The 57,671-nt window shown below is 38.2% G+C and carries 53 protein-coding genes and 4 tRNA genes (2 of these 57 cut by a window edge); 27 read left to right on the plus strand and 30 right to left on the minus strand.

Annotated elements, in window-relative coordinates; genetic code table 11:
* A protein-coding gene (locus tag AC1M9M_RS03440; protein ID WP_481595615.1) for an FAD-dependent oxidoreductase crosses the window boundary here: on the minus strand, positions 1-342 show its 5' end (the start). 1,692 nt of this gene lie to the left of the window's left edge; the window shows 342 of its 2,034 coding nt (coding positions 1-342); the start codon lies at positions 340-342; its stop codon lies beyond the left edge, outside the window.
* A 429-nt stretch (positions 343-771) separates the two neighbouring features.
* On the opposite strand from AC1M9M_RS03440, the gene argG reads away from it, so the two are divergent.
* The 6 genes from argG (at position 772) to AC1M9M_RS03470 (ending at position 8,015) form a co-directional block, all read left to right on the plus strand.
* Positions 772-2,112, plus strand: coding sequence for an argininosuccinate synthase (gene argG / locus AC1M9M_RS03445; protein ID WP_092765981.1), 1,341 nt, complete (start codon positions 772-774; stop codon positions 2,110-2,112).
* Between the two features lie 227 nt (positions 2,113-2,339).
* Positions 2,340-3,374, plus strand: a complete 1,035-nt coding sequence (pyrC, locus tag AC1M9M_RS03450; protein WP_481595616.1) for a dihydroorotase — start codon at positions 2,340-2,342, stop codon at positions 3,372-3,374.
* Complete coding sequence (rnt, locus tag AC1M9M_RS03455) at positions 3,359-4,015, plus strand: ribonuclease T (protein ID WP_035266446.1); 657 nt, start codon at positions 3,359-3,361, stop codon at positions 4,013-4,015. The genes pyrC and rnt overlap by 16 nt, the downstream gene beginning before the upstream one ends.
* 215 nt (positions 4,016-4,230) lie before the next feature.
* Entirely contained in the window at positions 4,231-6,738 is a 2,508-nt protein-coding gene (locus AC1M9M_RS03460; RefSeq protein WP_481595617.1) for a TonB-dependent receptor plug domain-containing protein, read from the plus strand.
* A 152-nt stretch (positions 6,739-6,890) separates the two neighbouring features.
* A complete protein-coding gene (locus tag AC1M9M_RS03465) occupies positions 6,891-7,832 on the plus strand; it encodes a hypothetical protein (RefSeq protein WP_035266435.1) in 942 nt (313 codons plus the stop codon).
* Between the two features lie 33 nt (positions 7,833-7,865).
* Positions 7,866-8,015 carry a hypothetical protein gene (locus AC1M9M_RS03470; protein WP_171076764.1) on the plus strand — a complete coding sequence of 50 codons (150 nt, stop codon included), beginning with the start codon at positions 7,866-7,868 and terminating at the stop codon, positions 8,013-8,015.
* A gap of 84 nt (positions 8,016-8,099) precedes the next feature.
* On the opposite strand, the gene serC is transcribed toward AC1M9M_RS03470, so the two are convergent.
* From serC to AC1M9M_RS03505, 7 genes are all read right to left on the minus strand, one after another.
* On the minus strand, positions 8,100-9,182 hold the full coding sequence (gene serC, locus AC1M9M_RS03475; protein WP_035266433.1) for a 3-phosphoserine/phosphohydroxythreonine transaminase: 1,083 nt from the start codon (positions 9,180-9,182) through the stop codon (positions 8,100-8,102).
* 189 nt (positions 9,183-9,371) lie between these two features.
* Complete coding sequence (locus AC1M9M_RS03480) at positions 9,372-10,217, minus strand: hypothetical protein (RefSeq protein ID WP_481595618.1); 846 nt, start codon at positions 10,215-10,217, stop codon at positions 9,372-9,374.
* 77 nt (positions 10,218-10,294) lie between these two features.
* On the minus strand, positions 10,295-13,243 hold the full coding sequence (gene gyrA / locus AC1M9M_RS03485) for a DNA gyrase subunit A (protein WP_481595619.1): 2,949 nt from the start codon (positions 13,241-13,243) through the stop codon (positions 10,295-10,297).
* Positions 13,244-13,547: 304 nt separating this feature from the next.
* Entirely contained in the window at positions 13,548-14,057 is a 510-nt protein-coding gene (locus AC1M9M_RS03490) for a hypothetical protein (RefSeq protein WP_481595620.1), read from the minus strand.
* 331 nt (positions 14,058-14,388) lie between these two features.
* Positions 14,389-15,321, minus strand: a complete 933-nt coding sequence (locus AC1M9M_RS03495; RefSeq protein ID WP_481588522.1) for an FAD-binding protein — start codon at positions 15,319-15,321, stop codon at positions 14,389-14,391.
* An 18-nt stretch (positions 15,322-15,339) separates the two neighbouring features.
* Positions 15,340-16,092, minus strand: a complete 753-nt coding sequence (locus AC1M9M_RS03500) for an electron transfer flavoprotein subunit beta/FixA family protein (protein ID WP_035266425.1) — start codon at positions 16,090-16,092, stop codon at positions 15,340-15,342.
* Between the two features lie 452 nt (positions 16,093-16,544).
* Positions 16,545-17,153 carry a LysE family translocator gene (locus AC1M9M_RS03505; protein WP_035266421.1) on the minus strand — a complete coding sequence of 203 codons (609 nt, stop codon included), beginning with the start codon at positions 17,151-17,153 and terminating at the stop codon, positions 16,545-16,547.
* Between the two features lie 112 nt (positions 17,154-17,265).
* On the opposite strand from AC1M9M_RS03505, the gene AC1M9M_RS03510 reads away from it, so the two are divergent.
* Positions 17,266-17,760, plus strand: coding sequence for an Lrp/AsnC family transcriptional regulator (locus AC1M9M_RS03510; protein WP_092765973.1), 495 nt, complete (start codon positions 17,266-17,268; stop codon positions 17,758-17,760).
* 86 nt (positions 17,761-17,846) lie between these two features.
* Here the strand turns inward: AC1M9M_RS03510 and mtlD are convergent, their stop codons facing one another.
* Entirely contained in the window at positions 17,847-19,994 is a 2,148-nt protein-coding gene (gene mtlD / locus AC1M9M_RS03515) for a bifunctional mannitol-1-phosphate dehydrogenase/phosphatase (RefSeq protein WP_481595621.1), read from the minus strand.
* A 210-nt stretch (positions 19,995-20,204) separates the two neighbouring features.
* Positions 20,205-20,579, minus strand: coding sequence for a hypothetical protein (locus AC1M9M_RS03520; RefSeq protein ID WP_481595622.1), 375 nt, complete (start codon positions 20,577-20,579; stop codon positions 20,205-20,207).
* A 336-nt stretch (positions 20,580-20,915) separates the two neighbouring features.
* On the opposite strand from AC1M9M_RS03520, the gene AC1M9M_RS03525 reads away from it, so the two are divergent.
* Positions 20,916-22,586: an amidase gene (locus AC1M9M_RS03525; protein ID WP_481595623.1), complete on the plus strand. Its 1,671-nt coding sequence runs from the start codon at positions 20,916-20,918 to the stop codon at positions 22,584-22,586.
* Positions 22,587-22,646: 60 nt separating this feature from the next.
* Here the strand turns inward: AC1M9M_RS03525 and AC1M9M_RS03530 are convergent, their stop codons facing one another.
* The 5 genes from AC1M9M_RS03530 to AC1M9M_RS03550 form a co-directional block, all read right to left on the minus strand.
* A complete protein-coding gene (locus AC1M9M_RS03530; protein ID WP_481595624.1) occupies positions 22,647-23,564 on the minus strand; it encodes a tyrosine recombinase XerC in 918 nt (305 codons plus the stop codon).
* A gap of 112 nt (positions 23,565-23,676) precedes the next feature.
* Positions 23,677-24,519 (minus strand): diaminopimelate epimerase, encoded by an 843-nt coding sequence (dapF, locus tag AC1M9M_RS03535; protein ID WP_092765969.1) that lies wholly within the window; start codon positions 24,517-24,519, stop codon positions 23,677-23,679.
* A gap of 11 nt (positions 24,520-24,530) precedes the next feature.
* Positions 24,531-25,775: a diaminopimelate decarboxylase gene (gene lysA / locus AC1M9M_RS03540; RefSeq protein WP_481595625.1), complete on the minus strand. Its 1,245-nt coding sequence runs from the start codon at positions 25,773-25,775 to the stop codon at positions 24,531-24,533.
* Positions 25,776-25,822: 47 nt separating this feature from the next.
* A complete protein-coding gene (gene lptM / locus AC1M9M_RS03545; RefSeq protein WP_035267033.1) occupies positions 25,823-26,017 on the minus strand; it encodes an LPS translocon maturation chaperone LptM in 195 nt (64 codons plus the stop codon).
* A gap of 139 nt (positions 26,018-26,156) precedes the next feature.
* Positions 26,157-27,554 (minus strand): amino acid permease, encoded by a 1,398-nt coding sequence (locus AC1M9M_RS03550; RefSeq protein ID WP_481595626.1) that lies wholly within the window; start codon positions 27,552-27,554, stop codon positions 26,157-26,159.
* A 322-nt stretch (positions 27,555-27,876) separates the two neighbouring features.
* On the opposite strand from AC1M9M_RS03550, the gene AC1M9M_RS03555 reads away from it, so the two are divergent.
* A complete protein-coding gene (locus AC1M9M_RS03555) occupies positions 27,877-29,235 on the plus strand; it encodes an alanine/glycine:cation symporter family protein (RefSeq protein ID WP_481595627.1) in 1,359 nt (452 codons plus the stop codon).
* Between the two features lie 193 nt (positions 29,236-29,428).
* Here AC1M9M_RS03555 and AC1M9M_RS03560 read toward each other — a convergent pair whose 3' ends face one another.
* A complete protein-coding gene (locus AC1M9M_RS03560; RefSeq protein ID WP_481595628.1) occupies positions 29,429-29,599 on the minus strand; it encodes a hypothetical protein in 171 nt (56 codons plus the stop codon).
* Between the two features lie 281 nt (positions 29,600-29,880).
* Here AC1M9M_RS03560 and radA point away from each other — a divergent pair, with 281 nt between their 5' ends.
* Both radA and AC1M9M_RS03570 read left to right on the plus strand, forming a co-directional pair.
* Complete coding sequence (gene radA, locus AC1M9M_RS03565; protein ID WP_035267023.1) at positions 29,881-31,269, plus strand: DNA repair protein RadA; 1,389 nt, start codon at positions 29,881-29,883, stop codon at positions 31,267-31,269.
* A 131-nt stretch (positions 31,270-31,400) separates the two neighbouring features.
* Positions 31,401-32,405, plus strand: coding sequence for a Tim44 domain-containing protein (locus AC1M9M_RS03570; protein ID WP_481595629.1), 1,005 nt, complete (start codon positions 31,401-31,403; stop codon positions 32,403-32,405).
* 236 nt (positions 32,406-32,641) lie between these two features.
* Here AC1M9M_RS03570 and AC1M9M_RS03575 read toward each other — a convergent pair whose 3' ends face one another.
* On the minus strand, positions 32,642-33,829 hold the full coding sequence (locus tag AC1M9M_RS03575; protein WP_180028696.1) for a trypsin-like peptidase domain-containing protein: 1,188 nt from the start codon (positions 33,827-33,829) through the stop codon (positions 32,642-32,644).
* 170 nt (positions 33,830-33,999) lie between these two features.
* Here AC1M9M_RS03575 and AC1M9M_RS03580 point away from each other — a divergent pair, with 170 nt between their 5' ends.
* From AC1M9M_RS03580 to AC1M9M_RS03605, 6 genes are all read left to right on the plus strand, one after another.
* Positions 34,000-34,758, plus strand: coding sequence for a Nif3-like dinuclear metal center hexameric protein (locus AC1M9M_RS03580; RefSeq protein WP_481595630.1), 759 nt, complete (start codon positions 34,000-34,002; stop codon positions 34,756-34,758).
* Between the two features lie 161 nt (positions 34,759-34,919).
* Positions 34,920-35,546 carry a superoxide dismutase gene (locus AC1M9M_RS03585; protein WP_092765960.1) on the plus strand — a complete coding sequence of 209 codons (627 nt, stop codon included), beginning with the start codon at positions 34,920-34,922 and terminating at the stop codon, positions 35,544-35,546.
* A 153-nt stretch (positions 35,547-35,699) separates the two neighbouring features.
* Positions 35,700-35,775 (plus strand) — tRNA-Asn (locus AC1M9M_RS03590).
* Between the two features lie 6 nt (positions 35,776-35,781).
* Positions 35,782-35,857 (plus strand) — tRNA-Asn (locus tag AC1M9M_RS03595).
* A gap of 505 nt (positions 35,858-36,362) precedes the next feature.
* Positions 36,363-36,438, plus strand: a tRNA-Asn gene (locus AC1M9M_RS03600).
* 65 nt (positions 36,439-36,503) lie between these two features.
* Positions 36,504-36,956, plus strand: a complete 453-nt coding sequence (locus AC1M9M_RS03605) for a DUF2726 domain-containing protein (protein WP_481595631.1) — start codon at positions 36,504-36,506, stop codon at positions 36,954-36,956.
* Here the strand turns inward: AC1M9M_RS03605 and AC1M9M_RS03610 are convergent, their stop codons facing one another.
* The 4 genes from AC1M9M_RS03610 to AC1M9M_RS03625 all read right to left on the minus strand — a co-directional run bounded on the left by AC1M9M_RS03610 (position 36,957) and on the right by AC1M9M_RS03625 (position 40,012).
* Positions 36,957-37,187, minus strand: coding sequence for a hypothetical protein (locus tag AC1M9M_RS03610; protein WP_051586562.1), 231 nt, complete (start codon positions 37,185-37,187; stop codon positions 36,957-36,959).
* 112 nt (positions 37,188-37,299) lie between these two features.
* Positions 37,300-38,523 carry an alpha/beta hydrolase family protein gene (locus AC1M9M_RS03615; protein WP_481595632.1) on the minus strand — a complete coding sequence of 408 codons (1,224 nt, stop codon included), beginning with the start codon at positions 38,521-38,523 and terminating at the stop codon, positions 37,300-37,302.
* A 108-nt stretch (positions 38,524-38,631) separates the two neighbouring features.
* A complete protein-coding gene (gene ubiA, locus AC1M9M_RS03620; protein ID WP_481595633.1) occupies positions 38,632-39,510 on the minus strand; it encodes a 4-hydroxybenzoate octaprenyltransferase in 879 nt (292 codons plus the stop codon).
* A 10-nt stretch (positions 39,511-39,520) separates the two neighbouring features.
* A complete protein-coding gene (locus AC1M9M_RS03625; RefSeq protein ID WP_180028690.1) occupies positions 39,521-40,012 on the minus strand; it encodes a chorismate--pyruvate lyase family protein in 492 nt (163 codons plus the stop codon).
* Positions 40,013-40,170: 158 nt separating this feature from the next.
* Here AC1M9M_RS03625 and AC1M9M_RS03630 point away from each other — a divergent pair, with 158 nt between their 5' ends.
* On the plus strand, positions 40,171-41,085 hold the full coding sequence (locus AC1M9M_RS03630) for a polysaccharide deacetylase family protein (protein WP_481595634.1): 915 nt from the start codon (positions 40,171-40,173) through the stop codon (positions 41,083-41,085).
* 30 nt (positions 41,086-41,115) lie between these two features.
* Here the strand turns inward: AC1M9M_RS03630 and AC1M9M_RS03635 are convergent, their stop codons facing one another.
* Together AC1M9M_RS03635 and glnA are read right to left on the minus strand one after the other, a co-directional pair.
* Complete coding sequence (locus AC1M9M_RS03635) at positions 41,116-41,394, minus strand: hypothetical protein (RefSeq protein ID WP_481595635.1); 279 nt, start codon at positions 41,392-41,394, stop codon at positions 41,116-41,118.
* 96 nt (positions 41,395-41,490) lie between these two features.
* Positions 41,491-42,906, minus strand: coding sequence for a type I glutamate--ammonia ligase (gene glnA, locus AC1M9M_RS03640; protein WP_171076768.1), 1,416 nt, complete (start codon positions 42,904-42,906; stop codon positions 41,491-41,493).
* 952 nt (positions 42,907-43,858) lie between these two features.
* Between glnA and AC1M9M_RS03645 the strand changes: the two genes are divergently transcribed.
* From AC1M9M_RS03645 to AC1M9M_RS03670, 6 genes are all read left to right on the plus strand, one after another.
* A complete protein-coding gene (locus AC1M9M_RS03645; RefSeq protein ID WP_092765952.1) occupies positions 43,859-44,443 on the plus strand; it encodes an anthranilate synthase component II in 585 nt (194 codons plus the stop codon).
* Between the two features lie 9 nt (positions 44,444-44,452).
* Positions 44,453-45,499 (plus strand): anthranilate phosphoribosyltransferase, encoded by a 1,047-nt coding sequence (gene trpD, locus AC1M9M_RS03650; RefSeq protein WP_035266991.1) that lies wholly within the window; start codon positions 44,453-44,455, stop codon positions 45,497-45,499.
* 18 nt (positions 45,500-45,517) lie between these two features.
* Positions 45,518-46,324 carry an indole-3-glycerol phosphate synthase TrpC gene (trpC, locus tag AC1M9M_RS03655; RefSeq protein ID WP_481586573.1) on the plus strand — a complete coding sequence of 269 codons (807 nt, stop codon included), beginning with the start codon at positions 45,518-45,520 and terminating at the stop codon, positions 46,322-46,324.
* Positions 46,325-46,608: 284 nt separating this feature from the next.
* The gene (locus tag AC1M9M_RS03660; protein ID WP_481595636.1) at positions 46,609-47,292 is read left to right on the plus strand and encodes a Smr/MutS family protein; all 684 of its coding nucleotides are present in this window, start codon (positions 46,609-46,611) and stop codon (positions 47,290-47,292) included.
* Between the two features lie 94 nt (positions 47,293-47,386).
* On the plus strand, positions 47,387-47,935 hold the full coding sequence (folE, locus tag AC1M9M_RS03665; protein ID WP_171076769.1) for a GTP cyclohydrolase I FolE: 549 nt from the start codon (positions 47,387-47,389) through the stop codon (positions 47,933-47,935).
* 71 nt (positions 47,936-48,006) lie between these two features.
* Entirely contained in the window at positions 48,007-48,366 is a 360-nt protein-coding gene (locus tag AC1M9M_RS03670) for a cupin domain-containing protein (RefSeq protein ID WP_481595637.1), read from the plus strand.
* A 45-nt stretch (positions 48,367-48,411) separates the two neighbouring features.
* On the opposite strand, the gene AC1M9M_RS03675 is transcribed toward AC1M9M_RS03670, so the two are convergent.
* The 4 genes from AC1M9M_RS03675 to hemE form a co-directional block, all read right to left on the minus strand.
* Positions 48,412-50,289 (minus strand): Lnb N-terminal periplasmic domain-containing protein, encoded by a 1,878-nt coding sequence (locus AC1M9M_RS03675; protein ID WP_481595638.1) that lies wholly within the window; start codon positions 50,287-50,289, stop codon positions 48,412-48,414.
* A gap of 59 nt (positions 50,290-50,348) precedes the next feature.
* Positions 50,349-50,819, minus strand: a complete 471-nt coding sequence (locus tag AC1M9M_RS03680) for a DUF3015 family protein (RefSeq protein WP_035266978.1) — start codon at positions 50,817-50,819, stop codon at positions 50,349-50,351.
* 150 nt (positions 50,820-50,969) lie between these two features.
* Complete coding sequence (locus tag AC1M9M_RS03685; RefSeq protein WP_481595639.1) at positions 50,970-51,770, minus strand: DUF817 family protein; 801 nt, start codon at positions 51,768-51,770, stop codon at positions 50,970-50,972.
* 17 nt (positions 51,771-51,787) lie between these two features.
* Positions 51,788-52,861, minus strand: a complete 1,074-nt coding sequence (gene hemE / locus AC1M9M_RS03690) for a uroporphyrinogen decarboxylase (protein WP_481593182.1) — start codon at positions 52,859-52,861, stop codon at positions 51,788-51,790.
* 205 nt (positions 52,862-53,066) lie between these two features.
* Between hemE and AC1M9M_RS03695 the strand changes: the two genes are divergently transcribed.
* Positions 53,067-54,296 carry a L,D-transpeptidase family protein gene (locus tag AC1M9M_RS03695; protein ID WP_180028682.1) on the plus strand — a complete coding sequence of 410 codons (1,230 nt, stop codon included), beginning with the start codon at positions 53,067-53,069 and terminating at the stop codon, positions 54,294-54,296.
* Positions 54,297-54,444: 148 nt separating this feature from the next.
* The gene (locus AC1M9M_RS03700; RefSeq protein ID WP_481595640.1) at positions 54,445-55,143 is read left to right on the plus strand and encodes a pirin family protein; all 699 of its coding nucleotides are present in this window, start codon (positions 54,445-54,447) and stop codon (positions 55,141-55,143) included.
* Between the two features lie 142 nt (positions 55,144-55,285).
* Here AC1M9M_RS03700 and AC1M9M_RS03705 read toward each other — a convergent pair.
* A tRNA-Ser gene (locus tag AC1M9M_RS03705) sits at positions 55,286-55,375 on the minus strand.
* Between the two features lie 90 nt (positions 55,376-55,465).
* Positions 55,466-55,960 carry a transcription elongation factor GreB gene (gene greB / locus AC1M9M_RS03710; protein ID WP_481595641.1) on the minus strand — a complete coding sequence of 165 codons (495 nt, stop codon included), beginning with the start codon at positions 55,958-55,960 and terminating at the stop codon, positions 55,466-55,468.
* Between the two features lie 366 nt (positions 55,961-56,326).
* On the opposite strand from greB, the gene AC1M9M_RS03715 reads away from it, so the two are divergent.
* Positions 56,327-57,442, plus strand: a complete 1,116-nt coding sequence (locus AC1M9M_RS03715; protein ID WP_035266964.1) for a transglycosylase SLT domain-containing protein — start codon at positions 56,327-56,329, stop codon at positions 57,440-57,442.
* Positions 57,443-57,489: 47 nt separating this feature from the next.
* On the opposite strand, the gene AC1M9M_RS03720 is transcribed toward AC1M9M_RS03715, so the two are convergent.
* Positions 57,490-57,671: the final stretch of an SCP2 sterol-binding domain-containing protein gene (locus AC1M9M_RS03720; RefSeq protein WP_092765941.1), read on the minus strand. Its footprint extends 202 nt past the window's final position; the window shows 182 of its 384 coding nt (coding positions 203-384); its start codon lies off the right edge, out of view; the stop codon is at positions 57,490-57,492.

Consider the following 57,671-nt stretch of genomic DNA (forward strand, 5'->3'; position numbering starts at 1 on the left):
TGGTTGATAACCATAACGCCCTGAATGCAAAATTTGCATTAAAATTTTTGCACCATGTTTATGAACTGCATGTGTCACTAATCGGTGTGGGGCAACATCACCTAAGGTATTCATTGTGCCACCAGCTGGAAGGAGCCAGCCTTGACGATTAGGCGAAATACCACCTGTAATGATGAGACCTACGCCCCCTTTAGCACGTTCACCAAAATATGCTGCTAATTTAGGATAGTTATAAAAACGATCTTCTAGACCGGTATGCATCGATCCCATCACGACACGATTTTTTAGGGTAGTGAAACCAAGATCAAGAGGTTTTAATATATTTGCATAGCGAGTTGTCATGGCAATTCCTTATTTTATGGGCTTTGCAACTTGTTGCATAAAACTATACTTCTTTTTTCATAACTGTTTATGGCAATTTTTTGTCTTTTTCTATAATAAATTACCAACTATGAAATTAGATATTAATATTCAATCACTTACAAAAAAATATTTTTCACTAAGTTCTCTTTGAAAAATTGCAATAAAGTAAATTGATGCATAAAAATCTTCATAAATGCGCTGTATTCTTTTCAAGAAGAAATCATGAATTAGATTAAGCACTACCTATTACTTCTGAGTTTCGACGAAATATTGCTACTTATTCTAATATTTTTGCACCACGTATCTTTTTTTAAAAAAAATTACCAATGAAAAGTGCTACAATTGAAGAAATATATTTTTCAGGTTACCAATTTTCTAGGTGCCTATATTCTATCGTTAGGATGAACAATGTCTGATAATGCAACTATCTTACAGAATGTACCTGTAGGCAAAAAAGTTGGTATTGCCTTCTCTGGTGGTCTTGATACTTCTGCAGCTCTATTGTGGATGAAACAAAAAGGTGCTGAACCTTATGCGTATACAGCAAACTTAGGTCAGCCAGATGAAGATGATTACGATGCTATTCCAAAGAAAGCTGAAGCTTATGGCGCTGTTAAAGCACGCTTAGTGGATTGCCGTTTACAACTTGCATTAGAAGGTATTGCAGCAATTCAATGTGGCGCATTCCATATCTCTACAGGTGGTGTACCTTACTTCAATACAACGCCACTTGGTCGTGCAGTCACAGGTACAATGCTTGTTACTGCGATGAAAGAAGATGACGTCAACATTTGGGGTGACGGATCTACTTATAAAGGTAACGACATTGAGCGTTTCTACCGTTATGGTCTATTAACGAACCCAGCACTTAAAATTTACAAACCTTGGTTAGACCAAACATTTATCGATGAACTTGGTGGCCGTGCAGAAATGTCACAGTTCCTCATCGACAACGGTTTTGACTATAAAATGTCAAAAGAAAAAGCATACTCAACAGACTCAAACATGCTTGGTGCAACTCACGAAGCGAAAGATCTTGAGTATCTTGATGCTGGTATCAAAATCGTTGAACCGATTATGGGTGTTGCATTCTGGAAAGAAGATGTTGAAATCGCACCTGAAGAAGTTTCAATCACATTTGAAGAAGGCTTCCCTGTTGCTCTTAACGGTCAACGTATCGAAGATCCAGTTGAGTTAATTCTTGAAGCAAACCGTATCGGTGGTCGTCATGGTCTAGGTATGTCTGACCAAATCGAAAACCGTATCATTGAAGCGAAATCTCGCGGTATTTATGAAGCTCCAGGTATGGCACTTCTACACATTGCTTACGAACGTCTTGTGACTGGTATTCATAACGAAGATACCATTGAACAGTACCGCATCAACGGTTTACGTTTAGGTCGTTTACTTTACCAAGGTCGTTGGTTCGACTCACAAGCGCTTATGCTTCGTGAAACTGCTCAACGTTGGGTTGCTAAAGCAATCACAGGTACTGTGACTTTAGAACTTCGTCGTGGTAACGATTACACTATTATGAACACTGAATCTGAGAACCTTACCTATGAAGCTGAACGCTTAACTATGGAAAAAGGTGATTCTGTATTCACGCCAATGGATCGTATTGGTCAATTAACCATGCGTAACTTAGACATTACAGATACACGCGCTAAGTTAGGAATCTATACTGGTGCAGGTTTACTTGCTGTAGGTACAGGTTCTGCTGTTCCACAACTTAAAGACAAAAACTAAGATTTAGTTTAGTCCTAAAAAAACCGCGCTTTGAGCGCGGTTTTTTATTTGGACATGAAAATCTATCATTGTTCCCTAGATGAATAATGACTCATTCATCCAACGTATGCTTCATTTTTATATTAATCAGCACAAATAGATGTAAAACCCCTTTTATCGGCTTTTGTCGTTATCAATTTCAAGCAATATCGATTATCATCTATGTTATTTTTTCAGTAAGACTTGCCTTGAATACGATCACTTTAATCCAGCCAGATGATTGGCACGCTCATTTAAGAGATGGTTTAGCACTTCAACGTACTGTTCCTGATTTGGCGAAGCAATTTCATCGCGCAATCTGTATGCCAAATACAGTTCCACCTGTAAAAACTGTGGAAGAGGCACATGCCTATCGTGAAAGAATCATGGCGCATGTTCCTGAAAATGTAAAATTCGATCCTCGTATGGTGCTTTACTTTACGGATCATACTTCTCCTGAAGAAGTACAAAAAATTAAAAAATCTCCATATGTAAATGCAATTAAGCTTTACCCTGCTGGAGCAACCACGAATTCTGATAATGGCGTTAGTGATATACGTAAAGTGTATAGCGTCATTGAGCAACTTGAAGAACATCAAGTTCCTCTCTTACTCCACGGCGAAGTAACACATCATCATGTTGATATTTTCGATCGTGAAAAACGTTTCTTAGATGAAGTTTTAGCACCGCTGCTTAAACAATTTCCAAAATTGAAATTAGTTTTAGAACATATCACCACAAGCGAAGCTGCACATTTTGTACTTGAGCAAGATCGCAACGTGGCAGCAACGATTACACCACAACATTTGTTATTCAATCGCAATGACATGTTGGTTGGTGGTGTTAAACCGCATTTCTATTGTTTGCCAATTTTAAAACGCCAGACACATCAGCAAACTTTGTTAGAAGTCGCAACAAGTGGCAACCCTAAATTTTTCTTAGGTACTGACAGCGCTCCGCACTCTAAAAATGCGAAAGAAAATGCATGTGGCTGCGCTGGGTGTTATAGCGCTCCAACTGCAATTGAATTGTATGCTCAAGCATTCGATCAGGCCGGTAAAATTGAACGTCTTGAAGGTTTCGCTTCATTCTTTGGTGCAGACTTCTATGGTTTACCTCGTAATACTGAAACCATTACATTGATCAAAGAAGATCAAGTGATTCCTGAAAGCCTTGAATATTTAGATGGCGAACAGATCATTCCTCTTTATGCAGGTAAAACAATTCAATGGAGAAAAGTGTGACCACTGAAACATTACCTGTCATCGGTCAACGCTTCCGCGGGTTCCTACCCGTGGTTGTTGACGTGGAAACAGCTGGTTTTAATGCGGATACCGATGCATTGCTTGAAATAGCATGTATTCCAATCATTTACGACGAATCTGGAAAGTTTGTACCTGGTCAAGCGCATCATGCACACATCAATCCATTTGAAGGTGCAAATTTAGATCGTCGCTCACTCGACTTCATTGGCATTGATCCTTTTAATCCAATGCGTGTAGCGATGGCAGAAGATGAAAAGTCTGCACTTAAACGTATGTTCAAAGCAATTAATGAGGTACGCAAACAACAACAATGCACACATGCTGTGCTAGTTGGACACAATGCTCATTTTGATCTTGGTTTTTTAAAAGCGGCAATTGCACGTACTGGAACTAAGAATCAAAATCCATTTCATAGTTTCTCGGTTTTTGATACGGTGACTTTGAGTGCTGTGATGTTCGGACAAACTGTTTTGGCTAAATCATGTATTCAAGCTGGCATCGAGTTTGATGGTAAAGAAGCCCACTCTGCTTTGTATGACACACAGAAAACAGCTGAATTATTCTGCTATATTTTAAATAAATTAGCGCCCCATTTACTTGAAACACTCGTTTCAGAGTAAAAATCTTTAAATACCCCAATATTTTAGAAATCTTGATCATCCTGTGGATTGATCTTAATTGAAAAGTATTGGGGCTTTTTGTTCCAATTTTTAACTATCGCTTTTTTATATTATGTTAATCGGAATATAGTATTGATAATTATTCTCATTAATATTGTGAAATAAGTATTGTTAAATGATAATCGCTATCGTTTTTATTCTCTCAATGTTAAATCATGTCATTTGTACGCTCAAAATTAAATTTAGCCATTCTTACGATTCTCTCAACTACAGTTTGTGCAAATGAAACAGAAATAAATTCAACAGCTAATGATGATTCAATCAAACTCAATACAATTGTAACGAATGCAACTGAGCAACAAGAAGTTGGAAAAACCCTTTATACGAAGGATGACTTAGACAAGACACCCAATAGTTCTAAGAACATTACTGATTTTTTAAAAGTAAATCCTAATGTGCAATTTGGTAATAATTTTAAAAGTGGCTTACAACAAGGTGAACTTAGCCCAGCCGAAATTAGCATCAATGGCGGTTTACCCTATGAAAATAAATTTCTAATCAATGGGATGAGCATTAACAATAATATTAACCCTGTGGGTGCAACAACATCGAACTCAAATAATGAACTACTCGGCTCTAGTCAAGCTGTTGCAGTCAATGCAGACCTGATTTGTAATATTAAACTCCTTGATAGCAATGTGAGCGCTGAATATGGTGAATTTACTGGCGGTGTAGTGAGCGCAGAAACCTGCGCACCAAAAACTGAGGTAGGCAAAATTCACGGTAATATTACCTATGATTATACATCTGATTCTTGGTCTAAAATCAACTTTCCTGATCCAGAAAGCCAACAGGAATTTGAAACCTCCAACAGTGAAAAAAATCAACCTTTCTTTACTAAACAAGGAGTCAGTGCAACACTGTATGGTAATCTCACAGACCAATTAGGCTTCAATGCTTTTGGCTCTTTTCGACATTCCTTAATTACATTAAAAACGAATTTTATTGAGCCAGCAGAATTAGACCAAACACGTGCTGCGAGCAATTATGGTGTTGAACTCTTCTACACACCTTCAGATAAAACCTCATTAAAAATAGGAACTCAGCTATTTGAAAATAAAGGTGAATACTTCAATGCTACATTTTTAAACTCAGAAAACACGCAAATATCTGATAGCCAAAGTATTTATATCAATTTACAAAATAAATTAAATGCTGTTCGGTTAGAACAACAACTTAATTATCAAACACAAAATAGCTCGCGAGAGGCAGAACAGGATGCATACGTGTGGGCTCGATCATCAACAAAAAATTGGAATCCGAATTTAAGTACGCAATCTTATGGAAACTATGGTTCATTATCACAAGAAGAAAAAAAACTGGAATACTCAATCAAAGCCTTATTTGAACCAATAAAGTTTGCGAACTCATCACACCAACTCAAAGTGGGTGCAGGTTATGGTCATTATGAAGCGTATTGGGAAAGACCTGAAGTTTCTAATAACTATTACACAACTACTATCGCTTCAAAAAATATTGAAAACTTAAACTGTTACGCTTCTGATGGTCGTCGTTATGATGCTTGTGACGAAGGCAATTCAATTGACGGGCAATATTTAACGCAACGATTTAAATATGATGCAGGACAAATCAATGTACGCCAAGATCGTTGGCATGCATATCTCGAAGATTCAATTTATGTTAATCCATTTATTCAATCTAGTTTAGGCTTAAGAGCTGATTATGATTCACTGACTCAAAATACAAATATTGCACCTCGTAGTTCATTTGTTGTGAAGCCATTTGGCAATGATCAATTATTTATCACGGCTGGTTGGAATCGCTATTATGGTTTAAACGCATTCGCCAACGAATTACAAGATCAACGAGGTCGATTACAGACAAAATTTAAGAGAAATAGTCTTTCTGAAGGTTGGGAACTCGATCCGACGTATATGCCATCCTTCAAATCAAGGTCAGAGCTGGATACGCCGTTTTCAGATGAATCTGTATTTGCTTTTAACACCAATATTTGGAACATCAATACTGGTTTAAAATATGTTCAGCGAGAGAACAAAGACCAATTACGCCAGCAGCAAGGTAATAAGTCTTATAACAACTCAGGAAAATCTGAAGCTGAAATATTAACGTTCTCTTTAAAAAATATTAAACCACTTGTATTTAAAAATTCTGTGCATTATTTAAGCCTAAATGCCGATATGACAGATACAAATCGTAATTTTGATAGCTATGAAAGCAACTACTACACAGGTACATCACAAATTTATTATGATGGCAAACTGATTAATGCTGAAGATAAACCCACTGATAATTTCAATACACCATGGACAGTTAGACTAGATTGGAATATTGGTTTTAATAATATTCCTTTAAATATTAATCATTATCTTAGCTATCGTGCAGGGACACCAGGTATGAAAAAAACCCTGAGTACCAGTAAAACTGAATTTGTCTATGAACTCGATGGTATGAAATATGACACTTACACTGCATATAAAACGAAAAATGCTTTGCATTGGGATATGCGTACTACCTATACAATACCGAGTTCAAAAAATACGCAAACTATTTTTGGTTTAACCATTAATAATGTACTTAACCGTAAAAATGAGTATTTTTCTTCCAATACATCCTCAGTGACACCAACACCAAGTCCTGAAATCGGTCGTCAATTCATTGCAGATGTTACATTTAAGTTCTAACTCATGATTCCCATAGAGCACTTAGGTGCTCTTTTTCATTTATGCCACGTTAAACTTTTGGATTGCATAAAGAAAAAACAATTCAAGACTTGAAAAATATCAATTATCCTCGATATTACATAAAGTAATTCACTCAATCTTAGAATGAGCATATGAACAATCAAAACAAACCTGAAATTATTACGATAGAAGATCAAAGCTTTGGTAGCCATGTAGAACATTGGGCGCTGTTAACTGATGATCCGACTGTTCAGGTTCCAAAATGGTTGAGTGAAGCACTAAATGCACCTGTCATGCCGATGGGGATTTGTGCTGAAGAACAAGATATGGATCCGAATGTTTGGCTAATTCAAGGACCTAAACAACAACCTATCCAATTGGTTCAAGTCATTGCTGTAGAAGACAATAAACCTAAAGCAGTCAAAACAGCCTTCCCTACTTTTGATAGTCCTTATACGTTGAACGCGACGATTGAACGCATCATTACATGTAAGTCCAACACGCAAGCAGTGTTACAATTAAAAGTTAGTGATAATAGTGTGGTTTATGCTTTTGATAGCTTATACAGTGTTAACCAAATTCAATACCAAAAAAATCAATCTTATAAAGTCCAATTAAATGCGTGGGCTTATGAGCTAGAAAAAGTTGCTGATCAAGAACAAATTGTTGTGGATGATCCAGCTTCAATTAAACACCATCGTGCTTTAAATGAAATTTTGAGTGAACACAATGGTGTAGCGCCAGATAATTTACAGCAGCTGATTGATGCTTGGGAACCTAAATCAGATGCCGATAAAGAACCTGTAACGGTCGATTTTTCGAAAATGGTGGCTTACTTGTACGGTGAAACCATGGGTCAGGAAGATGAGGCCTGGTTCCAAGGAAAAGTGGTTGGCAAGACCCAAATGCAGTTCAACGATCAATTTTATCAACTTTATGATGTAACACTTATTTTAGAAGAAAACCAACCTGCTACACTTATTCGTATCGCGACTAAGGATGAGAATTATAAAAATTTCGAAATTGGTCAATATATTCGTGGAAATATATGGATTCAGGCGAATATTTATGCTAAAAATACATCAAATAAATAGGATTTAACTATAAAGTAATATTTAGGCTCCTAGATGAAAATTATACCGGAACAATCAACAGGCTTAATGGAACAAGCACGCCCTCGTATTCGAGTAGACAAGGGTGCTTACTGTTTCTTTTTCTTAGGTGTTTTCCTCGCTGCTTTTATTTTCCACTTTACCAATCTTATTCCAGCATTTTAATAAATTAGTGTTGATTACTTTCATCTGCGTTTTAGTGCATAAAAAAAAGCCTGTCATATGACAGGCTTTTTTACAAACTGATTTTTAAGCATTACGCTTCGCAAAATCATCCATAAATTTCACAAGAGCTTGTACACCCTCAAGTGGCACTGCATTGTAAATACTCGCACGCATACCACCTACTGAACGATGTCCTGCAAGATTTAATAAATTATTTTCCTCTGCTTCTTTCAGGAATTGCTTTTCAAGTTCAGGCTTCGCCAATGTAAATGGTACATTCATAATTGAACGATATTCTTTCGCAATTGGATTTGCATAGAAGTCACTTGAATCAATATAACCATACAACAATTCAGCTTTTTGCTGGTTCACTTGATGAATTGCCTCTACACCACCCTGTTCAAGCAACCATTCAAATACTAAGCCTGATAAATACCAAGCATAAGTAGACGGTGTATTCACCATAGAATCATTCTTCGCTTGCGCTGAATACTTCAAAATGCTCGGAATTTCTTCTTTTGCTTGGTCTAATAAATCATCACGAATGATTACCAAAGTTAAACCAGCAGGACCGATATTTTTTTGCGCACCCGCGTAAATAAGACCGAACTTTGAAACATCAATTGGTGCCGACAAAATACTAGAAGATAAATCTGCAACCAGTGGTTTATCCGTAGTTGGGATATTTTTAAATTGAATACCACCAATCGTTTCGTTATCGGCATAATGAACATAGGCAGCATCAGCAGATAAATTCCATGTACTTTCATCAGAAATTGCAAGATTACCATCTGCATCTTTAATACCAGCTTCGATCACGTTAATTTCGCCATAACGTTTTGCTTCTTTTAAAGCTTTTTCAGACCAAATGCCAGTATGGATATAATCTGCTTTGTTATTTTTCCCTAATAGATTCAATGGAATCGCAGAGAATTGTAGAGAAGCACCACCCTGTAAGAAAAGCACTTTGTAGTTCTCAGGAATATTCATCAACTTGCGTAAGTCTGCTTCTGCTTTTTCAGCAACAGCGACGTAGTCTGCACTACGATGACTCATTTCCATGATTGATAGGCCCTTACCCTGCCAATCAAGCATCTCAGCTTGAGCTTTTTCTAATACAGCAGTAGGTAATGCAGCAGGACCAGCACAGAAGTTGTACGCGCGCATGATTTTTCCTTTCAGAGTGAAACACAATAAAATGATGGCATTTAACCACAGATGGCATTATGTTGCAGTAGTTTAAGTTGAAATTATTTCAATCTATTATCCTTAGCAGAATAAAAAAAACGATGTATATTTATAGGATAGTTTTAATAAAACGAGAAACACTCCATATTTAAAGATATAAGAATCTTTCTAATTGGTTAATTTTTTTGTTAAATCATTGATAACAGCTTGTACCACTAACCAAGAAATATTTGTAGAGTCTTCATCAGGATCAAATCCCTGAATCATATGCTCATAAGGATGAATTAAGTTTCTAAATTCTCTTAAAGAGTGTGAATACTTTTTCACATCTACACCAATCCAACCTAACTGATGAGCTACATCAATCATTTCACCTAATTTCCAATCAGCAAAATTCTTTGTTTTTTGATTTTTATCCCTAGGTGCACTTGGAGCCTGATTCGCCTCTCTCATATTTTGTTGAAAAACACCCAATAACAACCCCTCTAATACACTACCCATTAATATCATTGAAGCTAAATATGCTTTCGAATCTAGACACTTTTGTATTTCCACCCACCTATTCTGTAAAATTTCACCCACCCTCATCTCTAGACCTAGAATTAAGAAATTAGGTGGTGGATAAGACTTAAGTTCTGATTCTAATTCGCAAATATTTGAATAATCTATTTCAATTTTTCTAAATTTTGGATCTATACGATCCAAGTACATTTCAAAACCCTCTATGTAGAGAATCTTATTCAAAATTTTTAAAGCTTTATTTATTTTCTCTTTATCACCTGCATATTCTTTCGGTGACACTAGTCTTTTAAGAATATTCGCTAATTGCTCTTTATTAGCTTCATTTAATTTTTCTAAAACCCACTTTGATCTTGTTGAACCATCATGAGTAAACGGTAGTCCTGCATTCCTAAAAAATTGTGTTAATTGTGAACCGCTTCTATACTCAGGATGATTTTCAGGATCATTCCCACAAATAAATTCTGCTATTTGTTCTAAAGTTTTTTGATCCATGTTCGATACTTTCCTTTATTTATAATTCTTACTTTTATAAAAAAGGACGCCTCAGCGTCCTTTTTTTGAATGTATTATTATTCTTCTGATGGTTGATCAGGCTCAGAAGTTTCAGCTGGTTCAGTATTCAAAATTTCTGAATCATCTAAAATTTCTAATTCTTCATCTTCAACAGCTTCAATCGCTTCAACACCAACCAATGTCTCGTTTTCACCTAAGCGGATTAAACGTACACCTTGTGCATTACGACCCGTCTGAGCAATTTCAGATGCACGAGTACGTACTAGCGTACCACCATCAGAAATCAGCATGACTTCTTTGCTGACATCGATCGCTACCGCACCAACTAGCTCACCATTACGATCAGATGTCTTGATCGCAATGACGCCTTTACCACCACGTTTCTTGGTCGGGAAGTCATCCACTGGCGTACGCTTACCGTAACCATTTGCTGAAGCACAAAGCACTTCACCTGTTTCCGGAACAACGACTAATGAAACAATACGGCTTAGGAAATTAGAATCCGTATCTTCATCTTCTGAATCTACATCATTATCTTCAATTTCTTCCGCTTGAGCCAATCCAATGGTGACACGCATACCACGTACACCTTTCGCAGATCGACCCATTGCACGTACATCAGTTTCTGCAAATCGAATCGCTTTACCTTCATTCGAGAACAACATAATTTGTTGTTCACCGTCAGTAATCGCAACACCAATTAAACGGTCGTCTCCAGCTAACTCGATTGCACGTAAACCATTTGAACGTACATTAGAGAACTGCTCAAGTTCAACTCGCTTGATCGTACCGTATTCAGTTGCCATAAAGACATAGAAGTTTTTACGTAAGTTTTCTGCAAGCTCAGCAAATTCAACTACTACTTCATCATCAAGATCTGTAGTTGATAATTCAACTCCTAACTCTTTCAGATGTGTACGCAATTCGTCCGATAGATCGTCACCATCTGCTAGATCAGCAAATGATTTTTCTAATGCATCATAGTGTGCAGCAATGATTTCGTTTTGCTGTAATTGAGCTTGATGAGATTTAACAAACTGACGGAAATCGGCTAGACGTTCTTTAAATTTCTTCGGTGCATCAATCACTGGCAGAATAGCAGTAATTGTCTCATTTTCATCTAATGGCAATAAGTTCACCATAGGACGACCTTTTGCACCACGAGAAGCTTGAGGCACTTCAAAAACTTTTAAGCGATAGACTTTACCGACATTGGTAAAGCATAAAACTGTTGCATGGTTAGATGTCACAATCAAATGTTGAATGTAATCATCTTCTTTCATAGACGTTGCTGATTTACCACGCCCACCACGACGTTGCGCAGCATAATCAGAAAGTGGCTGTGTTTTCGCATAGCCTGATTGAGAAACGGTTAAAACAACTTGTTCTTCTGGAATTAAATCCTCACGAGAGAAATCTACACGAGATTCTACAATCGCAGTACGACGCTCATCACCATATTGCTGAAGAATAAGTGCAAGTTCTTCACGAATCACATTCATCAACAATTCAAAATCATTAAGAATTGCTGTCAACTCTGCAATTTGTGCCAAAATTTCAGAATATTCTGCATGCAGCTTATCTTGTTCTAAACCAGTTAAACGATGCAAACGTAATTCTAAAATTGCACCCACTTGAGTTGGTGAGAGACGATAAATATTGCCAGATAATCCAAACGGTTTATTAGGATCTTCGCCTTCAATTTCATCTGGGCGAACAGAAACTGAACCTGCTTTTTCTAATAAAGCAACTACGCCACCTGCAGACCATTCTCCTGCTTGCAAACGTTCACGTGCTTCTTGCGGATTCGCAGAGGTTTTAATGGTTTCAATGATGGCATCAATATTTGCTAAAGCAACCGTTAAACCTTCCAAGATATGACCACGTTCACGTGCCTTACGTAATTCGAACATCGTACGACGTGTTACAACTTCTTGACGATGGCGAATGAAAGCAGCAATGATGTCCTTTAAATTCATCAGCTTTGGCTGGCCATTATCCAAGCAAACCATATTAATACTGAATGAATTTTGAAGCTGAGTATTTTGGAATAAATTATTAACAATTACTTCAGCGTTTTCGCCACGCTTTAAGTCAATTGCAATACGCATCCCTTCTTTATCAGATTCGTCGCGTAACTCTGAAATACCTTCGAGCTTCTTCTCTTTCACAAGTTCAGCAATACGTTCAATCGTTTTTGCTTTGTTCACTTGATATGGAATTTCAGTGAATACAATCGTCGTACGACCTGTTTTTTGGTCTTCTTCTAAATGGTACTTACCACGAATAAATAAACGACCTTTACCAGTACGGTAAGCATCAACAATACCCGATTTACCGTAAATGATACCGCCTGTAGGAAAGTCTGGACCCGAAATATGTTCCATCAATCCTTCAATACTGATATTCGGATTATTGGCATAGGCTAAGCACGCATTGACCACTTCAGTCATATTATGCGGCGCCATATTGGTTGCCATACCTACAGCAATACCCGTGACACCATTAATGAGTAAATTTGGCACACGAGTTGGCATAACTTGTGGGATACGCTCTGAACCGTCGTAGTTATCTTCCCACTCTACTGTATCTTTTTCTAAATCAGCTAACAGTTCATGCGTTAATTTACGCATACGCACTTCGGTATAACGCATCGCTGCTGCACTGTCACCATCAACAGAGCCGAAGTTACCCTGACCATCAACCAACTGATAACGTAAACTGAAATCTTGTGCCATACGAACGATTGTTTCGTATACAGCAGAGTCACCATGAGGGTGGTATTTACCGATTACATCACCAACGACACGCGCTGATTTTTTGTAAGCTTTGTTATAATCATTTCCAAGCTCATGCATCGCATAAAGAACACGGCGATGAACTGGCTTTAAACCATCTCTAACGTCTGGTAGTGCACGAGAGACAATGACACTCATAGCATAGTCGAGATATGAGCTCTTCAGTTCATCCTCAATGGCAATCGGTCGAATTTCCGATACGCTCATGCATACTCCTTATTACAAACAGCTTGAAGAAACTGCTCGATTTATATAATCAATCTTGCAAAAAATTAGCCCAAAATCTATGGAGCTAAATTCTAAAACTCAGCCGAAAATTATAGCACAAATCCGTATTTTTGTCCCTAAATTTTATGGATGATCTGTTTAATTTTATTCATAAAAATGACTAAATTTTCAACACAAAATTCTTAAACAGTATTGCCCTAAAATGAATGATAAAAATCACTTTTTTGCTACTTATACATAAAAAAGATCCTCGTAAGGATCTTTATAAATACATGAATATTCTTCAATGATGAAGTTCGCGCTTGTCCGCTTTCATTAAACTAAAAGAAATTGCAAATAAGCTTAAAATCAACGGAAACTCATACAGCTCTTCGAGTAAGCTTTCATTACTATTTTCTGTGAGCAGGAGCATCCCTATAAAGCGATGATGCTCTATCGCATCAGAAACAACGAGCCCAATCACAGCCAAAACAAAGGCCCAAACTGGGATAATAGCTGTCTTAAACTTGTTCACAATCTCTGTGCGTAATTTTTGGTTCAATAGTGGAAAAACCACAGACCCAATCAATACAATTGAGATACCTCGAAAATAGATTTTTGGGACATCAGGGAAATAATCTCGCCCCCAACTGGTACTACGACCAAACAATAAAACCCACCAGCAAACAGCCCAAAGCCAAAACTCTTTCTTACCTTCTCTAAGCTGTAAAGGCTTTATGTAAAAATAGCTAATAACTGCAAAGGACAACAATAAAAGAGCCTGTAAATTTTCAATCAGACGCACGTCTTCCATACCAAACACATTGAAATGGACTTGATTAAATAATGGAAAAATTAAACATGAGACCGCGATTAGAACAAGCGGTAATGTTATTCGGGTGTCGACCAGCAAAACACAAACTCCCTCATTAATACATTGAAAGTATGAATGAGCTTAAAAAATGATGGCGAATCATATCACAATTACAAAAAACATATAAAACGGTAAATTCTGATCCCTTGATGAGAATAATCTATAATTTTGTTTTATGAGATTTTTTTGATGATTAAATATAAAAATGCCCTGACCAAGTAAAATGAAATGAATCATTACTCGATCAGAGCATTAGTACAGCAATGCTGAATTAGATTTTAGAAACTAATTCTGGAACCACTGTATTTAAGTCACCTACTAACCAGTAGTCAGCTACTGCATTAATTGGAGCTTCTTCATCTTTGTTGATCGCAACGATCACCTTAGAATCTTTCATACCTGCCAAGTGCTGAATCGCACCAGAGATACCTACAGCAATATAAAGGTCTGGCGCAACGATTTTACCCGTTTGACCAACTTGCATATCGTTTGGAACGAAACCAGCATCTACTGCTGCACGAGATGCACCTTGAGCTGCACCAAGCTTATCAGCTAATGGATCAAGTACTTTATGGTAGTTCTCACCAGAACCTACACCACGTCCACCAGATACAACAATGCGAGCTGCTGTTAATTCTGGACGTTCTGATTTTACGATTTCTTCAGATACGAACTTAGAAATACCCGCATCACCAGTAGAAGTTGCAGCTTCAACCGCAGCAGATCCACCTTCAGCAGCAACTGCATCAAACGCTGTACCACGAACTGTACCAACAACAACTGATTCACCAGACTCTACAGTTGCAATCGCGTTACCAGCATAAATTGGACGCTTGAAAGTTTTAGGACTATCAACTGCAATAATGTCAGTAATCATACTTACATCAAGAAGTGCTGCAGCACGTGGAAGTACGTTTTTGCCCGTCGTTGTAGACGCCGCAAGAATGTGTGAATAACCTGTACCAATTGAAGCAACAAGCTTCGCTACATTTTCAGCCAATTGGTTTGCATATGCAGCATCGTCAGCTAAAAGAACTTTGCTTACACCAGCAACTTTAGCGGCTTCATCAGCAACTGCTTGAGCGCCTGAACCAGCAACTAATACAGTGATATCACCACCGATTTTTTGAGCCGCAGCTACAACGTTTAAAGTTGCACCGTTAAGTGCTTTGTTGTCGTGCTCAGCGATTACTAAAATACTCATGATTTTTATCCTTCTGTATTAGATCACTTTCGCTTCATTTTTTAGTTTTTCAACAAGCTCATCAACAGACTTCACTTGAACACCAGCTTTACGTTCAGCAGGCGCTTCAACTTTAACAGTCTTAAGCTTAGTTGCAGGATTAACACCAAAATCTGCAGGAGATTTAGTATCAAGCGGTTTCTTACGTGCTTTCATGATGTTTGGTAGAGCAGCATAACGTGGCTCATTCAAACGTAAATCAGTCGTAATGATCGCTGGAAGTGCTAGTTCAACAGTTTGTAAACCACCGTCGATTTCACGAGTCACTTGTACTTTATCGCCTTCAACTTTAACTTCTGAAGCAAATGTACCTTGACCAGCACCAAGTAATGCACCAAGCATCTGACCAACTTGGTTAGAGTCGTCATCAATTGCTTGTTTACCAAGAAGGATAAGTTGTGGCTGTTCAGCGTCTACAACGCCTTTAAGAATCTTCGCAACTTCTAAAGCACCAAGTTGGCTGTCATCAGCTTCAACTAGGATACCGCGGTCTGCACCAAGCGCCATTGCAGAACGGATTTGTTCTTGCGCTTCTTTAGGACCAATAGAAACAACAACGATTTCTGAAACAGTTCCTTTTTCTTTTAAGCGAACCGCTTCTTCCACTGCGATTTCACAGAATGGGTTAATTGACATTTTAACGTTAGTAAGGTCAACCCCACTATTGTCCGGCTTTACGCGAACTTTAACGTTGGCATCAACCACACGTTTTACAGCAACAAGAGCCTTCATGTAATCCTCGGCTGTTTTAACAGAAGTAAATATTCAGAAAAGTTATAATAACTCTTCATTTAAAATTTTTAGGTGTCCTATCTTGCAATGTGTTTGGCATTTCGGTCAAGTCACAATTCACAAAACTGCTGTAAAAAAGCGTAATTTTCGTTGAACGGAGCGTTCACAAAATTATTTTGTTAATAAATTTGTCAGCTTTTCAATATTTTTTGTAAAAAATTAAACTTTGATTTTTAATATTTTTTTAATTTATTAACTACATCAGTTGAATTGATGCTGTAGACTCTTATTTTACGTTGAAAAGCGTTGGCGTGAGTCACCAAATTTGAGGTAAAAAATGTCATAACAGACAGCAAAAATTACAATAACAGCTATTCTTTTTGAGTATAATTTAACCAAAGTTAAATCTATTTGAATAGAAAGCGCAAACATTAGTTTGCGCTTTTTTAATGTTAATTCACAATGAGCCATGTTGCTGCCAATGAAAGCATCACTCCCGAACCACCATCAATCCATTTTTGACGTTTTTCATTTATCCCTGTTTTCTGTGTCAAAAATGCAAATACAAAACTCAATGATGAATAAATAATTAAGCATAATCCAATGAAGATTAGGGATAAGACAATCCCCTGTCCCATAATCGAAGAGGTATGCTGGTTAATAAATTGAGGCAAAATCGCAAAATAAATAAGCATACCTTTAGGATTAAGTAAGGATGTTATAAAACCGCGTCGAATCGGACTAATGACCTGACTTTGTTTAATTTCAATATTTTTGTGATTAAGCGCAGATCGAATCAAATTAAATGCCAAATAAAGCAAATAACAGATTCCTAACCATTTGATCGTTTCAAAAATAATAGGGAAAGAAATAATGATAGCCGCAATACCCACAACGACTAAAAAAGAATGGACGAAATAACCCAAACACACCCCTAAAGTCGCCATAACGCCTGCTTTCGCATTTTTACCCATTACCTGTGACAGAATAAATAACATATCCGGACCAGGCGTAAAAATAAGAGGGATAACTGTCAAAGCAAATAACCAATAGGTAGACATTTTCTTTCTTCCATCATTAATGAAAATGAAAAAAAAGTATCTTCGAATTTACATAAAATAGGATTTCAAATATTCTATTTATTCTTTAATTTTTAGAATTTAATTCTAATATATGAAAATAATATCTAAATCAATTTCAGTTAAATTAGATCGTATCGATAAAAGTATCATTCATGAACTTCAAACCAACGGTCGAATTCAAAATAATGATTTAGCCAAAGAGATTGGCTTATCACCATCCTCTTGTTTAAGACGCGTAAAAATTCTCGAAGATGCTGGAGTCATCCAGCAATACACAACCATTGTTGATCCTCAAAAAATCGGATTACAACTTATTCTATTTTCGCGTATTTGGTTGGTGGGACAAGACGCTGAAACCATCGATACTTTTATTGAAGCGATGAAAGAACTCCCTCAAGTCATGGAGTGCTATATTATTTTGGGCGAATGTGATGCGATGTTAAAAGTTGTCGTACCTGATTTGGAGAACTATCGTAAATTTCAGTCAGAACACTTAACCAAAAAAAATGGGATTACCAGTGTGAAAACGGATTTACCCAGTCAAATCATTAAACAAAGCTATCAACTGCCCCTGCAATCAATTTAATACCATTAAGCAATCGATCCGACTGACTTTTTAGATCGGACCGATTATCCATTTTGATCAAGTTAAAAAGTTAAATCTTCAATGCTTTAAGTTTTTTCAACCTCGATTTTTTCATTCAAAATTTTTTCTAAAAGTACATGCTGATCCACTGATTCACTCAATTTAGGATCACAAATTTTGAGTCTTCGTTTCAGCTCTTCCTGTAAATACAATTGATCCTCAAGCTCCAATTCAGTTTGACTAAGTTGCTGCGCAAAATATCGAATCACACCTTCAAGTCGTTGATTTTGCTTCAATATAACGTATGCATAACCCAATACAAGCCCTTTGAAAATTTCCTGATAAGGCTTACCACGTTGAAAATTGTATGCCAATGAAGATAGTACCCGCTCACCAAAACCTAACTTACGATATGGGTCTCGCGCCACTCGATCACATGGGTCTTTATAAGCCGTCTCACAAGAGTCGATAAAACTCTTTGCCAATAGTTCTAAATTTTCTTTTCGATGTGGTAGTAGATCCTTTAATCCAACTTTAACCTCATGGAGTACTGCCAACATAAATTTAGAAATTTGCTCATCAGACAGTGCAATCCCGATCGTTTCATATTGTCGAAAACTTGCAGCCCATGCTGTCATTGCATGCACACCATTCCACATGCGATTTTTGATTAACTGTATCTCTTCAATCTCTTCAACCAGAATCATTTGGCGCATTTTTGCCAATAAAGGACTGTTATTTTCCACATAAAGTGGCATATCTGTTTCGGCATGAAATAAGATCAATTCTAGATTTTGTAGAATATGCGCCGATTTGAATTTTTCGTATAGATCGTCAATATACTGAGTAGCCAATTGTTCTTGTTCAGCATTTAAACGCGTCCCTTCATCCACATCCGTCACGTCTAAATCATGCTCATGCTGCACATGTCTAAAAATATTGTATTTGATTTTTAACTGTCTAAATAGTTTTTGATCTGTAATTTTAGCTACCATTCGATTGACTACTGTATCGCAAAAATAGTGCTGCGACATGATGATATTGACTGTCTTCGCATCCGTAATTTCATGCAAAGCACTACAAATCTGTTGTTCAATTAATGATTTTGCGCCTACTTTGTTTAAAACAATTAAAACTGTTAGAGGATTCAACTGTTCTTCAAAATGGATATAACGCGCATACAACCCTTGAGCAATGGTTTTAGCCTCTTGCTCGATTGCCTTTTCAGGTAAACACAGTGCAATTAAACTTGATTCAATATACATGTGCTGCATCATTTCAATATTTGATGCATCTATGACGGTTATATTGTCTATTCGCTCGTCATGAGAGTGTTGCCCATAACGAATACTGTAACCACCAAAAGTATTCACACTATTTCTATAGAGTGAATTCCGCGTTGAAGCATAGATTTGTTTTGGTCGAGTATATCCATCCCAATGAGACAATACTTGGGCAATATAGCCACCACCTATTGCCCCAAAACCATGTATCCCCACGACATGCTGATTTAAAGTCTGAGGAAAAGAGTCAAATAGAGCAGGCATTTTTAATTTTGGTGTAAATTGATTCAAATCTTCCAGAAAATCATGCATGCTTTCGTAAAAGAAATTCGCTTTTTCGAGCATGGTTGAATTAGGTTCTTTGATATCTTGAAGTAATACCGATAATCCACCCGCTTCAAACGCCGACATCACTCCATTTTCTGAGTCTTCAAACATTAAACATAAAGTTGGATCAATGTTCAGTTGCTCAGCAGCTTTTAAGAAAATTTCTGGGTGTGGTTTTCCATTATCAACCTCATCGCCGCATACGATAATGTCGAAAAACTTATATACATTGGCATTGATTAAATACTCTTCAGCTATTTCACGTCGACTCGAAGTTGCTACTGCCATTTTCAGATTGGACTTTCTTAAACGTTCAAGAACTTGCATGAGTCCAAATTTAATCGGCACTCCGTATTTTCTTACATGCTCAAGTTCTAGCTGATCTGCTCGCTTTCTGATTTCCGCATACGGTACTTCTTGACCATATTGCTGATTTGCCAGTTTTTCGGCACTACGAGCACTTAAACCCAAACAAGATAATAAATAGGCGTCTGTAAATTCGACACCAATGAGTTCTAATGATGCTTGCTTCAACGTTTGAAAACGAAGTCGCTCCGTATCAAACATTGTGCCATCCATATCAAAAATGGCGGCATGGATATTATTTTCATGAAATTTAATCATTTACCCCTCTCCAAAAAAATTCAAAATTACTAGACAAGTGTAAAGAATTTGACTGAATCGAATGAGCAGAATAAATATATGAAACAAAATTGAACGTTATTTAATCAATAATTTTATCTTTATGTATTGAGTTGTTGGAAACAGGTAAATTTAATTTTCTATAAAGTAACAGAGCTAAAATTATTAGCTCTGTTTTTTAAATGATTTTTTTCAAACTTGATTGAGCGCCGCCAAGTAATCACGATGGACGTGACTCAATTCAATAATAGGATATTGTTCTAGTTCAAAAATTTTCCAAACTTCAATAAAGTCTTCTTTCAAATCAACTCCTTGATCTGCAATAGGTCTTTCTTGCCATTGCTGATCAGAAATCCACAAATAAGTCTTAGATGTTATTGGATCAATCGCTTGGATTTTTCCTTCAGTATTAATACCCTGCACATAGGCATTGTTAGGTAGAGCGGCCTCAATCATCGGTAAATTGATTTCCACAAAATGTTTCACCTGACGTAAACCATAACCTGCAAAAATGTCTTTTTGTGCTGAAGAGAGTTGCTGATACTTTTGATCAATATTGTCAATCATGGCTTGACCTAATCATTCCTGCAAAATATTTTTTAATTTGTATACAACTTAAATCCATCTATTAAAGTTATACCTTAAAAATCGTATTAAAAAAAATCAATTCGAAAAATATAAGCTAAAGTTTAAGGGAAAATTATTTTTAAAAGCGCAGCTTTCAAAAGCTCAATCCCAACAATACATTATTTTTCAAATAATTTTATTCGCATTAAATTAACGCATTTTATTTATATCAATGGTTATTAGCTATTTTCTGGAGCATAAAACTGTAAATTTCATTTATTTTTAGAGTGGCACATTCATTGCTTAACCAGTTTGAACTTAATCTGGGGAATGCACATGATCACATTTAAAAAAACTCTGCTTGTTGTCACGATAGCAACTTTCTTAACAGCCTGTGGTGACAATGAAAGTAGCACAAATAATTCTAACACGCCGCCTCCTGTCCCGTTTAATCCTGTAGAAGCAACCATTAGTGATTTGCATAACTCGATTTTAAGCAAAGGTTCATCTTGTGTTGATGTTGTGCAAGGATATTTAAATCGTATATCAGCTTACGATCGACAAGGTCCAGAGCTCAATAGCATTATTTCTTTAAACCCAAATGCACTTAAAGAAGCAGAAGTGCTCGACCAACAATTTGCAAAAAATTCGAAACTTTCAGGACCTCTTCACTGTGTCACTGTACTCGCTAAAGACAATATTGATGCTGTAGATATGGCGAACACAGCAGGTTCTGTAGCATTAAAAGATAATTTTCCACATGATGATGCCTATATCATAAAAAATATCAAAGAAAATGGCGGAATCATTTTAGGAAAAGCCAATCTTGATGAGTTCGCTTTCGGCTTTGGTGGAAAATCAACTCTAGGTGATCAAACTAAAAATGTGTATGACTTAAGTAAAGGCCCAGGTGGTTCATCATCAGGAACTGGCGCTGCCATATCTGCAAGTTTTGCAATGGTGGGAATAGGAACTGATACGGGAGGGTCAATTCGTGTGCCTTCATCAGTACAGGGTCTTGTCGGTTTACGACCATCTTTACGTCTTTTGAGCCAAGATGGAATTATTCCACTGGCACCAACTCAAGATACTGCTGGACCAATGTGTAGACAAGCTATTGACTGTGCAAAATTAATGGATGCAATGATCGGATTCGATAGCTCATTAAGTTCAAATCAACGTAGTGAATTTGCACGTACTTCTCCTCTTCTAAAATCAGAGTCTGCTTACCGCGAATTGATTAATCAACCGAATAGCTACGTTCCTCATGACACTGTAAGTCTTGAAGGAAAGCGTATTGGTATAGTACAAGCCCTTTACCCTTCCGAAGGTTCAACCACTCAACAGAAAGAAGACTACAATCTCGTTAAAGAAGCAATGGATAACGCAATTACTAAACTTGAAGAGGCTGGAGCAACTGTAGAAATAGTTACAATAAGTGATCTAAATACAATTTTGACACGTTATTCGAGTCTTTCAAGTGCTGAATTTAAAATATCACTTACAGAGTATTTAAAGACCACAAGAAGTATTTACCAATCGTATGAAGATTTACTCGCTAGTGGACTAATGATCCGTAACTTCAGCGGCTATAATTCTGATCCAACAAGTGCTTCATATATTGAGAATTATGAGCGCAACACCACTGAAAGAAGTCCATTCGTGCGCTTACGCATGAACAGCGCTTTAAATAATGTTGAACTAGATGGTACTCGTAAAGGCGTACAATACGACGCTTTAGCCTACCCTTCTATTACTGGGTTTGCTGGCAATTTAGGAAGTAGCCCGACCACAGGCACCAATAATCGCCTAAGTCCTTTTAGTGGTTTTCCTGCATTATCTATGCCTGCTAAATCAGTGAACTCAAGTCGCAGTAGTTATCCTATGAATGTTAACATCGAGTTTATTGCTCGTGAATTTGATGAGCCGACTTTATTTGAAATCGCAGTCGCATTCCAAAAAGTGAATCCCGCACGTATGATACCTATACACACACCAGCACTTTAAACAGATAACTTTATCATTCAGTACAGTATTAAGTATATTCAATATACTTAATACTGAGGATTAAGATTTTTGGGCTCTAGGGTGAGCTTTATCGTAGACTTGAGCCAAACGATCAAAGTCTAACTGAGTATAAATTTGTGTCGTAGATAGATTACTATGACCTAGCATTTCTTGAACTGCTCGTAAATCACCACTGTTTGAAAGCAGATGACTAGCAAAACAGTGTCGCAATAAGTGAGGATGTAAATCCACATTTACGCCCGCTCTCTGTGCTTGCAATTTGACTCGATTTTCAATCTGTCGATTGGTCAATCGATTCCCTTTTTTAGTAATAAAAACTGGGGAATCCAATTCAATGTCTCCACACCAGATACGATGGACTTTGAGCCATTCAATTAAACCTGTTTTCGCTTTCAAACCAAAAGGAACAACCCGAGTTTTATTTCCCTTACCCGTAATTCGAAGTAATTGTCGTGTAAAATCGATATCTCGAATATTCAATCCTTGTACTTCGGCTAATCGTAAACCACTTGAATAAAGCAGCTCCAAAATAGCTTTATCTCTTAACCACAAGAGATGATCTTGAGAGGATTCAGGTGCCCGTTGATCCAAGATTTGCTGAATCGTTTCGACATCAACCATACCCGGCAAAGGCCTTGGCTGTCTTTTTAACTTAAAATCATGAATGGGATTATTCGATACATATTTCCCTTCCACAGCCCATTTCATGAATTGACGAATGGCTGTTAAATGACGTTGTAAGCTTGCACTGTTGAGTTGATGTTGTTCAACCTTATAAGCCATATATTCTCGTAAATCAGATGCTTCAACTTGATTTAATTCAATTTTCTTTTCATAACAAAAGTCAATAAAACCAGACACATCACGGAAATACGCCTCAAGCGTATGCTCAGATTGATTTTGAATCTTTCTCTCTTTCAACCACATTGACAGCAATTGCATTGCGCCATATTGCATTTGGCTTTCTCTCTATTGAATCGATGTCTAATCATCAATACTCGTGGGCATTCCAACAAATCATAAAGTAAAAAGCCCTGAATTTCAGGGCTTTTTACTCAGGAAATAAGTTTTATTGAAAATAACGTAGATCCAAACGACCTTCATAAACCGTTGCAGTTGGACCAGTCATCCAAACTACATCTCCCTCTTTCCATTCAATCAGCAATTTACCGCCGGCAAGTTCGATTTCCACATTGCTAGACAATAAACCACGGCGCATACCTGAGACAGCAGCAGCACATGCACCTGTACCACAAGCCAATGTTTCTCCCACACCACGTTCAAAAACTCGTAATCGAGCATGTTTTTCATCAACGATCTGCATAAATCCAGCATTTACACGCTCAGGAAAACGTTCGTGAGATTCCACTTGAGGGCCTATTTTAGCAACATCAGCAGTTAACACGTCTGGCACAATGGTCACTGCATGCGGATTTCCCATATTGACCACATCGATGCTGATCGTCTCATTATCCGCTAAAGCTAAATCATATAAAGCAGCAGGCGCTTCTGCTAAAAATGGGATTTGGTTCGGTAAGAACTTCGGATACCCCATATTCACACGAACCCATCCATTCGCACCCAACTCAGGCTCGACAATCCCCGCCTTTGTTTGCACTTTGAATTTAGTTTTATTGGTTAAATGACGATCATGAACAAATTTGGCAAAACAACGAACGCCATTGCCGCATTGCTCAACTTCAGAACCATCCGCATTAAAAATGCGATATTTGAAATCAACGTTTGGATGATCTGGTGTTTCAACAACTAATAACTGATCAAAACCGATGCCAAAATTACGGTCAGCCAACCGGCGAATCATGACAGGATCTAGATAAGCACGTTGGCTGATTAAATCAACCACCATGAAGTCATTACCTAGACCATGCATTTTAGTAAATTCTAGCAACATCTATTGTCTCCTTAAGGCAATAAGGACTCACGTTCCCACAGAGACTCAATCGTTTCACGTTGACGAATTAAGTGTGCTTGATCACCGTCAACCATCACCTCTGCTGCACGACCTCGGCTGTTGTAATTTGAACTCATCACAAAACCATAAGCACCTGCACCCAAAACAGCTAAATGATCGTTCGCTTGAATCGCAAGTTCACGCTCTTTACCGATGAAGTCACCTGTTTCACAGATCGCACCAACCACATCCCAAACTTTTTTCTCAGTTTTCGAATTTTGATTAACCTCTTGGATATCCATCCAAGCTTCGTACAAAGAAGGACGAATCAAGTCATTCATTGCTGCATCAACAATTGCAAAATTGCGATGATTGGTTGGTTTTAAAAGATCAACTTTCGTCACCAATACGCCAGCATTCGCCGAAATACTACGCCCTGGCTCCATATACACTTTAAGTCCAAGTTTTTCTAATGCAGGACGTAAAGCATTTGCATATTCTTCAACTGTCGGTGGAACTTCATCTTTATAAGTCACACCAAGACCACCACCAATATCAATATGTTTGAGGTTGATCCCTAATTTTTTCAATGCTTCAATCATGTTCATGACACGATCAAGTGCATCAACAAAAGGTTGAGTTTCAGTCAATTGTGAACCAATATGACAATCAATTCCTACGATATCTAAGTGACTTAAACTTGCTGCATACTGATAAGTTTCATATACCGAATCAGAAGGAATACCAAATTTATTTTCTTTAAGACCAGTCGAGATATATGGATGTGTTTTGGCATCAACATCTGGATTTACCCGAAGTGAAATTGGAGCTTTTACATTAAGTTCTGCTGCAACTTTTTGAATACGGTCAAGCTCTGCATATGATTCCACATTAAAACAAGCAATACCCACTTCTAATGCTTGACGAATGTCAGCTTCAGACTTGCCCAAACCAGAGAAGACTATTTTAGAAGCGTCACCACCTGCGCGTAAAACACGTGCTAATTCACCACCAGTCACGATATCAAACCCGCAACCAAGTTTCGCCAACACATTTAGAACAGCGATATTTGAGTTTGACTTCACTGCAAAACAAATTTGGTGATCGATAAAATTAAAAGCACGATCCATATCCAAATAATGTTTTTCAAAAGTTGCTTTTGAATAAACATAAAGTGGTGTACCAAATTGCTGAGCAAGTTGATCCAATGAACATTGTTCTGCGTGCAAAACCCCTTGAATGCGAGGGAAACTCATGGATGTATCCTTTCTAAATTGCGCTGGAGAAAAAAAATAAATGAATATTAATCTTGAGTAGGTACAGCATCTGCTTTAGGTTCAGCTTGATCCTGACTTGGGCGATCACTGTTTTTATAAATTAAATATTGTGCTCGCTTGTCATAGTTTGGATCACTGGGTAGTTGTAATGCACCAGTCTGACCACATCCAGCCAAAATTGAAACAACGGCTGCACTGATAACTCCGATCAAAATACGCATACCTACACCTATCAGTAAAATTTATAGAAGTATACCTTGATCATCTAATTCACCAAAGTATTTAACGCAACAGAAATAAAAAAACGCCAGTTTTTACTGACGTTTCTTTTGACTTAAATTGCAAATCATTTATAAGTTTTTATTTTTTCTTATAAAAACCAAAATAACCAATGATCAGAATAACAAACCAAATCGGGCTCACCATCAATGCACGGCGAGTATCATCTTCTAAAGCCAATACTCCAATCATACCAATAAAGAATATAGCAACAATCGCACATGTCACCAATCCACCTGGTAGTTTAAATTTCGATTTGGCATGAAGTTCTGGGCGTGTTTTGTAATAGACCACATAACTCCAAATGATCATCAACCATACACAAATAAATAAAATGGTGGAAAGTGTTGTCGCTAAAGTAAATGCTTCCACCGTATTCGGTACGAAGTATTGCAGTGCTGCCCCTAGTAACAAACATACTGCTGAGAAATACAAGGCATTCGCTGGCACAGCTCGCTTATTCAGTCTTCCAAACGCTTCAGGAGCTTGAGTCTCGCGCGACAAGCCAAACAGCATGCGGCTGGTTGAGAATACGCCACTGTTCATCGATGACATCACTGAAGACAATACAACCAAATTCATAATAATAGCAGCGGCTGCAATACCTGCTTGACTAAACAAGTTTACAAATGGGGAAATATTCGGATCAATCTTATTCCATGGTGTAACCGACATCACCACCAGCAACGACAAAACATAGAAAATAATGATTCGAATAGGAATCGAGTTGACAGCTTTCGGCAAGTTCGTTTCAGGATCTTTAGTTTCAGCTGCGGTTGTACCCACCAGTTCTACACCCACAAAAGCAAAAATTGCGATTTGGAAGCCTGCCAAGAAACCGATTGCACCTGTTGGGAAGATCCCGCCGTTTGACCAAATATTGCTAAATGCTGCGATTTCACCTGATGTAGAAGTGAAACCTGTAAATATCATCCAAAAGCCAACGCCAATTAAAACCACAATTGCGATAATCTTGATTAAAGCAAACCAGAATTCTAATTCACCAAACAGTTTCACTGTAACAAGATTCAATCCCATAATAAATACGATTGCAGCGATGCTAATCATTACCCCTTCTTCAGGGCTAAAAGGCATCCCATTATTGAAGAACTGAAGGTAATAAATGATCGCCGATAAATCTGCAATACCGATGGTGATCCAACACAGCCAGTAGGTCCAGCCCACAAAGTAACCTGCCCATGGTCCAATTAAATCCGTGGCGAAATCTATAAACGACTTATATTGCAAATTTGAAAGCAACAATTCGCCTAGTGCTCGCATCACTAAAAAAACCATGAAACCGATGATCATGTAAATTACAAGAATTGAAGGACCAGCTAGGCTAATTGTTTTCCCAGAGCCCATGAACAAACCTGTTCCAATTGCGCCTCCAATTGCAATTAACTGCAAATGTCGATTGGATAGACTTCGTTGTAATTCACCATTTTGCTGAGGCGAATTTATATTTTGATCTGACATTTTCAAATTCACCAAATATATTAATCGGCACAACTTAACTTAAAAAAATCAGATTTCAAAAAGAAAATTAGCACGATCAATATTTTCTAATTAGTTTAAAGTATTAATTCATTTTTCTTATATATCACCAGAATGATCAATTATTCATCATATTTATTTATCTTATTTTGAGTAAAATATTGAAAATCTTGTTGTTATATGTAAAAAATATAAGTGCAAAAAATAATCAAAAGGAATGATGTGTTTGATCGCACAAAAGTATGGCATATCCCTTGCTTGATCATGCATGTAAAAAACAATCAGGAAAATAAGAAGGTAATTTATGCAAGAAATACAATCAATCATGGAAACACTCAGCGGCTTAGTCTGGGGACCTTATATGCTGGTGCTGATTGTTGGGACAGGTGTTTTCTTAACATTCCGTCTACTTTTTTGGCAATTCAGGATGCTTCCATTAGCATTCAAACAAGTGTTTGGGAAACACCCCGATAAAAAAGACTCGGGAGATATCTCACAGTTTGCCTCACTCATGACTGCACTTTCAGCCACGATTGGTACAGGTAACATCGCAGGGGTAGCGACAGCTTGTGTGCTGGGTGGTCCAGGTGCTGTCTTCTGGATGTGGATGACTGCATTTTTCGGTATGGCAACCAAATACGGTGAAGGTGTTCTGGCAGTCAAATATCGTGTAAAAAATGAAAAAGGTGAAATGTCTGGTGGTCCAATGTACTACATTGAACGAGGACTTGGTGCAAAATGGAAGTGGCTCGCTGTCCTCTTCGCATTATTTGGTACATTGGCATCCTTTGGTATTGGTAGCTCAGTTCAATCAAACACAGTGGCATTAGCAGTAGAAAATAGTTTGGGTATAAGCACGCTCACCACTGCCATCATTATTACGATTTTATCTGCTTTGGTGATTTTAGGTGGCATCAAATCTATTTCGAAAGCATCCTCAATTATTGTTCCTGTCATGGCCTTGGGTTATATCATCGGCGGCTTAATTATTATTTTGAATAATTTAGAATTGGTATTACCAGCTCTTAAAATGATTATCACCTATGCTTTTACAGGCGAGGCAGCAGCAGGTGGAGCAATCGGTGCAGCGATTCGTTACGGTGTTGCCCGTGGTGTATTTTCAAACGAAGCTGGTATGGGCTCTGCTCCAATTGCAGCGGCAGCAGCTAAAACTGATCACCCTGCCCGTCAAGGCCTAGTTTCAATGACAGGTACATTCATTGATACGATTATTGTGTGCTCAATTACGGGTATTGTTCTTGTTATGGGTTTCATCATGGCAGGACAAAGTTTCGGTGATCAAACTGGGGCTGTTTTGACCATTAGTGTTTTTGACAAATTACTACCAGGATTTGGGGGCTGGGTTGTTACGTTCGGAATCATCTTTTTTGCTTATTCAACTATTTTAGGTTGGAGTTATTATGGTGAAAAGTGTTGCACCTATTTACTGGGTGAAAAGTCAGTATTTATCTATCGTCTCATTTATATTGCTTCGGTATTTGTAGGCTGTGTCGTCACACTTGATTTAGTTTGGCTTTTCGCAGACACCTTCAATGGTTTAATGGCAGCACCAAACTTAATTGCCTTATTATTACTTTCTGGAGTTATTGCAAAAGAATCTAAAGATTTTATTGAACGACGAAAATCTGGTGAGCTTTATTAAACCAATTAATAGAATCAAACCAAAAAAAAGCCTCATTGATGAGGCTTTTTTTGTCTTTTCACGAAAATTTCTGATCGTTCAAATTTTGTTTTTCATCTTGATCCTTTGCAATTTCTTCCGCAACCTCCAAGCTCAACACAAGAAATAGAACATGTTCAATTTTCATATTGCCCTGTTCATCTTCAAGATAATTTTAAACCAGCTGATACTGCTTATTTTGCTCATCAAAAGGAATATCTAGATATAGGTCACCCAGATAGCTGTCAATTTCATCCTCACCAGACAAACCTAAACATGACACAAATTCAATTTCATGTTGTTCAAGCCACGCAATCACATAATCTCGAAATACTTTCTTCGTCATTCTGATTATCAGTATAGTTCTCAAAATGAATAAACAGCACATCACGCTGTATTTCGCGTGCAATGGCATCAATATGTTGAGCGTACAAACGCATATCAAATAACTCAGTCAATTCTTGATATGAGTATAAATCAATTCATGATTGCTTTAATTTAATATCTCGTTAAAGCACACGGCATGACTTATCTTATTGTTTTAAAATTTGATCAATATTTTTTTGTTTTCGTGACCTTTACTCAGTATGCTCAGCATATAGAAATTCAAAAAAACTATATCAAGTTATGGCTAAAGCAAAAAGTGTATATCGCTGTGAACAATGTGGCGCAGATCATCCTAAATGGGCAGGTCAATGCTCAGAATGCGGAGAATGGAACAGTTTAGTTGAAGTCACCATTGCCCCTGCGATTACGCATCGTGCAAATCCAAAAATTGCAGGTGGTTATGCTGGTCAAGCAGCATCAATCACTACATTGAATCAAGTTTCAGTTTCTCACGAAACACGTTTAGCAACAGGGATTGGAGAGTTTGATCGCGTTTTAGGCGGAGGGCTTGTTACTGGTTCAGTTGTACTGATCGGTGGTGACCCTGGTATTGGTAAATCAACAATTCTTTTGCAGACGGCAACCCATATGGCTGCAGCGAAAAGTTCCGCCCTATATGTCACTGGTGAGGAATCTTTATCTCAAGTTGCATTACGTGCCAATCGTTTGGATCTTCCAACTGATCAATTAAAAGTGATGGCTGAGACGTGCGTAGAGCGTATTTGCGAAGTATTAGCGCATGAACGACCTGCTGTCGCGATCTTAGACTCGATTCAAACTTTATACACTGAAACCTTACAGTCTGCGCCAGGCGGCGTTTCTCAAATTCGAGAATCTGCAGCCCTTCTGACACGTTTTGCGAAGAACAGCGGAACAGCTTTATTTATTGTGGGTCATGTAACCAAAGAAGGTGCTTTAGCTGGCCCTCGTGTTTTAGAACACATGGTCGATTGCGTACTTTATTTTGAAGGTCAATCTGATTCACGTTATCGAATGATTCGAGCTGTTAAAAATCGTTTTGGTGCAGTCAATGAACTCGGTGTTTTTGGGATGACCGATAAAGGGCTTAGAGAGGTTGCCAATCCCTCAGCCATCTTTCTTAGCCGATATGATGAAGCGATTCCTGGTTCTATCGTCATGATTAGTCGAGAAGGCACACGTCCACTCTTAGTTGAAGTGCAAGCCCTAGTAGATGACGCACATGGACAACCTCGTCGTGTTGCCTTGGGTCTTGAGCAAAACCGTTTGAATATGCTACTCGCCGTCATGCACCGACATGGTGGTGTTCAAACTTCAGGTCAAGACGTATATGTGAATGTTGTTGGTGGCTTAAAAATTACTGAAACAGGTTCAGATCTCGCCGTCTTATTGGCTTGTGCTTCAAGTTTGAGAGCAAAAGCACTCCCTCAGCAATTGGCTGTATTTGGCGAGGTGGGTTTATCGGGAGAGATTCGTCCCGTACCTAACGGGCAGGAACGTTTGAAGGAAGCAATTAAGCACGGGTTTAAATATATTATTGTGCCTAGAGCGAATGCACCACAAAAGGATATTCCTGGTGTTCGCATTATCGCCGTTGCCCGTCTACATGAAGCTTTAACTGAAGCGATGAGCTTAGCGGATGAACATTAATTCAGCTGATCAATTTATTTAACTATACACTGTGTATGAATACTGAAAAAAATTAAGGTTTAAGTTGAAATTTAAGCCAAAAGACTGCATAAATACAGTGTGAAATTAACTTTTTAAAATAGGAATTTTAGATGGAAGTTCGACAGCGTAGTTTAGTTGCGGGTATTTTAATGGCGACACTCATGGTAGCGCCTTTTGCAGAAGCAAAACGTGCTGGTGGTGGTAAAAGCCATGGTATGAGCCGTTCTGCTGCTCCAACCCAATCATATCAGCAACCACGTCAAGCTACTCCTGCCCAACAACCTGCTGCTCCAGCGACTGCACCTCAAAAGTCTGGTCCTGGTGTGGGTGGTATGGTCGCTGCTGGTGTTGCTGGTGCTGCAATTGGTGCAGTCGCAGCAAATGCTTTAGCAGATGATGATACTGTTCCAGCTAGTCAAGCAGAAGTTGCTGCACAACCTGAGGAAGAAGGTGGTATCCCAAGTTGGGTTTGGTTGTTGATTATTGCTGCTGCTGCGTTCTTCATCTTCCGTAAATTCGGAGCAAAAAAAAAATTAGCGGCTAACAACCCTTATGCACCAAACAGTTCAGGTCCACAATCTGCACCGTTTGGTCAAACTGCTGCACCTCGCCCTTCAGTGTCTAATGACAATACCAATATTTTTGGTCAATCTGTGGGCGGTGGCACAGCTGCATCTCAAGCGCCATTTGGTCAAGCACAACAAGCTCCTTTTGGTGCAGCAACAATGTCTAGTGGAAGTCAGCTACCTGACGGAACTGAACCAGCTGCTTTCTTACGCATTGCACGCCAACGCTTCAACCATATTCAATCAATGAATACGGCAAGTAATATTGCTGAGATTCAACGTTATTTGACGCCTGATCTTTATCAATCGATGTATAACGATATTATGGGTAACCAAGATCAAGACGTAGCTGAGTTTTCAAATCTGAATGCTATGGTTGTTGATTCTGCGACTGAAAATGGTCAATACGTTGTCAGCGTTCGTTTCACGGGTACGGTAAGTGAAGACTTAAATAGCCTTCCACAACCGTTTGCTGAAGTTTGGCATTTCGTTAAACCAGCAGGTTCTAGTCAAGATTGGTTGGTTGCGGGTATTCAACAGGAAAGCTAATTTTATTCTCAAAAAAAAGCCAGTGAACCACTGGCTTTTTTTGTTTCGTACACTGTTTAATCATTGTTGAGTGAATTCAATTTTGCATGTGTTAAAACTCTATCTCACCGTCACTTAGGAATGCATGACCGTATTTAATTATTAAATAGCAGATTTATTCAGATTCATTCAAAGGTATGAAACAATATAGAATCTAAGAATTATAAAAAAGCCCCATATTACTGGGGCTTGTTAATTTAACGACGAGGTAATGGAATATACTGGCTATTACGATCGCTGGTTTCAGCTGGTCGTTCACCAATAACCACTTCAGTATTGATGCTCTTACCTTCACGTAAAATCTCAATTTTTGCAGAGGTATTCGGTGATTGCATTGCAACATAATTAATCAATTGTGATGGATTGTTGATCTCCTGATCATTTACTTTCATGATCCGATCACCGACTTTAATCTTAGCTTTATCTGCAGGACCAGACTCATAGACGCTGCTCACAATTACACCCTTCTCACGAGGTTGTAATACATCGGGTTGCGTCGGATTCGCCAAACCAATACCTAGCCACCCTCGAATTACTCTGCCTTCTTTTAATATTGAATTCAGAACTTGCTGGCAGACTTTAGCAGGAATAGCAAAACCAATTCCTAAAGAACCACCCGATTGCGAGAAAATTGCAGTATTAATCCCAATCAAATTACCTGCAACATCAATGAGTGCTCCCCCAGAATTACCTGGATTAATAGCAGCATCGGTTTGAATAAAATCTTCATAGAAATTTATACCCAATCCCGAACGTTCTGTCGCAGATATGATCCCTTGCGTAACTGTTTGTCCCACGCCAAATGGATTACCAATTGCGAGTACAACATCTCCAACTTCATTTCCACTCAGTTTGAAAGGAAGCACTGGCAGTTTGTCCATTTCGATTTTAATGACTGCTAAATCCGTATCAGGATCTGTTCCAATTACTTTGGCTTCTGCTCGACGACCATCATACAAAGCCACAACAATCTGGTCAGCCTGTGCAATCACATGATTATTAGTCAGAATATAACCATCAGGTCGAACAATCACCCCCGAACCCAAACTATTTTCATTTGGTTCTTGTCCAAAACGTTCAGGTAATTGACCACCAAAAAATTCTCTAAAAACAGGATCATTTAAAATCGGATGATCCACTTTTTTTACAGTTTGTGTTGTAAAAATATTAACGACTGCAGGTGCTGCGACCTTTACCGCAGCATTGTATGACACTACTCCCCCAGAACGTGTCGTATCCACCAAAGGTTCTACTTTTTCAGCTGGCATTTTATATCCATCAGCTGCTATTTGAGGCTTTGGTTGATTTAGTTTTTGCCATGTGACAAAACTAATAATGACAATGATGAGTAACACCCATGGTAACCATGTAAAGGACCGGCGCACTTTAATATCCTCTGAGAATTTTAATTTATTGATGACAAAAGTATTTTATGACTGCATATTGTAATCAAAAAAAATTTATATACCTAAAATTGTGAAAATAGTTTTGTTCGGCTTTAGTTAAGATTAAAAATATGCTTTGATCTTTATATTTTCACAGACTTAAGAACATTATGGCAAAGCTAAACGACATTATCCAATGGTGTGATCAGACCCTAAAAGCCAATGAATTTAAAGATTACGCTCCCAATGGTCTGCAAATCGAAGGTAAAACAGAAGTAAAGCGAATTGTTTGTGCTGTATCGGCTTCTCAATCAGCTATTGATGCTGCAATCGAGCTGCAAGCTGATGTTTTATTGGTTCACCATGGCTATTTTTGGAAAGGTGAGCCATCTCCGATTACAGGAATACGTGGCAAGCGAATTAAATCACTCATTCAACATGATATTTCACTATTAGCTTATCATTTACCTCTCGATAGCCACCCTAGCTTGGGAAATAATGCTGCGATAGCAGATTTACTTCATCTTGATCAAATTGAAGCACTTGATCCGAGTGAACGTCATCCCATTGGAAATATCGGCTATTTAAAAAATGCAATGACACCAGATGAGTTCAAAGCTTTTGTGTCACAACAACTTAATTATGATGCGATACATTTGATGGCTGATAAACCAAGTATTCAAAAAGTTGGATTTTGTACTGGCGGTGCTCAAGACTTTATCACTAAAGCTGCCGAACAAAATTGCGATGCTTATATTTCAGGTGAAGTCAGTGAGCGTACCTTTTATCAAGCTTTAGAATTAGATGTGCATTATTACGCATGTGGACATCATGCGACTGAACGTTATGGTGTTCAACGACTAGGTCAAGCAATTTGTGAACAATTTGGTCTTGAATATCATTACGTTGAACTCAATAATCCTATTTAAATTGATTTAACCACACGTTTTAAATTGGAGTGAGCTTATACGTATTAATTCACGCTTTATTCTGTATTCTTATTTATAAGTAATGCGCAAAATATGGTGAGAATCTATTACAATAAGTGCACTTCGATGTAAAACCCAGCACAATGCAAGGAACTTAAAACATGACAACGATTACTTTACCAGCTCTTCCGTACGGTTACGAAGATCTTGCTCCACACATCAGCAAAGAAACTTTAGAATACCACCACGACAAACACCACAATACTTATGTTGTTAATTTAAACAACCTAATTGCAGGTACTGATCTTGAAGGTAAAACGCTTGAAGAAATCATCAAAGCTTCTGCTGGTGATGCTTCTAAAGCGGGTATCTTCAACAACGCAGCACAAGTTTGGAACCACACATTCTACTGGAACTGTATGGCTAAAAACGGTGGTGGTAAAGCGACTGGTGCTTTAGCTGCTAAAATTGACGAAGCTTTCGGTTCTTACGAAAAATTTGCTGAAGAATTTGCTGCTGCTGCTACAACTCAATTCGGTTCAGGTTGGGCTTGGTTAGTTGCTGATGAAGTAAATGGTAAACTTTCTATCATGAAAACTTCAAATGCTGATACTCCACTTGCTCATGGTAAAGTAGCTGTATTAACGATCGATGTTTGGGAACATGCTTACTACATCGACTTCCGTAACGCTCGTCCTAAGTATATTTCTACTTTCTTAGAAAGCTTAGTGAACTGGGATTACGCTAACGCGAAATATGCTGGTCAAGAAGCTGGCGTAGAAAAATAAGATTCAACCGTCTTATTACGTTTAAAAAACCATCCTTTTAGGATGGTTTTTTTGTTATTTACATCAATTTGAGTATTAATAAATCAAACTATTCATTTCTTTACAATAATTGGTTGACGACTAGTAATTTCAACCCTAAAATGCGCATCAGATTCTCCAATAGCTCAGTCGGTAGAGCGACGGACTGTTAATCCGCAGGTCCCTGGTTCGAGCCCAGGTTGGAGAGCCAATCTAATCTCCCATAGCTCAGTCGGTAGAGCGACGGACTGTTAATCCGCAGGTCCCTGGTTCGAGCCCAGGTGGGAGAGCCAAGATTCTAAAAACCCAAGCATAATGACTTGGGTTTTTTTATCCCTAAATTTCTGATTTGCTATAGAATTATTCTAATTTTCTAAAAAAGTCTAAAAATGAATACACCTTGGCTTAAATCACTGATTTTCTGGTCTCTACTTGTTGGCAGTCTCATCTTTATATTTCAATGCACTCAGAAATCTGAACATAATAAAATAGCCCCTACACTTATGTATGAACGTTTGTATCACTGTACTTCGGAATTATCCTCTGAACACATACTCCTGATTAAAAAAATTCAAAACGAGGTAAATGTGGAATCATCACAACAAACTATTATGGAACTTATGAGTTTATGCCGTAAAGCGAATCCACTGAAAAGCAAAGCAGAGTATGTCCATTTATTAAAAAAGCTATAGATCGTTTCACTTAGATTAAATTTAAATCAGTTGATTCATATTTCTAATATTTTTCAATGTTAAGGCTTGACCTCTCTTCATTTGACTCATAGAATGCGTACCAGATTCTCCAATAGCTCAGTCGGTAGAGCGACGGACTGTTAATCCGCAGGTCCCTGGTTCGAGCCCAGGTTGGAGAGCCAAGATTCTAAAAACCCACTCAATTGAGTGGGTTTTTTCTTATATGTGCTTTTATTTACGAATTCCTGTGTTTCAATCCAGTCAAATTACTTTCTTAATTATTGGTGTTATTGCAACCCTTGCCCTGCTCACCATTATCTTTCAACAATTATTTAAAAAGCCACAACGCTTTTACCCCAAACGCATTATTACCGCATTTGAAAGTAAAATGTTTTTTAGATTAAAAGAGAGTTTTCCGCAATACCATGTGCTTGCTCAAGTCGCTTTTAGCGCTTTAATCACAAACCCCAATCTAAAGATTCGAGCTAAATTTAATCGAAAAGTGACTGACTTTGTCTTACTGGATGATCAGCTTAAAGTTATCGCCATTATCGAGCTCGATGATCCCAGTCATCTTGGTAAGGAACAAGAAGATGCTGAGCGCGATCAAATGTTTTATGAAGCAGGATATCGAGTATTTCGCTATAACGATATCCCAAGTGTTCAAAGTCTCAAAAAAGATATTCTTGCTAAAAAATAATTAGTTCAAAGGCTCCGCTACAGACGAAGCATTCTGCTCAAGTTGCTCTTGTTTTTCTCTAGCTTCAATTCGCGCGGCTTGTTCTGCACGTAAACGATCGTACTCTGCTTTGTTTTTTGCATCACTCTTTACTGCAAAAAAAGCAATCGCAATGATAAGCAACGGGATAAGGGGGCCTAGACTTGCCAATAAAATAAATTTAGTGGTGAATTTCTTTTTTGATGAAGTCATCGACAAAACCTGAGTCATTGAGTCCGAGGCAATATAACAGAATAAAGTCATAGAAAAAACTTTAGCTTTAAGTGTCAACTAGGATGCAACACCCTAGCTGACATAGTCACGTTTAGCGCACCGGTAAATACGATTTAATAAAATCAACAACCTCATCATTTTTCTCAACAATCGCTTGTGTATGCGATGCTCCTGCCACAATATCTAATACAATTGGAGGTTGAGTCCCCAATCCATTTAACTGATTTACTAATTGTTGTGTTACTTGATATGGGACAGCGGTGTCATTTTCACCTTGAACCACATAAACCGGTTTCATGAGTTTTTGAGTTCCAGGCTGATTATTACTTAAAAAACTACTCACCACTGGATCATTTTCAAAGCCAACCTTTAACCCAGGATAGTCCATTACTTTTTGTGTTGAATTTGATTCCAAATAAGTCTTAATATCTGTTCTAAACTCATCAATTAATGGCATCAAGCATATGCCATTTTCACCAGTCGCCCCCTCAGCTTTCTCTGCCACAGCTTGAGACCTAGATTGGAATATCGTTGCTAATGAAAATCTAGGTTCATATGCTTTAATCCCTACGCCTGTATAAGCAGCATAAGCTAATAGCTCTGAATAAATAGCGATTGCCAAAACTCTATTTTGACTTTCTATCGCTGAAATGGCATTTGGTGCGACTTGGGTAATAATGTAACCCAAACTGGATGCTGGAGCAGTCGCTACAGCCCCTTTGTAATACGGATCATTATTGGCATATTGTGCAATTCCTAATGATGCATGACCACCTTGGGATTGGCCGACAGACATCCAAGATTTATTTAATCGTGATGGATATGCTTGGTGAACTGACTTTATTGCATGAATCGCAGATTGTGCAGCACTAGATAGATGAAGATAAGGATGAATCCCTTTAACCCCCAAACCTTCATAATCAGGGGCTACAATGACATAACCTTCTTTAAGAAGATTGTTCGCTAAAATTTCAAAATTCGAATTGAGTACATTATTGCTTGGTGCACATTCGTCTCCAACACCAGTTGTTCCATGTGCCCATACCACCACTGGCCATCCTGCTGCTGGCTGAGCAGTCTTAGGAAACATGACCATTGCTGTAGCCTTAGTTTTCTGACCCAGAACATTCGGCATTAAATAAGTCATAATTTGGATTTTGGAAGCTTGCTCTAGACTATCTTTTTGATAAGCTTTCTCAGCAACAAACACTTTTTCTTGAAAAATATTTTTATCATCATCACTATTACAAGCTGTTAAGAGTAATGCTGCCGTACAGCACATTGCGATAACCGTTTTTTTAATTGTACTCTTCATAATTCTTTCCATTCATTATTATCACTCTCCATGAGCACTTTTAATTAAACATAAAAAAAAGCATCCGACTAGGATGCTTAATTAGTTTATTTTTATTTAATGTTAAGATTAAATTAATGCAATAAAAATCCCCATAAAGATCATCACCCCTACCCATCGGTTATGTCTAAATGCCCAGAAGCACCATTGCGGATCTTTATCACGTGTTTTGGTCCATTGATAGATGAAATCACCTACCACGAGCACTAATGCGATTAATCCAAATGGTACAAGTATCTGTTCAAGCCATAGTGCAGCACCAATTAAAATGACACTAATCGCCTGCAATAAACTGATAATTTTAATATCATTTTTTCCAAACAAAATGGCCGTCGACTTAACCCCAATCTTTAAATCATATTCGCGATCCGTAATTGCATATTGAGTATCATAAGCCACAGTCCAAGCCAAATTACCGAAATAAAGTAGCCAACACGTCCAATCCAAAGGCTTACCCATTGCAGTAAATGACATCGGTATACCCCATGAGAATGCCATCCCCAGTACCACTTGAGGTAAATGCGTATAGCGCTTCATAAATGGATAGATGAAAGCAAGTACCAGCCCAATTAAAGCACAATAAAAAGTTTCAATAGGCAGGAAAAACAATGTACAAGCACTTGCAGCAACCAGTGCGATAAACACCCAAACTGCTTCTTTTGCCGAAATCACACCTGTGGCTAATGGACGATTTTTAGTTCTTTCTACGTGTGCATCCACTTTACGATCAGCAAAATCATTAATGGCACATCCCGCTGCACGCATTAATATAGTGCCACATACGATGGCAAGCAGTGTCACTACATCAGGTATTCCACCAGCTGCAATCCACAGCGCCCATAAGGTGGGCCACAGGACTAACTCAGTACCAATTGGCTTATCGAAACGACATAAATAGTAATAAGCGCTTAAACGCTCGCGCCAGGTGATTGCTTGTGCGGTTGCCATAAAGTCTAGCTCAATGAGTTTTTATAAAACGTTCAAATGCTGGTAAAAATGTTTCTTGGACAATAAATTTACAGCCATGCCAAGTATAACAGCTCTGTCTGGTCCATCCATCCTCAAGTAAGATCACGCGACGTTGGCATTGCGGTTCTGTGCGTTGGAACAGGAATCGACCTATAGGCTGATTTCCAATATGTTGAAAAAGACGTGCTTTTTTTTGAAGGCTGGTAATTGGAAAAATAGATTTCGCTTTTACCCAAGGTTCGCAATCAGAACCAAATAAATGAGTCTCTCTAACCCATGAAGTATGCTGATGTGATACACCCATCCAGCTAGCATCATTAAAGTTTAAACGTTGAAATCGCTCTTGGATTCGTTGAACTTTAAATATTCCATCAGCTAAATCTGTCAGTTGTTGGGTAAGTGAGCCTGAGGCGTACAACCATTTTTTTAACTCAGGACACATTAATTTTTCCTGATGATTAAATTGACGGCTTTCAAGCATATTTCAGACTACCATTATTTTATACACTCAAGTGTACCCAAGCTTTAGAACTAATGCACCAAACCTATGGCCTAGTTTAAGGCATCGCACTCACACATTTCATACTGCACTTCCCAAAAAATGCTATAAATACTCATTCATAAACAACTTCAGTCAACATGCTTAAATTTAGCTTGTACTTATTTATACCACTGTTATTTCTTTCCCAAGCTCATGCTTGTCAATTAGCACTGAGTTTTGATGATGGATTAAATCCGACTATCGATCCTACTGCTCCACACATTAATCAACAAATACTAGCGCATTTAAAAAACAAAAATATTCAATCTATCATTTTCCCAAGTTACATCAAAATCGGTGACAATGCGGGTAAAGACTTAATACGTCAATGGGATAAACACGGACACATTGTTGGCAATCACAGTGCTTTTCACGAAAATTTAAATAAACCTGAAATTTTGGCGAAAGACTACATCAAAAGCATTAGAATTAATGAATTAGTTTTTCGTGATTTAAAAAACTTTAGGAGAATCTTTAGGTACCCTTATCTCAAAGAAGGCAATAATATTGCGAAAAGAGATCAAGTCCAACACTGGTTAAAGCAAAATCACTACCAACATGGTGGTGTTAGTATTGATGCAAGTGACTGGTTTTATAATCAAAAATATCTAGCGTATCTAAAAGCAGGTAAAACGTCACACATTAAAAGATTGAAGCAGGCTTATATTGATCATCTTCTTGATCGAGCAGAATATTATGATTCACTCGCATTGCAAACCCTTCAACACTCTCCTCAACATGTATTGTTACTCCATACGAATGCGATTAATGGACAGTTTCTAGGCGAGATCATTCCAGCCTTAGAAAGCAAAGGCTGGAAAATAATCAATGCAACAGATGCTTATACTAATCCACTATATAAGAATTTCAGCTCTAATATCCCCGCTGGAGAGAGTATTATATGGTCTATCGCCAAGAGCCAAAATATTGAAAATTTAAGATATCCTGCTGAGGATGCACCTTATGAGCGTGAAAACTTACTCAAATATGACTTGGATGATCACAAGGAATAAATCTTATTTTTTAGGCGCAGACTAACACATTCAAGCATTGTCTGATTTTGCAATCACTTCAAATTTACCTTGTGCTGTTTTTACTAAAATAAAACCTTCGGCACTGATATAAAATTCATTTGGATAATCAAATTGTAAAGCCAAATCAGGATTTCTCAGTTCAAGAAATTGTGCCTGTTTATAGCCTTCCATGGTTCTGCCAACTTCCAAATAGGTCACTTCAGAAAAATTGAGCTTAAATCCTTTTTCGTGGTCACTTGGATCATTCCAAGGAAAAAATCCCGTGTGCTTTTTACGTGGCTTTGCCATGAAATATTTCTCATATTTGACTACATTTATTTTAACTCAAAACACAAAAAAACCCGCGCATTGCGCGGGTTTTTTACAGTGAAATTCGTGAACGAATTAGAGGCTGTAGTACATATCAAATTCAACTGGGTGAGTTGTTGTATTAAGACGACGAACTTCTTCAGTTTTAAGCTCAATGTAAGCATCAAGCATTTCTTTAGTGAATACGCCACCTTTAAGAAGGTAATCGTGATCCGCTTGAAGAGCTTCTAAAGCCATATCCAAGCTGTGTGCAACTGTAGGAATTTTTGCTTCTTCTTCAGGAGGTAGATCATACAAGTTCTTGTCTGAAGCTTCACCTGGATGAATCTTGTTTTGAATACCGTCGATACCCGCCATTAACAATGCAGCAAAACCTAAGTACGGGTTCATCATTGGATCTGGGAAACGTGCTTCAATACGTTTACCTTTCGGGCTAGAAACGTATGGAATACGGATAGAAGCTGAACGGTTACGCGCTGAGTAAGCAAGCATAATTGGCGCTTCATAATGTGGCACTAAACGCTTATACGAGTTTGTAGAAGGGTTAGTAATCGCATTTAATGAGCGTGCGTGCTTGATGATACCGCCAATGAAATACAATGCCATTTCTGAAAGGCCTGCATATTCATCACCAGCAAACAAGTTCTTGCCGTCTTTAGAAATTGACATATGAACGTGCATACCAGAACCGTTATCACCAACCATTGGTTTAGGCATAAACGTTGCAGTTTTAGCATATTGATGAGCAACGTTCCAAACAGCATATTTAAACTGTTGTACTTCATCAGCTTTACGAACCATTGTGTTGAAGCTCACACCAATTTCTAATTGGCAAGATGCAACTTCATGGTGATGTACTTCTACACGACCTGGCCCCATGATGTCTTCAATTTTCGCACACATTTCTGCACGCATATCGTGGTGAGAATCAACTGGAGGCACTGGGAAGTAACCACCTTTAACGCGTGGACGGTGGCCTGAGTTACCTGATTCGTAAGAATTACCTGTAGACCAAGCAGCTTCTTCAGCGATTAATGTATGGCGAGCACCAGACATATCGATGTCCCATTTAACTTCGTCAAATACGAAGAATTCTGGTTCTGGACCAAAGAAAGCAGTATCACCAATACCAGTAGATTTTAAATATTCTTCTGCACGGCGAGCAATTGAACGTGGGTCACGGTCATAACCTTGACCAGTAGATGGCTCAATAACATCACAAGTCACCACTACAGTTGGCTCTGCAAAAAACGGGTCGATAAAACCTGTTTCAGCATCTGGACGTAAGATCATGTCAGACGCTTCGATACCTTTCCAACCAGCAATTGAAGAACCGTCGAACATTTTACCATCTTCAAAAGTATCTTCATCGATAGTATCTGCTGGGTAAGTAACATGTTGTTCTTTACCCTTAGTGTCCGTAAAACGGAAGTCTACCCATTTTGCGCCACTTTCTTGGATGAGTTGTAGGACCTTGTTCGCCATGCTCATTTTGCTCCGATGATTTTTTGTTGCACATTTAGTGCGTGTTAGTAGTTGGTAGTTTTAAAGCAATTACCGTACCAACTTTTAAAAGCAAAGCTAAAATCTTGAAATCCTTATCAGATTAACAGCTTTATTCACTTTGCTTTGCGACTATTATACTGTGCTTAAAACTAAATGCACCATATTCAGGCACAGTTCATCGCAATAAAAAATATTTATTTACAACCTGTATCAAAATGGTGCATCTCAGAGCATGATCGTTTAATTATTAAACTTAAAGTCAAGTTTATTCAGGGATTTAATTACCTAATTTACCAAACGATATATTTTATAAATTTTTATAAATTAGAAAAATGGATCAAATTTTCAGACACATGCGTTTAACACATTGTTTTATATATCATTAAATAAAAAATTTTAATATTTTATTTTTATTTGGAAGACAAATAATCCAACTCAATCATAACTTTATTAATACACATCGAGCCATGATAAATCTAAATTTTGTGCATCATATTAGTTCAGTAAAATTAAATATCTTAGATAAATGATGTAAAAGTGAACGACCGCGAGACTAAATCTTATAAATTATAAATTTACTGAGTGCATTTTGTTTGTTTGTTTTTAACACAAATCTCACTCATCAAACACAATGATTAAAAAAACTTATGAATAACACGTATGAGCTTTTAGATTCAGATCAATATTTCATTTATTAGCGCTATTCACCTAGAACCATTCATTCACACATTAATTTGATTTAAGTGATCAATATTGCTGATGTTTTGAACCCCAAAATTTAACCTGCGCTGATAAAAGAATCTGCTATGATAACTGCCACTTAATCGCTTTGAGTTACTAGACAAGGATGCAGTCAACACCCTGTGATGCATCTTATCAATGTGAATAACAAAGCTAAATTAAGTTAAATTATAAATTTCAAGAGGTTAAGCTTAAAATGCTTCTGATGATCGACAACTATGACTCTTTTACCTACAACATCGTCCAATATTTTGGCGAGTTAAATCAGGAAGTAAAAGTGGTCCGTAATGATGCCGTGACTTTGGAGGATATTGAGCGATGGCAACCAAAATATCTCGTCATTGGACCTGGTCCCTGCTCTCCCTCTGAGGCAGGTATATCAATCCCAGCGATTCAACACTTTTCAGGCAAGATTCCACTGCTTGGGGTGTGCTTAGGTCACCAAAGTATCGGGCAAGCATTTGGTGGAGATATTGTTCGTGCAAAAAAAGTAATGCACGGGCGTTTATCTGACATGTACCACTCTGATCAAGGGATCTTTAGCAATCTACCCTCTCCATTCTCAGCGACTCGCTATCACTCTTTAGTCATTGATCAAGCGACTTTACCTGAATGTTTAGAGGTGACGTGTTGGACCAATGAAGAAGATGGTTCTATGGAAGAAATTATGGGTGTGAAACATAAAACCCTTCCCGTTGAAGGTGTTCAGTTCCATCCAGAATCGATACTCAGCCAACATGGCCACAAAATTTTCCAAAACTTCTTAGAAATTTATGCGTAAGAGCAAGACATGAATATTCAACAAGCATTAAACAACATTACGAAAAATATTGAATTAACACAGCCTCAAATGGAAGCTGTTATGCGCACCATTATGGATGGTGAAGCGACTGATGCACAAATCGGTGCATTAATGATGGGTTTACGTTTAAAAGGCGAAAGTATTGACGAAATTACTGCTGCTGCACGCGTGATGCGTGAATATGCGATCAAGATTGATGTCAGTGATCTTCCATACTTAGTCGATATTGTTGGCACGGGTGGTGATGGACAAAACCTGTTTAATGTATCAACTGCATCAAGTTTTGTAATTGCAGCTGCAGGTGCAACGATTGCCAAACACGGTGGCCGAGGTGTGTCATCAAAATCAGGCTCGTCAGATCTATTAGAACAAGCTGGTATTAATCTCGACCTAAATATGGCACAGACTGAACGCTGTATCCGCGATTTGGGTGTGGGTTTTCTCTTTGCTCCAAACCATCATAAAGCAATGAAGTATGCAGCAGGTCCTCGTAAAGAATTGGGCTTCAGAAGCATTTTCAACTTACTTGGCCCGCTTACGAATCCGGCTGGTGTAAAGCGCTTTGTAATTGGCGTGTTCTCAACAGAATTATGTCGACCTATTGCTGAAGTTCTTAAGCAACTTGGTGCTGAGCACGTCATGGTTGTTCACTCTAAAGATGGGCTAGATGAAATCAGTCTTGCTTCATCCACCTATGTTGCTGAGTTAAAAAATGGTGAAATTACTGAATGGGAAATCCTCCCTGAGGATGTAGAGATTGAGTCTCAAACATTGACGCATTTATCTGTTGATAGCTCTGCTGAAAGTTTGGCACTGATCAAAGATGCACTAGGTAAGAAAAAATCACCGAAAGGTGAAAAAGCGGCCAGTATGATTGCATTAAATGCTGGTGCTGGTATTTATGTCTCAGGTTTAACTTCGAGTTATAAACAAGGTGTGGCATTAGCACATGACATCATTTATGGTGGTCAGGCACTTGAAAAGATGGATGTGCTTTCTGAATTCACAAAAACAATAAAACATTATGAAGCTTAATTAAGTCAGGACATTCTTATGTTAGATATCGCGAATACTATTCTTGGCAAAATTGTTGACCGTAAACAAGAAGAGTTTGCTGCACGATTAAAACAACGTAGTTATAAGGACGTCGAAGAACTCGCTCAAGCCGCTAGCCCTGTTCGCGGTTTTGCTCAAGCACTACAGCACAAACGTCCTGCTGTCATTGCTGAAATCAAAAAAGCATCTCCATCTAAAGGCATTATTCGAGAAAACTTCAATCCTGCTGAAATAGCTGAACAGTATCAATCAGCGGGTGCAGCTTGTTTATCAGTACTTACAGATATTGATTTCTTCCAAGGTGCCGATGAGAACATTCATATTGCTCGCTCTCACTGTGATTTGCCTGCACTAAGAAAAGATTTCTTAATCGATCCTTATGGTGTGATTGAAGCTCGTGCATTGCATGCAGACTGTATCCTTCTCATTGTTGCATGTCTTTCAGATCAACAACTTGAGGAAATGTCGAAAACTGCATTTGAACATCATTTAGATGTACTGGTTGAAGTGCATGATGAATATGAACTAGAACGTGCTCTCAAATTATCAGATCGTTGTTTATTAGGCGTTAATAATCGTAATTTAAAAACTTTCGATGTTGATTTGAACACATCAATTCGTCTAAAAAAACAACTTGCACCATCTCGTTTATTAGTGACGGAAAGCGGCATTGCAACCTCAGCTGATGTCACCATGATGCAAGAAAATGACATTCACACTTTCCTTGTGGGTGAAAGTTTTATGAAACAGCCTCGTCCTGATCATGCCTTTACCGCATTGTTTGGCGAACCTCAGAATATTTGACTCTAATATTCTGCGGTAAATTGTTCGACTAAAAATAATTCAATCTCATAAGAATGGATTTCCGAATCCATTCTTGCCTCCATTAATGCCAACAACAATAGCTAGAACAAATTCAAAATAAATTAGATTAATAATCAATCTCTTTTTTTTGCTTTATCCCTTAAGTTATCTCCAATTCATCCAACACCTTAAAATCAACTTAAATACTTCTCACTACAAAGTTGAGGGATTTTCGGATTATAATCACATTCATTCCTCTTCCACTTTAAAGTCACAAGCACGTTATGAGTAAACATGATTCTTCTTTATCAAAAGATCAATTTAATTTACTGAAACAGTTTAAGAAACAAATCAGTAATCCTGCTCCTCGTGTTGAAGCTCCTAAACCTATTAAAAAGACGGTTGAACAAGAGCATGAGGAAGATTTAGAACTCTTTCGTCAGCAAATGCAAGGTGTTCAAAAAATTGATCATGGCAATATTGCAAAAATTGAGAAACCAGCCAAAAAGAAATTGGATGCTCAAACCTTAGCAAAACGTGCTGCTGCTGAAGGTCCAATGCATACTGATGAAACTGTGATGTCTGATACTCAAGCCATGCTCAATCCAGTTGGCAGTCAGGCTAGTCTCAGTTATCGAATTGCGACCTTACAACATAAAGTATTTGAAGATCTGAAAGCTGGAAATTTACGTTGGTTTGAAGCAGTTGATTTGCATGGCTGTACCGTAGAAGAAGCACGTTCAGCTGTATTGCAAATTATTCAGATGGCGAAAGAGCAAAATGAAAACGTCATTAAAATTGTTCATGGTAAAGGCCCTGAAGCTGTTTTAAAAACCTATGTTAATAGTTGGCTCAGACAACATCGTGATGTTTTGGCTTTTGTCAGTGCGCCTGAAAAACAAGGTGGCACTGGCGCGGTCTTAGTTCTGCTTAAACGTGCAGAAAAGAATCCAAAATTTACTCAATAATCGGAATTTTTTCTGAATATACGGCATTGTAATCGTTTTCTGATACAATGCCGTCCTTGTTCAACATCTGTGTAAGTGAACACGTCTTATGTCTATGCAGCAATCCTACGCCAACATTTTAACTGCCGTTGGCGAAGATCTTACTCGTCCTGGTCTTAAAGATACACCAATGCGTGCTGCTAAAGCTTTTTCGTATTTGACGTCAGGTTATAGCCAAACGCTTGAAGAAGTGACCAACAATGCGGTCTTCCCTTCAGACAACCGTGAAATGGTTTTGGTCAAGAACATCGAATTCTATTCGCTTTGTGAACATCATTTACTGCCGTTCTATGGACGTGTGCATATTGCCTACTTACCAGAAGGTCAAGTTTTAGGTTTATCTAAATTTGCACGTATTACTGAAATGTTTGCCCGTCGTCTACAGATTCAAGAAAATCTAACTCAACAGATTGCTGAAGCTGTGGCTCAAGTGACTGGTGCTAGAGGCGTAGCTGTTGTCATTGATTCAGCACATATGTGTATGATGATGCGTGGTGTAGGCAAACAAGAGTCAACCACTCGTACAGTATCATTTGTTGGTGACTTTAAAACTAACAAAGATGAACGTCGCGAGTTTCTGAGCGCTGTTCCAGAAAGTTATTAATTCATAAACCTCAACCTTGTTGAGGTTTTTTTTAGACCGTATTCCAAGGCTCAATTTCTTAAGGTGAATATATGACATCTCTTCATGTTGCAGGTCAAGGTCAACAACACGCAGAAAAGTCAGTCGACTTCCCGCGTCCTGATCGTCTCGTCCAAGGCAATCCCGAACGTCACACCTACAGTCTTTATGAACACCAGCATATGGAATGTGGGATTTGGGAATGTGAAGTTGGTGCTTGGAATATTCAATTTGCCGACAATAAACAAGAATTCTTTCAAATTATAGAAGGAAAAGTTCGCATCCACACTCAAAGTAAAAATCACTTTATCGAAGTTTCGGCAGGTCAAGCAGGTGTAATACCACCAGGATTCATTGGAACATTCGAAGTCGTTGAGAAAGTGAAAAAGTACTATGTGAATGTAATCGTTTAAAAACAAGCCTCACCTTTCAACACAGTACTTCCTAGTACTGTGTATTTACCAATAGCGTGTAAATCCTAAACTAGTTTGATGCCAATCATGCTGTTCTTGTAATTGATAATTCCAGTGAATAGAGATAGCACTTTGCGAGTTAAGTGCATACTGAACTGAGGATCGTAGTCCGAGCTGCCAAGCCTGCTGATCTTCCCAAAAAGGGATTTCAATTTGCACTAAGCTATTCACTCGATCTGACCATAAGTTTTGACAACCTACAGTTGGCCCTAGCCCCAATCTCCAGCCCTTTTCTAAAATTTTTCCAGCTTGAATATGATTCTGCATCTGCGCATAACACAGGTGTTCACGATCTGCATCTGCCCAACTATATCCAAACTGTGTTGATAGATTCAAAACACCATGTTGCTCGCTATCACTGAAATTTCCAGAATCATCAATTGAGAGTTGTTTCCAACCGAATCCAAATCCCCAACTCAACGGCGTCTTAAAAGGTGTAATTGGATTATAAGAATTCACTTCTAAAAGATCCAAATCAGCCAACTTGAGTTGATCATTCCGAAACTCAAGACTCCCCTCAAGAAATTTCAACTGCGTCCCAAGTCGGTATCCCCCCTGAAGATCAGATAAATCGTGATAGGCTTGTCGATGGTTGATTTGCACAAACGTATCGTCTTGCACTCGTCCAAATTCAATCGATGTTTTTCGAGCATGATGCCCATCCACTGGGTCAATTCGTGGTCTTGCCACTTCAGTACGTTGTTTTTCAACAGGGAGTTGGCTTCTTAAACTCAAAATTTGTCGTATTTTAGGTTGCGCAATACTCGCTTCGATTTTTTGAGAAATAAGCTGTAGATACAAATGATCATATGCCATCTCAAGAATACGCGCCTGATCCTTGGCCGTAAATTGAGCTAAAAATTCACGCATTTGTGCTGGTTGCACAAGCGTTAATTGATGTGCCGAATGTGCTAAGTCATTACCATGTTGTTTGGCTTGATGAAGTAACTGCGTTTCAAGTGCTGGGCGATAAACAGTATCTTTAATGAGACCTTGCTGCTGCACCGCTTTGATGGTTTCGACTGGAATTGCAATATGACTAAACTGTGCTTGTAGATTGGCATTGGGTTTTACCAAATCAATGAGTCCCAATAAGCGGTAGGCACAATTATCACTTATAAAATAATAGGGAAATTGGACATGCTTTAACTCCCAGATATGTTGTACTAAACGTGTTGTTTCTTCTGGGTTTAATGCTAATTCGTATTCCCACAAATCACGGCTTTCGAAATCACCATACTCTTTTACTTTTCGATAGTAGGGCATTAACGAATATTCACCTGGATATTGACCCGTTAAGCCTTTCCAAGCAAAAGAAAAACTATCACTATTTTCGACCGTCGCAGCGTAGTTGACTGCATAAGAAATAAGATTAAGCTCTTTTTGATCTTTAGGATCAAGACGTAGCAAGGTATGACCAAACATCGAACTTGGATTTCCCATGAAATCTGTCGCATAAATCAACGTTGCTTGATAAGGTTTGATTTGTCCAATCCACTCCTCTAGAGCAGGACAATCTGCTTTAGGAAGCTCTTCCTGTTTTATTTTCAGTTGTTCTATTAACCATGCAGAGCGAGCTGGGAAACGACATAAAATGGATTGATCTTGTCCTCGATTTATAAATAATTCACGAATATTTGCATTCAGCTCATCTTGTAAATTATCTGCACCATTTGCACTAAAAAAAAATCCTGAATAGCTGACTTCACTCTTCGCTTGATGTGCATACATTAATCTTTGCCAAGTTTTATTTTTATCAAGCTGATGGTGTTGTGCTTGTGCAATATATTGTTCAACTGGAGAAGTATATGCATGTGTCAGAAAGCTACTGACAATCAAGGCAGAAAAAAAAGCAAATTTCATAAAATGAACTTAATAATGATGAAACAAAAAAACCCTGCCATAAGACAGGGTTTTCGCAATTAAACGTAAGCTTTTAATACTTCGTCTTGAGACATAACAGTTTGAAGAGATGCAAGGACTTGGAATGCATCTTGATTGTCCGCTGAATAAATTTCAGAGAAATTTTCTTTTGATACTGCAAAGAAACGTGCTTTATCTTCAGATTTAATATTCAGAAGCTCTGCAAGGACGTTAAGACTTTCCCCCTCACCTACCGCCATATCACGTGCAAGAGCTTCGGCATTTTCATTTGTAAATGTTACTGCTTGTGCTGTTACTGTACCTGTACCACTACAGCCTAACGTCCCGAAAGTAATACCGAATAATTGGTTAGCAAATAAACCGTTGGTCGTACCTGCTAAGATTTTTGCAACTTTACCAGACTGACCTGCCCAAACTTGTGAACCGATACCACAACCAACATCACGGTCAGCAAATGCAGCTGTTGATCCTACTGCCAATACCGCAGCTAAAGCTAATTTTTTATACATAACATCACTCCAAACTTGATGTGCTCAAGTGTTCTTTATTGTTCCAATTTTGTTCTTTTACGAACTTCTTTAACATAGCGATATCAAGCCAAGAACGCAAAACAAATCTTACCAATGCCATCAAGTATTGAGTTTTTTTGATGAATTAACTTATTCGCCCTTCAATCGCCACAAACCCTGTGAATTCCGTTCACCTAAGATTTTTAACACCAATACTAAACTCAGCATTAGTAGGAGATACCAAGAACCAAGTTTCCCCCATCCCACCATATGCCACTGTTCCACTTGCGTTGGATACAACCAAATTTGATAAAAAGTACTGATATTTTCAGCAATCCAAATAATAAATGCCAACAACAAAAGCACAGGAAGCATTGGCAAGGTCATCTCATGATATTTAAGCTTGAACGTTATTTTAGTTTTCCAAAATATCAACACGCTCGATGCAAACAATAAGTATCGTATATCTAGGATAAAGAACTTCGTCATAAAGTTTAAATAGGACAAGATCGCTAAACTCATCATATTGAAAAAACTAGGTAAGTTCTCAATTTCTACGCGATAGAGCCTGAGTGAACGAGCAAAAAAACTGCCTACGGCAGAATACATAAATCCCGCAAAAAGTGGTACGGTCATAATCTTAAATGCCGCAGGTTGCGGATATTGCCATGATGCAATCTGTGGATGTGTCAGGAAAATCTCCATGACCATTGCCAACATATGAAATATTGCAATAACTTTGGCTTCAGCCCAAGACTCTAACTTTAAAAGCAGTAAACAGACCTGAATAACCACTGCATAAATCAAGAGGTAGTCGTATCGGTACAATCCATAATATTCTTGATGCCCTATCGAAGCCGTCAAAGCAAAGGCTAGCAGTAATAAAATACCAAATAAGGCAGCGGATGCTGCCTTATAATGAAACTCAAATAATGATTTTAAAAAGCTCACACATTCATCCTAAATGTTTAGCCTAAATATTTTGCGCTGTACTCATGTACCGTATCAATGAAAACTTTAGGATTCGCAGGATCTACCCATTGGGTGATACCGTGTCCAAGGTTTGCAACATAACCCGTTTTTTCACCAGCAGCATATGCATCATCGAGCATTAATTTTACTGACTTTTCGATACTCGCAGGAGAGCCATATAATGTTGCAGGGTCTAAATTACCTTGTAGGGCAGCGCGACCAGCAACAGTTTGACGTGCAACATTTAAAGGGGTTGTCCAATCTAGTCCAAACGCATCTGCGCCAGTTGCGATCATAGGTTCTAACCATTGACCACCACCTTTGGTAAATAAAATTACTGGTACTTTGCGGCCTTCATTTTCACGATTTAAACCCTTCACGATTTTGTGCATATAATTGAGGGAAAATTCTTGATATTCTCGATGTGCAAGTGCACCACCCCAACTGTCAAAAATTTGAATCGCCTGCGCACCTGCCTCAATCTGTGCGTTCAAATAATCTATGACTGAATAAGCCAAATGATCTAACAAGGCATGTAAAACTTCAGGTTGTGCATACATCATTTGCTTGGTGTAACGGAAATCTTTACTCGACCCACCCTCGATCATATACGTCGCGAGTGTCCATGGACTCCCAGAAAACCCGATTAGCGGTACCTGGCCACCTAATGCTGATCGGATTGTCGACACTGCATTCATGACATAGTCTAAGTCCGATTTAGCATCAATTTTTGGTAATTGGGCTACATCCTGCTCAGTACGGACTGTTTTCTTAAATTTTGGTCCTTCCCCAGCTTCAAAATAAAGTCCTAAGCCCAAAGCATCAGGAACAGTCAAAATATCTGAAAATAGAATGGCTGCATCTAAGTCATAGCGACGAAGCGGCTGTAAAGTCACTTCACAAGCAAAGTCATTATTTTTGCACAAAGAAAGAAAATCACCCGCAGTTGCGCGTGTCGCACGATATTCAGGTAAATATCGACCAGCCTGACGCATCATCCAAACTGGCGTGCAGTCCACAGGTTCACGTAATAAGGCACGCAGAAAACGATCATTTTTTAAGGTCGTCATTTACTTTCTCGATGCAAAATTGAAATTCCATTCATCATACCAAAAAGCTGCACTTTAAAGTATTTAGTTAGAATGAAAATAAAGATTGAGACTATCGGAATTTATTTGATTTAAACAAAACAAATACTGCATATCCGTGTTTTTTCTGCAATACTTTATCCGTGTTTTTATAAATCAATATGAATAATTCTTAAGGTTGAATTACATGTTCGTTCGCTCAATTCTTGCTTTGAGTTTAAGTTGTATTATGTCTGGAACTGCATTGGCTGCTTCTGGTACTGCTGAACAACCGCTTTCTCCAATTACAAAAACGAGTTTAGATACTATTCAAGATCCAATTGATCCTCTCGCGGTAGAATCTAGCTCTGAAGCCCAAATTAGCCAGCAAGAGCAAAATGATCTAAATCAAGCTGCAGATACGCTTCAAAACCTAGAAAGAACTGAGGATAGCACTGCGGACATTGGCAGTGCACCTGCATCTTCAGCAGTGACAAATCCAGCTTCATCTACATCAGCACCTGCTACAGCAAATTCATGGACGCTAGACAGTCTGAATAATGCTGAATGGTATGAAAACATTGGCAAAGGTCAATTCCCTGTATATGCTCGTGCACATGTAATGTTAAATAATTCACATGCTTCACCAGGTGCTATTGACGGTACAAGTGGAAAAAATACACTTAAAGCAATTGCTTCATTCCAGCAAATGAATGGTTTAAAGGCTACAGGTGTTTTGACGAAAGAAACTTGGGATGCTCTAGTTGCACGCCAAGCTGGTAAACCTGCTTATGTTGAATATACGATTACCGAAGCAGACCTAAAAGGTCCTTATGCAGCCTCAATTCCTCATGACTATGCTTTACAAGCGAAAATGAAAGGTCTTTATTACACTCGTGTAAGTGAAATGCTGGCTGAAAAATTCCATATGGATGAAGAGTTTCTCAAGAAACTAAATCCTAAAGCGACATTTAAGAAAGCGGGTGAAAAGCTTATTGTGACCAACATTCGCAATGAACTTCCAGAAAATATTCATTTAATCGTGGCACATAAAGGCGCTAAACAACTTTATTTGTTTAACCAACAAAACCAAATGGTTGGTTCATTCCCAGCAACTATCGGTAGTGCTGACACTCCATCACCGACAGGAACATACAAAATTACTGGCGTAGCGAAAAACCCTTGGTATAGCTATTCACCAAGTAACTTTGTACAAGGTAAAAACTTGAAGCCACTTTCATTACCACCTGGTCCTAATGGCCCTGTAGGTAATATCTGGATCGGTTTAAGCAAAAAATCGTTCGGTATTCACGGCACACCTAATCCATCAAGTATTTCAAAGACAGCTTCACACGGTTGTATCCGCTTAACCAACTGGGATGCGAATGATTTGGGTAATAAAGTTCGTTCTGGCGTTACAGTAAAATTCTTAGAATAGTCTAATTTTAAAAAGCCTGCTTCAAGCAGGCTTTTTTATCCTTTTTATGTTTCAAAATTAGAACGATACGTTGTCCTAATCCACTATCTTATTCATTTTAAACTATTAAAATAACATCATGTTTAAGAATAATGAAAGGAGCATCATCATGAATGCTTATTTACATCGCAGTGAATCACGTGGTCATGTAAAAATGGGTTGGTTAGAATCCAAACACAGCTTCTCATTTGGGAACTGGTATGACCCTAACCACATGGGCATCAGTGCTCTCCGTGTCATTAATGATGATCTAATTGCTGGTCATCAAGGTTTCGGTACACATCCACACGACAATATGGAAATTCTCACCTGTGTATTACAGGGAGCGATTACACATAAAGATAGTATGGGTAACCACGGTGATATCAAAGCTGGTGAATGGCAACTGATGAGTGCTGGTACAGGCATTCAACACAGTGAAATCAACCAAGGTGATGAAACAGTTCATTTACTGCAAATCTGGATTATTCCAAATCAGCGCAATGCAGAGCCGAATTACCAACAAATTCAACTCGATCCTGCTGAACAACCGAACAAATGGCATCTGATTTGTGGACCGACAGAACATGCACCCATGCATATTCGCCAAAATGCGGAGGTTAAATCAGCTGTTTTGGAGAAAGGGCATTCACTTGAAGTTGTTGCAACACAACATGTCAGCTATCTACATGTGATTAGTGGTTCAATTCAAGTCGCTGAACACATTGTGAATGCTGGAGATGCTATTGCATTTATTGATCCAGCGCAGATTAAAGCATCGGAAGATGCTCGTGTGATTTGGTTCGATCTTCCAGAAAAAGTGGCTTAAACGCTGTAGAAAAACCACCTTAAGGTGGTTTTTTTTATAATATGTTCAAAAAATTAAATAAAACAGTAAATATCTGTCTTAGTATCGCACCAACATGAAGAAAATAAAAAAGCCACTAATAATTAGTGGCTTTTTAAAAATTTGGCGGAAGCGGTGAGATTCGAACTCACGGAGGACTCACACCCTCGTCGGTTTTCAAGACCGGTGCATTAAACCGCTCTGCCACGCTTCCAATGGCGGCTATCATATAAATATTTTTTAAAATTGGCAAACACTTTTCTAAGAAATTTTGCTCGCCTGCCTATTTTTAAATCAAAAAGCACTATTTTGCTGAATTTTCGAGCTTTTCATAGCGAATTGAATTAATAAACCATGTTTTTTTCCCCAAGGGGGTTTGTACTTCAAATTCATCATCTACTTGCTTACCTAACATTGCACGTGCCATAGGTGAATCTATTGAAATATGTTGAGGATGATGATCATAAATTTCATCTACACCGACAATCCGAATCGTCTTTAATTGTCCTTCCTCGTTCTCGATGTCTACCCAAGCGCCAAAATATACTTTGCCCTCTTGTTCAGGAGAAAAATCGATAATTCGCAACTCTTCAAGTCGTTTACTGAGGTAACGAACACGACGGTCTATTTTTCGTAAAATTTGTTTATTGTATTGATAATCTGCATTTTCAGAACGATCACCTAAACTGGCAGCCCAGTTCACTTTTTTGGTGATTTCAGGTCGTTCCTCATGCCATAAATATTGTAGTTCTGCGACCAATTTGTCATGCCCACTTCGGGTAATTAAATTCGATTTCATAGGCGATAAAATGAGTATTTTGCTTACGTTATAGCGACACATTGCAACATTTTATACCGCATTTCTACATGGAAAAATTTTATAAAGTTTTTTCTTTTTATTTATCAATATCTTAAAACCATGTTTTTTATTTTTTTTTGTACAAAATTTGACATGAGTAAAATTGACCATTAATATGCGCCCATGTTTTATCTTGATTACTTTTTGTACGAAGATCTTTTCTTCAATATTTTATCCACCCACACATGTCATTTTGAATGACGTTCATGACGCCCACCCTAATTGAATTTATCAACTTTAAATAAAAGTTTAAGGCGGTACTGCTTTTGCTTTTTTTGGGCATAAATTACTTGTAGCGGAGACAACATGCGCAGTAGTTCAAACACTGGATCGAGGCTTTGCCTTAATTCACTAACTTCTTCTCTCTCGTTTAAAGCGATGGTCCTCGCTACAGCATTTATCCCATTTCATGCATTAAATGCAACAAAGACCGACAACCAATACAACTCCATTGTAAATTCGAACAAGCTTACAGTGGTGGCCGTGTCGAATCCCACCGTGGTTTTTAAAGACGGTAACTTCAAACATGGCTTTGGCTATGACTTGGTGAGCAGTTACGCTCAAAACTTAAATGTAAAACTCGATTTTAAAACGGTTCAAAGTAATGAAGCCGCTTTGAAAATGGTGCAGCAAGGTAAAGCTCATTTCGCGGTGACCACAGCATCGATCATGACCATTGAGCAAAAGAATCTTTCAGGTTTTTCCGCATCATGTGGTGACCTTGAAAGCTTACGCAAAAATGGGCTTAATCCAGAAATCAATTGGGTTTTTAAAAATGCTGCTGATCCTTTAACAGATACTGCCAGCGGTTTTGTTTGTCAAAGCAAGCAAAATGGTGCTATCCGTCAAATGGCATCTTTCTACAACCGCAACGTGGTTAAACAAGATGATTGGGATACTATTCAGCGCAATCTGAAAACACGTATGCCAATTTATAAAGCTAGCTTTAAAAAGTCAGCCCAAACATACGACTTAGATTGGCACTTCCTCGCTGCGATAGGCTATCAAGAGTCGTTCTTAAAACCGAATTCTGTGTCTCCTACAGGTGTGCGTGGCATCATGATGCTCACCAACAACACAGCAAAAGCAATGGGTGTGTCGAATCGTGTTGATCCTGCTCAAAGTATTGCAGGTGGTGCGAAGTATTTTGATCTAATGATGTCAAAATATGATTATATTCCTAAACATGATCGTTATTGGTATGCCCTCGTGGCTTACAATATGGGGCCAGGTGCCACAGATGCGATTATGAAGCGCCTAAAAGCCCAAGGAAAAAATCCGAATGATTGGATACAGGTATATGATTTTCTTTACCGTAATCAATCGCACAATACGCGTTATAAGCAAGCGATCCAATACGTCACTCGTATTCGTGCTTATTTAGAACATATTAAAACGACACCAAGTTTGGTGAGTATTTAACAAAAAAAAGCTTACCTAAAGGTAAGCTTTTTTTTGTTTAAAAAGTCTTAAGTCGTTTGCTCTAAAACTTTTTTGAACAAATCTTTTTGTTCTTGGCTTGGCTTCGCTGTTTGTAAAGCCATCAATTGAGACATATCGCCTTGAACTTTGATTTTACCAGTCATAAATGCTTGCATAGCAGCAGCCATGTCAAACTCTAAGAATACTTTGCGTAAAGTATCCGCATCTA

It is taken from the genome of Acinetobacter sp. ANC_7503 (assembly GCF_056780035.1).

Excerpts from the sequence above, each read along its gene's own strand:
- argG (WP_092765981.1), top strand. The coding sequence starts at position 772 with ATGTCTGATAATGCAACTATCTTACAGAATGTACCTGTAGGCAAAAAA.
- rnt (WP_035266446.1), top strand. The coding sequence starts at position 3,359 with ATGGAGAAAAGTGTGACCACTGAAACATTACCTGTCATCGGTCAACGC.
- AC1M9M_RS03460 (WP_481595617.1), top strand. The coding sequence starts at position 4,231 with ATGTCATTTGTACGCTCAAAATTAAATTTAGCCATTCTTACGATTCTC.
- AC1M9M_RS03465 (WP_035266435.1), top strand. The coding sequence starts at position 6,891 with ATGAACAATCAAAACAAACCTGAAATTATTACGATAGAAGATCAAAGC.
- AC1M9M_RS03470 (WP_171076764.1), top strand. The coding sequence starts at position 7,866 with ATGAAAATTATACCGGAACAATCAACAGGCTTAATGGAACAAGCACGC.
- serC (WP_035266433.1), bottom strand. The coding sequence starts at position 9,182 with ATGCGCGCGTACAACTTCTGTGCTGGTCCTGCTGCATTACCTACTGCT.
- AC1M9M_RS03480 (WP_481595618.1), bottom strand. The coding sequence starts at position 10,217 with ATGGATCAAAAAACTTTAGAACAAATAGCAGAATTTATTTGTGGGAAT.
- gyrA (WP_481595619.1), bottom strand. The coding sequence starts at position 13,243 with ATGAGCGTATCGGAAATTCGACCGATTGCCATTGAGGATGAACTGAAG.
- AC1M9M_RS03490 (WP_481595620.1), bottom strand. The coding sequence starts at position 14,057 with ATGGAAGACGTGCGTCTGATTGAAAATTTACAGGCTCTTTTATTGTTG.
- AC1M9M_RS03495 (WP_481588522.1), bottom strand. The coding sequence starts at position 15,321 with ATGAGTATTTTAGTAATCGCTGAGCACGACAACAAAGCACTTAACGGT.
- AC1M9M_RS03500 (WP_035266425.1), bottom strand. The coding sequence starts at position 16,092 with ATGAAGGCTCTTGTTGCTGTAAAACGTGTGGTTGATGCCAACGTTAAA.
- AC1M9M_RS03505 (WP_035266421.1), bottom strand. The coding sequence starts at position 17,153 with ATGTCTACCTATTGGTTATTTGCTTTGACAGTTATCCCTCTTATTTTT.
- AC1M9M_RS03510 (WP_092765973.1), top strand. The coding sequence starts at position 17,266 with ATGAAAATAATATCTAAATCAATTTCAGTTAAATTAGATCGTATCGAT.
- mtlD (WP_481595621.1), bottom strand. The coding sequence starts at position 19,994 with ATGATTAAATTTCATGAAAATAATATCCATGCCGCCATTTTTGATATG.
- AC1M9M_RS03520 (WP_481595622.1), bottom strand. The coding sequence starts at position 20,579 with ATGATTGACAATATTGATCAAAAGTATCAGCAACTCTCTTCAGCACAA.
- AC1M9M_RS03525 (WP_481595623.1), top strand. The coding sequence starts at position 20,916 with ATGATCACATTTAAAAAAACTCTGCTTGTTGTCACGATAGCAACTTTC.
- AC1M9M_RS03530 (WP_481595624.1), bottom strand. The coding sequence starts at position 23,564 with ATGCAATATGGCGCAATGCAATTGCTGTCAATGTGGTTGAAAGAGAGA.
- dapF (WP_092765969.1), bottom strand. The coding sequence starts at position 24,519 with ATGTTGCTAGAATTTACTAAAATGCATGGTCTAGGTAATGACTTCATG.
- lysA (WP_481595625.1), bottom strand. The coding sequence starts at position 25,775 with ATGAGTTTCCCTCGCATTCAAGGGGTTTTGCACGCAGAACAATGTTCA.
- lptM (WP_035267033.1), bottom strand. The coding sequence starts at position 26,017 with ATGCGTATTTTGATCGGAGTTATCAGTGCAGCCGTTGTTTCAATTTTG.
- AC1M9M_RS03550 (WP_481595626.1), bottom strand. The coding sequence starts at position 27,554 with ATGTCAGATCAAAATATAAATTCGCCTCAGCAAAATGGTGAATTACAA.
- AC1M9M_RS03555 (WP_481595627.1), top strand. The coding sequence starts at position 27,877 with ATGCAAGAAATACAATCAATCATGGAAACACTCAGCGGCTTAGTCTGG.
- AC1M9M_RS03560 (WP_481595628.1), bottom strand. The coding sequence starts at position 29,599 with ATGACGAAGAAAGTATTTCGAGATTATGTGATTGCGTGGCTTGAACAA.
- radA (WP_035267023.1), top strand. The coding sequence starts at position 29,881 with ATGGCTAAAGCAAAAAGTGTATATCGCTGTGAACAATGTGGCGCAGAT.
- AC1M9M_RS03570 (WP_481595629.1), top strand. The coding sequence starts at position 31,401 with ATGGAAGTTCGACAGCGTAGTTTAGTTGCGGGTATTTTAATGGCGACA.
- AC1M9M_RS03580 (WP_481595630.1), top strand. The coding sequence starts at position 34,000 with ATGGCAAAGCTAAACGACATTATCCAATGGTGTGATCAGACCCTAAAA.
- AC1M9M_RS03585 (WP_092765960.1), top strand. The coding sequence starts at position 34,920 with ATGACAACGATTACTTTACCAGCTCTTCCGTACGGTTACGAAGATCTT.
- AC1M9M_RS03610 (WP_051586562.1), bottom strand. The coding sequence starts at position 37,187 with ATGACTTCATCAAAAAAGAAATTCACCACTAAATTTATTTTATTGGCA.
- AC1M9M_RS03615 (WP_481595632.1), bottom strand. The coding sequence starts at position 38,523 with ATGAAGAGTACAATTAAAAAAACGGTTATCGCAATGTGCTGTACGGCA.
- ubiA (WP_481595633.1), bottom strand. The coding sequence starts at position 39,510 with ATGGCAACCGCACAAGCAATCACCTGGCGCGAGCGTTTAAGCGCTTAT.
- AC1M9M_RS03625 (WP_180028690.1), bottom strand. The coding sequence starts at position 40,012 with ATGCTTGAAAGCCGTCAATTTAATCATCAGGAAAAATTAATGTGTCCT.
- AC1M9M_RS03630 (WP_481595634.1), top strand. The coding sequence starts at position 40,171 with ATGCTTAAATTTAGCTTGTACTTATTTATACCACTGTTATTTCTTTCC.
- AC1M9M_RS03635 (WP_481595635.1), bottom strand. The coding sequence starts at position 41,394 with ATGGCAAAGCCACGTAAAAAGCACACGGGATTTTTTCCTTGGAATGAT.
- glnA (WP_171076768.1), bottom strand. The coding sequence starts at position 42,906 with ATGAGCATGGCGAACAAGGTCCTACAACTCATCCAAGAAAGTGGCGCA.
- AC1M9M_RS03645 (WP_092765952.1), top strand. The coding sequence starts at position 43,859 with ATGCTTCTGATGATCGACAACTATGACTCTTTTACCTACAACATCGTC.
- trpD (WP_035266991.1), top strand. The coding sequence starts at position 44,453 with ATGAATATTCAACAAGCATTAAACAACATTACGAAAAATATTGAATTA.
- trpC (WP_481586573.1), top strand. The coding sequence starts at position 45,518 with ATGTTAGATATCGCGAATACTATTCTTGGCAAAATTGTTGACCGTAAA.
- AC1M9M_RS03660 (WP_481595636.1), top strand. The coding sequence starts at position 46,609 with ATGAGTAAACATGATTCTTCTTTATCAAAAGATCAATTTAATTTACTG.
- folE (WP_171076769.1), top strand. The coding sequence starts at position 47,387 with ATGCAGCAATCCTACGCCAACATTTTAACTGCCGTTGGCGAAGATCTT.
- AC1M9M_RS03670 (WP_481595637.1), top strand. The coding sequence starts at position 48,007 with ATGACATCTCTTCATGTTGCAGGTCAAGGTCAACAACACGCAGAAAAG.
- AC1M9M_RS03675 (WP_481595638.1), bottom strand. The coding sequence starts at position 50,289 with ATGAAATTTGCTTTTTTTTCTGCCTTGATTGTCAGTAGCTTTCTGACA.
- AC1M9M_RS03680 (WP_035266978.1), bottom strand. The coding sequence starts at position 50,819 with ATGTATAAAAAATTAGCTTTAGCTGCGGTATTGGCAGTAGGATCAACA.
- hemE (WP_481593182.1), bottom strand. The coding sequence starts at position 52,861 with ATGACGACCTTAAAAAATGATCGTTTTCTGCGTGCCTTATTACGTGAA.
- AC1M9M_RS03695 (WP_180028682.1), top strand. The coding sequence starts at position 53,067 with ATGTTCGTTCGCTCAATTCTTGCTTTGAGTTTAAGTTGTATTATGTCT.
- AC1M9M_RS03700 (WP_481595640.1), top strand. The coding sequence starts at position 54,445 with ATGAATGCTTATTTACATCGCAGTGAATCACGTGGTCATGTAAAAATG.
- greB (WP_481595641.1), bottom strand. The coding sequence starts at position 55,960 with ATGAAATCGAATTTAATTACCCGAAGTGGGCATGACAAATTGGTCGCA.
- AC1M9M_RS03715 (WP_035266964.1), top strand. The coding sequence starts at position 56,327 with ATGCGCAGTAGTTCAAACACTGGATCGAGGCTTTGCCTTAATTCACTA.